General features: G+C 58.9%; 58 protein-coding genes, 2 pseudogenes and 1 riboswitch (2 of these 61 running past the window's edge). Of the genes and pseudogenes, 33 read left to right on the plus strand and 27 right to left on the minus strand.

The genetic code is table 11. The annotated features are described in order from the left end of the window. Positions 1 to 1199, minus strand: the 5' portion of a protein-coding gene (locus M5G18_RS00520; protein ID WP_273896756.1) for a mechanosensitive ion channel family protein. The gene continues 412 nt to the left of window position 1, outside the view; only the first 1199 of its 1611 coding nucleotides appear in the window; the start codon lies at positions 1197 to 1199; its stop codon lies off the left edge, out of view. Positions 1200 to 1561: 362 nt separating this feature from the next. On the opposite strand from M5G18_RS00520, the gene M5G18_RS00525 reads away from it, so the two are divergent. The 3 genes from M5G18_RS00525 to yfcF all read left to right on the plus strand — a co-directional run bounded on the left by M5G18_RS00525 (position 1562) and on the right by yfcF (position 3284). After that, the gene (locus tag M5G18_RS00525) at positions 1562 to 2038 is read left to right on the plus strand and encodes a c-type cytochrome (protein WP_420793301.1); all 477 of its coding nucleotides are present in this window, start codon (positions 1562 to 1564) and stop codon (positions 2036 to 2038) included. Positions 2039 to 2111: 73 nt separating this feature from the next. Further along, positions 2112 to 2513 carry a GFA family protein gene (locus M5G18_RS00530; RefSeq protein WP_273896757.1) on the plus strand — a complete coding sequence of 134 codons (402 nt, stop codon included), beginning with the start codon at positions 2112 to 2114 and terminating at the stop codon, positions 2511 to 2513. Positions 2514 to 2651: 138 nt separating this feature from the next. After that, positions 2652 to 3284 (plus strand): glutathione transferase, encoded by a 633-nt coding sequence (gene yfcF / locus M5G18_RS00535; protein ID WP_273896758.1) that lies wholly within the window; start codon positions 2652 to 2654, stop codon positions 3282 to 3284. Between the two features lie 115 nt (positions 3285 to 3399). Here yfcF and M5G18_RS00540 read toward each other — a convergent pair whose 3' ends face one another. From M5G18_RS00540 to M5G18_RS00560, 5 genes are all read right to left on the minus strand, one after another. Then, positions 3400 to 3897 carry a hypothetical protein gene (locus M5G18_RS00540; RefSeq protein WP_273896759.1) on the minus strand — a complete coding sequence of 166 codons (498 nt, stop codon included), beginning with the start codon at positions 3895 to 3897 and terminating at the stop codon, positions 3400 to 3402. A gap of 485 nt (positions 3898 to 4382) precedes the next feature. Next, positions 4383 to 4580 (minus strand): hypothetical protein, encoded by a 198-nt coding sequence (locus tag M5G18_RS00545; protein ID WP_273896760.1) that lies wholly within the window; start codon positions 4578 to 4580, stop codon positions 4383 to 4385. Between the two features lie 27 nt (positions 4581 to 4607). Next, positions 4608 to 5063, minus strand: a complete 456-nt coding sequence (locus M5G18_RS00550; RefSeq protein ID WP_273896943.1) for a GNAT family N-acetyltransferase — start codon at positions 5061 to 5063, stop codon at positions 4608 to 4610. Between the two features lie 76 nt (positions 5064 to 5139). Then, positions 5140 to 5859 (minus strand): SDR family NAD(P)-dependent oxidoreductase, encoded by a 720-nt coding sequence (locus tag M5G18_RS00555; protein WP_273896761.1) that lies wholly within the window; start codon positions 5857 to 5859, stop codon positions 5140 to 5142. A gap of 150 nt (positions 5860 to 6009) precedes the next feature. Continuing rightward, entirely contained in the window at positions 6010 to 6474 is a 465-nt protein-coding gene (locus tag M5G18_RS00560; protein WP_273896762.1) for a MarR family winged helix-turn-helix transcriptional regulator, read from the minus strand. Between the two features lie 98 nt (positions 6475 to 6572). On the opposite strand from M5G18_RS00560, the gene M5G18_RS00565 reads away from it, so the two are divergent. Next, a complete protein-coding gene (locus tag M5G18_RS00565; RefSeq protein ID WP_273896763.1) occupies positions 6573 to 6941 on the plus strand; it encodes an antibiotic biosynthesis monooxygenase family protein in 369 nt (122 codons plus the stop codon). A gap of 28 nt (positions 6942 to 6969) precedes the next feature. Further along, positions 6970 to 7413 (plus strand): hypothetical protein, encoded by a 444-nt coding sequence (locus M5G18_RS00570; RefSeq protein ID WP_273896764.1) that lies wholly within the window; start codon positions 6970 to 6972, stop codon positions 7411 to 7413. A 52-nt stretch (positions 7414 to 7465) separates the two neighbouring features. Here the strand turns inward: M5G18_RS00570 and M5G18_RS00575 are convergent, their stop codons facing one another. Continuing rightward, a complete protein-coding gene (locus tag M5G18_RS00575) occupies positions 7466 to 8122 on the minus strand; it encodes an O-methyltransferase (RefSeq protein WP_273896765.1) in 657 nt (218 codons plus the stop codon). Positions 8123 to 8234: 112 nt separating this feature from the next. On the opposite strand from M5G18_RS00575, the gene M5G18_RS00580 reads away from it, so the two are divergent. Further along, a complete protein-coding gene (locus M5G18_RS00580) occupies positions 8235 to 8864 on the plus strand; it encodes a TetR/AcrR family transcriptional regulator (RefSeq protein ID WP_273896766.1) in 630 nt (209 codons plus the stop codon). A 106-nt stretch (positions 8865 to 8970) separates the two neighbouring features. Further along, positions 8971 to 9876, plus strand: a complete 906-nt coding sequence (locus M5G18_RS00585) for an alpha/beta fold hydrolase (protein WP_273896767.1) — start codon at positions 8971 to 8973, stop codon at positions 9874 to 9876. A 2-nt stretch (positions 9877 to 9878) separates the two neighbouring features. On the opposite strand, the gene M5G18_RS00590 is transcribed toward M5G18_RS00585, so the two are convergent. From M5G18_RS00590 to M5G18_RS00620, 8 genes and pseudogenes are all read right to left on the minus strand, one after another. Beyond that, entirely contained in the window at positions 9879 to 10136 is a 258-nt protein-coding gene (locus M5G18_RS00590; protein WP_273896768.1) for an Arc family DNA-binding protein, read from the minus strand. A 39-nt stretch (positions 10137 to 10175) separates the two neighbouring features. Then, positions 10176 to 11072 carry a hypothetical protein gene (locus tag M5G18_RS00595; protein WP_273896769.1) on the minus strand — a complete coding sequence of 299 codons (897 nt, stop codon included), beginning with the start codon at positions 11070 to 11072 and terminating at the stop codon, positions 10176 to 10178. A 66-nt stretch (positions 11073 to 11138) separates the two neighbouring features. After that, positions 11139 to 16541, minus strand: coding sequence for a YadA-like family protein (locus tag M5G18_RS00600; RefSeq protein WP_273896771.1), 5403 nt, complete (start codon positions 16539 to 16541; stop codon positions 11139 to 11141). 123 nt (positions 16542 to 16664) lie between these two features. Further along, positions 16665 to 17153: pseudogene (locus M5G18_RS28925) on the minus strand (ESPR-type extended signal peptide-containing protein); the annotation flags it as partial. A 361-nt stretch (positions 17154 to 17514) separates the two neighbouring features. After that, positions 17515 to 18609, minus strand: coding sequence for an EAL domain-containing response regulator (locus tag M5G18_RS00605; protein ID WP_273896772.1), 1095 nt, complete (start codon positions 18607 to 18609; stop codon positions 17515 to 17517). A 219-nt stretch (positions 18610 to 18828) separates the two neighbouring features. Continuing rightward, positions 18829 to 22509: a transporter substrate-binding domain-containing protein gene (locus tag M5G18_RS00610; protein WP_273896775.1), complete on the minus strand. Its 3681-nt coding sequence runs from the start codon at positions 22507 to 22509 to the stop codon at positions 18829 to 18831. Beyond that, entirely contained in the window at positions 22510 to 23136 is a 627-nt protein-coding gene (locus M5G18_RS00615) for a response regulator transcription factor (RefSeq protein WP_273896777.1), read from the minus strand. It abuts the gene before it with no gap. Positions 23137 to 23287: 151 nt separating this feature from the next. Further along, positions 23288 to 24421 (minus strand): EAL domain-containing response regulator, encoded by a 1134-nt coding sequence (locus tag M5G18_RS00620; protein WP_273896779.1) that lies wholly within the window; start codon positions 24419 to 24421, stop codon positions 23288 to 23290. A 223-nt stretch (positions 24422 to 24644) separates the two neighbouring features. Then, a riboswitch (cobalamin riboswitch) is annotated at positions 24645 to 24850 on the plus strand. Positions 24851 to 24943: 93 nt separating this feature from the next. Between M5G18_RS00620 and M5G18_RS00625 the strand changes: the two genes are divergently transcribed. The 10 genes from M5G18_RS00625 to M5G18_RS00670 all read left to right on the plus strand — a co-directional run bounded on the left by M5G18_RS00625 (position 24944) and on the right by M5G18_RS00670 (position 32686). Continuing rightward, a complete protein-coding gene (locus tag M5G18_RS00625; RefSeq protein WP_273896780.1) occupies positions 24944 to 26881 on the plus strand; it encodes a TonB-dependent receptor plug domain-containing protein in 1938 nt (645 codons plus the stop codon). Then, a complete protein-coding gene (locus M5G18_RS00630) occupies positions 26881 to 27240 on the plus strand; it encodes a (2Fe-2S) ferredoxin domain-containing protein (protein ID WP_273896781.1) in 360 nt (119 codons plus the stop codon). The genes M5G18_RS00625 and M5G18_RS00630 overlap by 1 nt, the downstream gene beginning before the upstream one ends. Next, the gene (locus M5G18_RS00635; protein ID WP_273896783.1) at positions 27237 to 28163 is read left to right on the plus strand and encodes an ABC transporter substrate-binding protein; all 927 of its coding nucleotides are present in this window, start codon (positions 27237 to 27239) and stop codon (positions 28161 to 28163) included. Before M5G18_RS00630 ends, M5G18_RS00635 begins: the two co-directional genes overlap by 4 nt. Positions 28164 to 28262: 99 nt before the next feature. After that, the gene (locus tag M5G18_RS00640; protein WP_273896952.1) at positions 28263 to 28442 is read left to right on the plus strand and encodes a hypothetical protein; all 180 of its coding nucleotides are present in this window, start codon (positions 28263 to 28265) and stop codon (positions 28440 to 28442) included. 161 nt (positions 28443 to 28603) lie between these two features. Then, positions 28604 to 29086 carry an HIT family protein gene (locus M5G18_RS00645; RefSeq protein ID WP_273896784.1) on the plus strand — a complete coding sequence of 161 codons (483 nt, stop codon included), beginning with the start codon at positions 28604 to 28606 and terminating at the stop codon, positions 29084 to 29086. 32 nt (positions 29087 to 29118) lie between these two features. Beyond that, positions 29119 to 29550: a bleomycin resistance protein gene (locus tag M5G18_RS00650; RefSeq protein WP_273896944.1), complete on the plus strand. Its 432-nt coding sequence runs from the start codon at positions 29119 to 29121 to the stop codon at positions 29548 to 29550. Between the two features lie 18 nt (positions 29551 to 29568). Then, on the plus strand, positions 29569 to 30606 hold the full coding sequence (locus M5G18_RS00655) for an alpha/beta hydrolase family protein (RefSeq protein WP_273896786.1): 1038 nt from the start codon (positions 29569 to 29571) through the stop codon (positions 30604 to 30606). A gap of 67 nt (positions 30607 to 30673) precedes the next feature. Next, positions 30674 to 30997 (plus strand): gamma-glutamylcyclotransferase family protein, encoded by a 324-nt coding sequence (locus tag M5G18_RS00660; protein ID WP_127797908.1) that lies wholly within the window; start codon positions 30674 to 30676, stop codon positions 30995 to 30997. A 21-nt stretch (positions 30998 to 31018) separates the two neighbouring features. Then, positions 31019 to 31711, plus strand: a complete 693-nt coding sequence (locus M5G18_RS00665) for a phytanoyl-CoA dioxygenase family protein (RefSeq protein WP_273896789.1) — start codon at positions 31019 to 31021, stop codon at positions 31709 to 31711. 57 nt (positions 31712 to 31768) lie between these two features. Further along, positions 31769 to 32686 carry a bifunctional helix-turn-helix transcriptional regulator/GNAT family N-acetyltransferase gene (locus M5G18_RS00670; protein WP_273896791.1) on the plus strand — a complete coding sequence of 306 codons (918 nt, stop codon included), beginning with the start codon at positions 31769 to 31771 and terminating at the stop codon, positions 32684 to 32686. Between the two features lie 3 nt (positions 32687 to 32689). On the opposite strand, the gene M5G18_RS00675 is transcribed toward M5G18_RS00670, so the two are convergent. Continuing rightward, the gene (locus M5G18_RS00675) at positions 32690 to 33892 is read right to left on the minus strand and encodes an FAD-dependent monooxygenase (protein WP_273896792.1); all 1203 of its coding nucleotides are present in this window, start codon (positions 33890 to 33892) and stop codon (positions 32690 to 32692) included. Next, complete coding sequence (locus tag M5G18_RS00680; protein WP_273896793.1) at positions 33889 to 34410, minus strand: MarR family winged helix-turn-helix transcriptional regulator; 522 nt, start codon at positions 34408 to 34410, stop codon at positions 33889 to 33891. Before M5G18_RS00680 ends, M5G18_RS00675 begins: the two co-directional genes overlap by 4 nt. A 239-nt stretch (positions 34411 to 34649) precedes the next feature. Between M5G18_RS00680 and M5G18_RS00685 the strand changes: the two genes are divergently transcribed. Together M5G18_RS00685 and M5G18_RS00690 are read left to right on the plus strand one after the other, a co-directional pair. Next, a complete protein-coding gene (locus tag M5G18_RS00685) occupies positions 34650 to 35420 on the plus strand; it encodes a transporter (protein WP_273896794.1) in 771 nt (256 codons plus the stop codon). A gap of 137 nt (positions 35421 to 35557) precedes the next feature. Continuing rightward, a complete protein-coding gene (locus M5G18_RS00690) occupies positions 35558 to 36118 on the plus strand; it encodes a hypothetical protein (RefSeq protein WP_273896795.1) in 561 nt (186 codons plus the stop codon). A gap of 52 nt (positions 36119 to 36170) precedes the next feature. Here M5G18_RS00690 and M5G18_RS00695 read toward each other — a convergent pair whose 3' ends face one another. The 5 genes from M5G18_RS00695 to M5G18_RS00715 all read right to left on the minus strand — a co-directional run bounded on the left by M5G18_RS00695 (position 36171) and on the right by M5G18_RS00715 (position 39350). After that, positions 36171 to 36704 carry a hypothetical protein gene (locus M5G18_RS00695; protein ID WP_273896796.1) on the minus strand — a complete coding sequence of 178 codons (534 nt, stop codon included), beginning with the start codon at positions 36702 to 36704 and terminating at the stop codon, positions 36171 to 36173. A gap of 23 nt (positions 36705 to 36727) precedes the next feature. Next, a complete protein-coding gene (locus M5G18_RS00700) occupies positions 36728 to 37438 on the minus strand; it encodes a hypothetical protein (protein ID WP_273896797.1) in 711 nt (236 codons plus the stop codon). 181 nt (positions 37439 to 37619) lie between these two features. After that, complete coding sequence (locus M5G18_RS00705) at positions 37620 to 38006, minus strand: hypothetical protein (protein ID WP_273896798.1); 387 nt, start codon at positions 38004 to 38006, stop codon at positions 37620 to 37622. Positions 38007 to 38053: 47 nt separating this feature from the next. Next, positions 38054 to 38776: a leucine-rich repeat domain-containing protein gene (locus M5G18_RS00710; protein WP_273896800.1), complete on the minus strand. Its 723-nt coding sequence runs from the start codon at positions 38774 to 38776 to the stop codon at positions 38054 to 38056. Positions 38777 to 38888: 112 nt separating this feature from the next. Then, positions 38889 to 39350 (minus strand): hypothetical protein, encoded by a 462-nt coding sequence (locus tag M5G18_RS00715; RefSeq protein WP_273896801.1) that lies wholly within the window; start codon positions 39348 to 39350, stop codon positions 38889 to 38891. A gap of 220 nt (positions 39351 to 39570) precedes the next feature. Between M5G18_RS00715 and M5G18_RS00720 the strand changes: the two genes are divergently transcribed. From M5G18_RS00720 to M5G18_RS00745, 6 genes and pseudogenes are all read left to right on the plus strand, one after another. Further along, complete coding sequence (locus M5G18_RS00720) at positions 39571 to 40560, plus strand: aldo/keto reductase (protein WP_273896803.1); 990 nt, start codon at positions 39571 to 39573, stop codon at positions 40558 to 40560. Further along, complete coding sequence (locus M5G18_RS00725) at positions 40557 to 41696, plus strand: (R)-mandelonitrile lyase (protein WP_273896804.1); 1140 nt, start codon at positions 40557 to 40559, stop codon at positions 41694 to 41696. Before M5G18_RS00720 ends, M5G18_RS00725 begins: the two co-directional genes overlap by 4 nt. 121 nt (positions 41697 to 41817) lie before the next feature. After that, positions 41818 to 42762: an alpha/beta hydrolase gene (locus M5G18_RS00730; protein WP_273896945.1), complete on the plus strand. Its 945-nt coding sequence runs from the start codon at positions 41818 to 41820 to the stop codon at positions 42760 to 42762. Positions 42763 to 42812: 50 nt separating this feature from the next. Further along, positions 42813 to 43865, plus strand: a complete 1053-nt coding sequence (locus tag M5G18_RS00735; protein WP_273896805.1) for an alpha/beta hydrolase — start codon at positions 42813 to 42815, stop codon at positions 43863 to 43865. 81 nt (positions 43866 to 43946) lie between these two features. Beyond that, complete coding sequence (locus M5G18_RS00740; RefSeq protein WP_273896807.1) at positions 43947 to 44840, plus strand: LysR family transcriptional regulator; 894 nt, start codon at positions 43947 to 43949, stop codon at positions 44838 to 44840. Between the two features lie 360 nt (positions 44841 to 45200). Beyond that, a pseudogene (locus M5G18_RS00745) lies at positions 45201 to 45541 on the plus strand (DUF6124 family protein). 286 nt (positions 45542 to 45827) lie between these two features. Here M5G18_RS00745 and M5G18_RS00750 read toward each other — a convergent pair. Then, positions 45828 to 46265, minus strand: a complete 438-nt coding sequence (locus M5G18_RS00750; RefSeq protein ID WP_273896808.1) for a hypothetical protein — start codon at positions 46263 to 46265, stop codon at positions 45828 to 45830. A 561-nt stretch (positions 46266 to 46826) separates the two neighbouring features. Between M5G18_RS00750 and M5G18_RS00755 the strand changes: the two genes are divergently transcribed. Beyond that, positions 46827 to 47267 carry a hypothetical protein gene (locus tag M5G18_RS00755; protein WP_273896809.1) on the plus strand — a complete coding sequence of 147 codons (441 nt, stop codon included), beginning with the start codon at positions 46827 to 46829 and terminating at the stop codon, positions 47265 to 47267. Between the two features lie 153 nt (positions 47268 to 47420). Here the strand turns inward: M5G18_RS00755 and M5G18_RS00760 are convergent, their stop codons facing one another. Next, positions 47421 to 47780 (minus strand): zinc ribbon domain-containing protein, encoded by a 360-nt coding sequence (locus tag M5G18_RS00760; protein ID WP_273896810.1) that lies wholly within the window; start codon positions 47778 to 47780, stop codon positions 47421 to 47423. A 207-nt stretch (positions 47781 to 47987) separates the two neighbouring features. Here M5G18_RS00760 and M5G18_RS00765 point away from each other — a divergent pair, with 207 nt between their 5' ends. From M5G18_RS00765 to M5G18_RS00790, 6 genes are all read left to right on the plus strand, one after another. After that, positions 47988 to 48455 carry a metallophosphoesterase family protein gene (locus M5G18_RS00765; protein ID WP_273896811.1) on the plus strand — a complete coding sequence of 156 codons (468 nt, stop codon included), beginning with the start codon at positions 47988 to 47990 and terminating at the stop codon, positions 48453 to 48455. Positions 48456 to 48498: 43 nt separating this feature from the next. Continuing rightward, a complete protein-coding gene (locus M5G18_RS00770; RefSeq protein WP_273896812.1) occupies positions 48499 to 49119 on the plus strand; it encodes a LysE family translocator in 621 nt (206 codons plus the stop codon). 117 nt (positions 49120 to 49236) lie between these two features. Beyond that, positions 49237 to 49584, plus strand: coding sequence for a metalloregulator ArsR/SmtB family transcription factor (locus tag M5G18_RS00775; protein ID WP_273896813.1), 348 nt, complete (start codon positions 49237 to 49239; stop codon positions 49582 to 49584). A gap of 9 nt (positions 49585 to 49593) precedes the next feature. Next, positions 49594 to 50064, plus strand: coding sequence for an arsenate reductase ArsC (locus M5G18_RS00780; protein ID WP_273896814.1), 471 nt, complete (start codon positions 49594 to 49596; stop codon positions 50062 to 50064). 11 nt (positions 50065 to 50075) lie between these two features. Beyond that, positions 50076 to 50765: an arsenical resistance protein ArsH gene (gene arsH, locus M5G18_RS00785; RefSeq protein ID WP_064595868.1), complete on the plus strand. Its 690-nt coding sequence runs from the start codon at positions 50076 to 50078 to the stop codon at positions 50763 to 50765. A 117-nt stretch (positions 50766 to 50882) separates the two neighbouring features. After that, positions 50883 to 53267: a DUF3772 domain-containing protein gene (locus M5G18_RS00790; protein ID WP_273896815.1), complete on the plus strand. Its 2385-nt coding sequence runs from the start codon at positions 50883 to 50885 to the stop codon at positions 53265 to 53267. 43 nt (positions 53268 to 53310) lie between these two features. On the opposite strand, the gene M5G18_RS00795 is transcribed toward M5G18_RS00790, so the two are convergent. Next, positions 53311 to 53475, minus strand: a complete 165-nt coding sequence (locus M5G18_RS00795; RefSeq protein ID WP_236195393.1) for a DUF2986 domain-containing protein — start codon at positions 53473 to 53475, stop codon at positions 53311 to 53313. A gap of 153 nt (positions 53476 to 53628) precedes the next feature. On the opposite strand from M5G18_RS00795, the gene M5G18_RS00800 reads away from it, so the two are divergent. Continuing rightward, positions 53629 to 54231, plus strand: a complete 603-nt coding sequence (locus tag M5G18_RS00800; protein WP_273896816.1) for a hypothetical protein — start codon at positions 53629 to 53631, stop codon at positions 54229 to 54231. Between the two features lie 8 nt (positions 54232 to 54239). Here M5G18_RS00800 and M5G18_RS00805 read toward each other — a convergent pair whose 3' ends face one another. Together M5G18_RS00805 and M5G18_RS00810 are read right to left on the minus strand one after the other, a co-directional pair. Continuing rightward, positions 54240 to 54935 (minus strand): tRNA (adenine(22)-N(1))-methyltransferase, encoded by a 696-nt coding sequence (locus M5G18_RS00805; RefSeq protein ID WP_337993667.1) that lies wholly within the window; start codon positions 54933 to 54935, stop codon positions 54240 to 54242. Positions 54936 to 55050: 115 nt separating this feature from the next. Further along, positions 55051 to 55300 carry the 3' end of a class I SAM-dependent methyltransferase gene (locus M5G18_RS00810; RefSeq protein WP_273896817.1) on the minus strand. The gene runs 458 nt beyond the window's last position, so the window shows 250 of its 708 coding nt (coding positions 459-708); its start codon lies off the right edge, out of view — the gene reads right to left on this strand; it ends in the stop codon at positions 55051 to 55053.

A 55300-nucleotide genomic window follows, 5' to 3' on the forward strand; every position in this document is an offset into this window, starting at 1 on the left:
ATCGAATTGGGCAGGGTCAGCACTTCACCCAGCCCCGTGCGGATGCTGGTGGTGAACATGCCCAGTTCGGTCACGGTTCCTTCGTATTCGCCGATGCGCACGAACTCGCCGGGACGCAAGGTGCGGGTGTACGTCAGGATCAGTCCGGCAGCCGCCTGCCCCACCACGCTGGTGGCGCCCAGCGAAATCATCAGGCCGATCAACACCGACAAACCCTTGAACGCGTCGGTGCCCGCCCCCGGCAGATACGGGTAAGCCATCGCCAGTGCAAACAGCCAGATCGCCAGTGAAGTGAGGCGCTGGGTCGGTTGCAAGGTTTCATGGTTCAGCCAGCTGAAGGTGCCCGGCGTCGCCATGCGCCGGAGCACCCGGCGACTGAAGGCCGAGGCGCCACGGGCAATGAAAAAGATCGCCAGGGCCACACCCAGACCGGGGATCGCTCCGACAATCGCTTGCAGCAGATAGCTGGCGACTTCGATCAGGTAGTTGTTGAGGCTTTCACCCCACGGCCGGGTGTAAGGAAAGCGGGAAAGGACAAAGCCCAGCCACTCATACGTCAGCAACAGAATGACCAGCCAGCGCAGCAGCCAGAACAGTCGTATCACCAGCGGATAAAGGTAGTTGGCATCAATGACCTGCACCTGCCCCACTTTCAGCGCGCGGGTGTGCCGATGCATCAGATCGGGCAAGCGTCGGAGCAACCGGCGCCGAAGCCAGGCGATGCTCCACAGCAATGCCAGGTAGATGCCCGTCGCGACGGCTGCCAGACCGGCCGAGCGCAACATCAAGTGCAAGCTGCGCGCTTCGCGGGTTTCCGCCACAACAAGTCGCAGCTTGTCCGCCGCGCCTTGGGCAGCCTGCTGCACAGAGCTGTATTCGAGTTCGTCAACGTCCTTGGGGGCGACGATAAATGCACGCCGGTTGCCCAATAGCACCAGGTAGTCTTCCTGAAGAGGCTCGACAGTCACCGTCGGAGCATCCGACTCATCCAGTGCTTCGCTGATGACGGTTCTGGCGCGTTTCACCCGCGAAGCCGGTGCCTCGCCCAGTAACGTGGCGCGGAACACCATGATGCTGCGATTGGCGAGTTTCAGCTCGACGAAATCATCAGCCGCCCTGGGTTCGTCCACGGCCAATGACAGTGCAGACCAGCACAGACCGCAAATGACCAACAGGACGGCGAGCAACCTGCTTCGCATATCCGGGTTCCTTCCGCCATGGGTGTGAGGACTGAGCGTTCAGATCGCAGCCTAGTTCAGGGCCCATTACTTGTCAGATTTGCTCGGTTCGAATGACCCGCGGCGTACTCGCCAACCGCCCGAGGTATTGGCTGGATCGATCGGGCGACGGGCCCCAGGGCTGGGGTTTTCGTGCCTCCGTGACGTTCTTGTTTCCTCGTTGAATGAGGGTCGGTACGCAGCCCCGCGAAAATCAGGAAAAGTAAGCGCGCAACTCGCCTGATAATTGATCTGTCGCACTTTTTGCATGAAAAAGTGCGACCCACGCAGGTATGGGATATCGTGCCGGCCTCGAAATAGACGTGCATTCATGGAGGAATAAAGTGCGGATTTACACGACAGGGACATCGTGTGCAGGCGTGTCCACGCGGGGTCGAATCATCGCGGCTCCACTCGGTGTGCGGCAGAGGTGCCTGAGAGCCAAAACACTACTCATAGCCTTGCTAGGGTTCTTCGCACTCACCCAATCAGCCATATCCCTCGCGGATACTGCCAATGGAAAAGCCCTCTATTCACAGCGATGCGCCGTATGCCACGGAGCCGACATCAAGGGCACCGGGCCGTTGGCCAGGAAAAACAATCCGCCCACACCTGACCTGACAACAGCCGCGTTCAAGAAGCGACTCAATGACTACCCGGGGGTTATCGTGTCCTCGGTAATACTTCGCCCCAACGGGGATTTGATTCCAAAGACCCTGCGAGAGAATGGCGTGAAGATCCCGCCACACGCGTGGAGCGTTAACGACTTTCGCGACTTGCACCAATATATGAGCGGTGTGATTTCCCATACGAACAAATGAAAATGAGGCAGATCAGTTATCCGGTAACGGGATAAAAGGTCTGCCTCATTTTCACGATCAGGTTGCATCCACTATGACCGACACGTTCCAAGGCAGTTGTCTCTGCCGCGCCGTCAAATACGAAATCACCTCGCGCCCCAAAGCGCTTTCGCATTGCCATTGCAGTCAGTGCCGCAAAAGCCATGGGGCTGCGTTTGCCAGTTATGGCAGCGTGCCGCGCAAGGATTTGCACCTCATCCAGGGTGCGGAGCACATGACGGCTTACCGCTCTTCTGAATCAGTGCTTCGGCAGTTTTGCAGCCAATGCGGCTCGTCGTTGTTCTGGTCGAAAAGCAATGGCGATCATGCCGACTGGGTTTCCATTGCACTGGGGACTTTGGACACTGCTTTTACGGCTGAAAAACAACGCCATATCGAGGTCGCGTCCAAAGCGTGCTGGTATGAGATTCAGGATCAGTGGCCACAGTCGCAATGAGGCAAGAATAGATACTTCCCTTTTTTTTGCCCGCCGCCGTACTGCATTCCTGACAGGAATGCCCCCATAAAAAACATGAATTTTATTTAAAGCGCCCAATCTTTTAGCGTCGTCCATTCTGCATATGGAGATGACGCTATGAATGACTCAAGCCTGCGCCTTTACGTCGATGCTCAATTCACCAGTCCCTACGCAATGTCGTGCTTTGTGGCCCTTCGAGAAAAGGGAATCGAGTTCGAAATGAGAACCCTGGACCTGGACAAACTGGAGAACCAGGCCAGCGATTACGCCCGTCTTTCGCTGACTCAGAGAGTGCCTACCCTCGTGCAGGGCGACTTTGCGTTGTCGGAATCATCGGCGATCACGGAATACCTGGAAGATGTATTCCCCCAGACAGCTGTTTACCCACAGCATCCACAGAAGCGCGCGGTAGCGAGGCAAGTTCAGGCGTGGCTGCGCAGTGATTTGCTCCCGATTCGACAGGAGCGCTCTACCCTTGTCGTGTTCTATGGTCAGAAATACGGACCATTGTCAGCGTCGGCTGAGGCTGCCAGGCAAAAGTTGGTTGAGGTCGCTCAATGGCTGCTTACCGATAGTCCAGACTACCTTTTTGGTGAATGGTCGATCGCCGATGTTGATCTCGCCTTGATGCTGAACCGATTGATACTCAACGGGGACACGGTGCCGGCTCAACTGGAGGATTACGCTCAACGCCAATGGCAGCGCCCGACCGTACAAGAGTGGGTCAAGCTGCAACGACCTCGACTGTAACGGCACCCATTTTTTTGAATCCCCATTGTCCACTAGCTGCCGGGAGCGCCCGGCAGCAAATCTGAAAATAGATCTGTCCCCACTTAAATGAAGCCGTGCAACAGCCCCCTCTTGTTCAGCCCGCCTTTTTGTCGGAGCCTTTTATGTTCTCGATCAGGTCAACGACATAGTCTTGATTGAAACCCGCCACAAATGACCAGAACAGCAACTTGGCATAGGCCGCATACCCTTCCGCATGCTGGCAAAAAATATCGTTGAAGATTTGCTTCAAACACTGCGGATCGTCGTCTGGAACGATCACCGGAAACAGATCGCCCTTGATAACGCCGGAAAGGAACAAAAGATACAGGAGCCCCGCCAAAATCCCGCCAATGAATGAAGGCAGTATCAAAGCGAACCATGATCTGGAGAGGTTTTCGATTTCCGGATCAGTGAGTATCGACAGTCGTCTGTGAAACCCAACGTAGCCCCCGATGTTCCCGGCGATACAAACGATAAAGGGCACTTTGTAGTCGGGCAGACTGTAGGTGACGATGATCGCCAGCACCAACAGGGCGATGAAAATCCAGAATATCCGCTTCCAGATGATGTTCAGGTCTTCCTGACGATTCATGATCAGCTCCCTGATCTTGACCCTGTGATGATTTTTTAGACGATAGACGAATCCTGTCGAATAGATGGCGGATCAAATCGAAGAATGCCTCGAAGGTCCGTTCTGAAGCAGGCGTATCCTCGCGGCGTATCGGGAGTCGTCAGCAACAGATCAGAAAAAATGGAGATCGACCTATTAATCCTGAACAGGAAAATAGTCCTGACACTCCCTACACAAGCCTACAGACCCTTACGCAAGTGCCTACAAATTCGCCAGAAAGCGCCGGCTTTCAGGGCTCGCCCTCAAGTCGTATCCTTTTTTCCGTCACCTACATCCCGCCCAATGCATTAAGCCGTCCTAATCATCCAGGACGTGCCAAACCCTTGGGCGTTTTTGTTTTAAAAAAACGAGGGGCAGATCTATGAATCCGAAGCGTGATGATAGATCTGCCCCACGTCTGACGATGACGGCGCAAAGCGTACGCGGCGACCCATGAGCAGTGGCTTTTATCCGCTGCGAGACTGGATGAGCAAAGCGATAAATGCCACGAACGGTGCGAACAACACCAGCCCACCGACGGCGACCGCCCAGCCCCAGGCAAAACCACTTTCACCCTTGAATCGACCGCCACTTAGCAAGCCAAGCACGTAAACGCCGATTCGATGAGCCAGCCGGTTGAGCAAGATATCGAGGATGTAATCCATTCTTTTCCCTCGTGCCGCTCTGGGGCGCTACAGCTCCAATGTCTTCGCCATGATGACCGTGCGCTCCGCCCCGTGAAACTCGTCTCGTACCTTTTCAAACCCAAGCGAAGCATAGAAGCCTTCTGCAGTGATTGAAGAAGGCACACGCAGCCGGTTCAGACCTGCATTGATGGCAAGTGATTGAAGCCTGTCCATCAGATGTCTTCCGACACCCTTTCCTTGATAACGCGAGTCGACAAACACGCTTCGGACAATGTCGTGATCCAGGCTCGCGGTTGCAACGATATGACTGCCGGCTGTAGCCACCAGGACTTGACGCTCAGCCAACAGATGAAGGATCGCCGGGGGAGAAAAGCTTTGCGCGACTTGCTCGATGATTTCGGCGGAGTAGTCCTGAACGTTGGATTCGCGCAAAGCGCTGAGGATCGTTCGACTGATCGCTGGCGCATCTGCATTCGTAGCGTTTCGAATCAGGTAATCCATCAAGGGCCGCTCCTTGCGCGTGATCACTTGATCGTAGAAGGATTCGGCTTTATTGCTCCAAAAAAGTGGCAAGTCTTCAGAAACGCTCATCCAGTATCGCCGGCAGGGTGATGTCCCTGACAAAACTGGCGGAAGACAGGCTCAAGATCATGCGTACCACCTGCACCACGTCATGCACAGGAATGAAATGGCCTTCGCCACGCTGCTCGGCAATGGCTCTTGGCGTGTGCAGTGAGTCTTCGGTATTCAGGTAGCCCAGGTTCAGGCAGGTCACACCCAACCGTTGCTGACGGTAACCTTCACGCAGTGCGTCGGCGATGCCGTGCAGCGCGAATTTTGAAGCGCCGAAAGTGACTTCGGGGCGCCCGCTTTGCGGCAGACCTGAGGTTGAGCCGGTCAATATGATTCTTGGGTTGGCGCTGTTTAGCAGCAGCGGTAGCAGGCGTTTGATCAACAGAATGGTCGAGGTGATGTTGCAGGTGACGATGGCTTCCACTTGCTCGTCCTGGTCGGACAGGAAGTCATAGGCCGGGTCGAAGGCAAACTCTTCCCAGATGCCGAGGTTGTAAATCAGCGTATCCAGGCCGCCATCAGCAACAGCCTGTTCGATGACCTGCGCTGCTTTGGCCGGTTCGCCGAGATTGGCCTCTACCCAGCTCACCTCGACGCCCGCCCTGGGTGTCAGGTTGTCGGGGCGCATCCGGGAGACGCCGATCAGCGTGTCCCCAGGTTCGCCTAATCCATCGATGAAGGCTCTGCCCAACCCTTTGCTTGCACCGACCACCATGGTTTTCATTGATTGTCTCCTTGAATGCCTGCTGACATGGGACTGGCATGCAAGCAGGCGAATCAGGGCTTGGCAATCGAGAGGTTGTTTCCAGATATTCGCTGACTGCCGGAAGACCCGGGCAGCGAATCTGAAAATAAATCAGTCCCCATTTAAAGGTCAGTCCTTCTGGTCTTCCTCCAGCTTGTTGCGCAGCTGGTTCAGAACCTGGTGGGTGGTCTGAATAGCATCGACGTCCAGACCTTCGGAAAGCTCGTTGATCCAGGGCGCTTGCAGCTTCATTGCCAGATCGAATGTTTCTTTTCCAGCGTCAGTCAGCACAACCAACTGCGCCCTGCGATGGTGAGGGTTCGGTTGAAATTCCAGCAATCCATCCTTCACAAGATCGTTGACGATCCGCTGAACGTTTTGCCGATTCGCGCCCATGTCGCGGGCAATCCATGAGACCGGCTGCGCCCGATCAGCAGAGACAATGGTCCCAAGAAGCTGCCAGCGAGCGCTTGTCAGGCCAATGTCTGCGACGAGGCGATCGCCAGCCGTAATCATGCGCGTACTGGCTCGAAAGAGCTCAAGGACCAGATCAGTCATCGCGCGTCCAGCGGGGGTGTGGTTTGGTTTTTTCATGGCTCGAACCTTTCCACATTGACACCATGTTGTCAATTAACCTAGAGTTTCAAGCCCCGGCACCATATTGTCATTATGTTTACATTTTGGAGATCGTCATGCTTTCCATTCGCCCGCTGGACCCAGTCGTACCTATCACTCAACAACTCCAGTGCACCAAGTCTCCGGTGGTACTGGTCAACCTTTTTACCGTCGACGAGGCCGATGTACCTGACCTTCTATGCGCATGGGAGCTGGATGCCAACTGGATGAAACAGCGTGCCGGTTTCATTTCCACGCAACTCCATCAAGCCATCGGTGGAAGCAATATGTTCTTCAACTACGCCGTTTGGGAGTCGGTCGAGCGCTTCCGCGAAGCCTTCAATCATCCGGACTTCGCCAACGCTCTAAACCGTTACCCTTCAAGCACCCTGGCCATGCCGCATCTGTTCACCAAAGTAGCCGTGCCAAACATCTGCACGGCTTGAGCAATGACTGACTGACGGTATTCGAAACATGCTAAAACGACTCCACCTCGCAGCAAGCCTCCTGGCATTGCTGTGCATCACCACGTTCTTTTTATCGACCATTCTTGTCGAAACGCTGGGCACCCCACATTCGATCGCGCTGCTCAAACAGTTGATCGTGAGTCCCGGACTTTGGGTGCTGGTCCCGGCGATGGCTCTCGCCGGGGCAAGCGGAATGTTGCTGAGTCGATCACGGCAAGGCCGGCTGGTGAACTCGAAGAAAAAACGCATGCCTTTCATTTCCGCCAACGGCCTGTTGATCCTGGTGCCTTGCGCAATTGCGCTCAACCTGTGGGCGTCCAAGGGAAGTTTCGACACGCGTTTTTACATCGTGCAGATCATCGAGCTCATCGCCGGAGCAACCAATCTTGCGTTGATGGGGCTGAACGCGTGCGATGGTTTGCGTCTAAGCGGCAGGTTGCAGAAGGCCTGAGGCGGCTACCGGTAACGCGCTGGCTGCCGCCCCCCCCCGGCAGCCAGCGCAATCACCCCAACCGCATCGACACCTCAATATCATCCGCAAACGGCACGCTCACGTAACCATTCCCCGGCGAGCGCACATGCGCCAGATATTCCGGGCAATAATCGGTGTTATCCGCCACCACCAGCGCACCCGGTCGCAGGTGTTTCTCCACCCGTTTCAGCACGTCGCCATACAGCGCTTTTGCACCATCGAGCAGAAGCAAATCCACAGTCGAAGGCAGGTCGCGAGCCAAGGTGACAAGCGCATCCCCCTCCCGAATCTCAATCAAATCACTCACCCCGCCCTCAACAAAATGATGCCGAGCCAGTTCAATCTTCGACGGTTCAAACTCGCTGCCGATCAGCACACCGCCACCGTTGTCCCGCAGCGCAGCCGCCAGGTGCAGGGTCGACAGACCAAACGAGGTGCCGAATTCGACGATAGCTTTGGCGCGGGTGCTGCGGGCCAGCATGTACAGCAGTTTGCCGGTGTCGCGGGAGACGGGCAGCCACAGGTCTTTGAGCATGGCGTAGAGCTCGCGGTATTCGGTTTTGCTGTGCATCAGGCGTTCGCGCTCTTCGCCGGATACGTTGTTCAGCGCCGGGCTGGTGGCGGCGCTGGCCTGGGTGTACAGACGTTCGATGAGGGTCGCCAGCGGTTCGGTGGTCAGGGTTGTCATGATGGTTTTCCGTGGGTTGAGCGCTAATATGCGAATGATTCGTCGCATTTAAATGATGCGAGCGAATGGCCCTGTTCGCTATTCGCATTCCGCCCCGACGCCCGAGCTGCCCATGACCGATCGCCAGACCGCCCGTATTTCCTCACGCAAACAGCCGCAGCAGGCGCGCTCCGCCGAGCTGGTGGCGGCGATTCTGCAGGCGGCTATTCAGGTTTTGGCCAAGGAAGGCGCGGCGCGTTTCACCACGGCGCGGGTTGCGGAGAAGGCTGGCGTGAGTGTCGGCTCGCTGTATCAGTACTTCCCGAACAAAGCGGCGATTCTGTTTCGTTTGCAGAGTGATGAGTGGTTGCAGACCACCGGAATGCTCCAGCGGATTCTGGAAAATCATGACGAGCCGCCGCTGGAACGCCTGCGCACGCTGGTGCATGCGTTCATTCGTTCGGAGTGCGAGGAGGCGCAGATGCGCGGCGCGTTGAGTGATGCGGCGCCGCTGTATCGCGATGCGCCGGAGGCCCATGAAGTGCGGGTGGCGGGCCATCGGATCTTTGCGACGTTCATGGTGGAGTTGCTGCCCGGGGCCAGCGAAGCCGTTCGCACGCAGGCCTGCGATCTGATCCTGGCGACGCTCAGCTCGGTGGGGAAGGATTTCTCACTCAGCCCGCGCACCGATGCGCAAATCACAGATCGCGCCGAGGGGATGGCAGACATGTTCAGCGCTTACGTGGTGGCGCTCGACGCCTGATGAAGACGGCGCGCCCTGCCTGGTTGCCCGTCAGGCATTTCGTCCCCTTCCCTCGATGTCGAGTAAAGCCGTCTACGCTCCAGCCACCCCCTCTGGAGTGAACGCCATGATCCGCGCCCTGCTCACTGCTTCCCTGCTGCTCCTGAGTGTTCCGGCCCATGCCGACGTGACGCCCTTCCCCGCCTCGTTCCGCACGCAGGAGATCGCCGTGGACGGCGCGAAAATCCACACGCGCATCGGCGGCAAAGGCCCGGCGGTGGTGCTGTTGCATGGCTTTGGCGACACCGGTGATATGTGGGCGCCGCTGGCGGCGGATCTGGCGAAGGATCACACCGTGGTGGTGCCGGATTTGCGGGGCATGGGCCTGTCGTCAATCCCGGCCGATGGTTACGACAAGAAGACCCAGGCCGGTGATATTCGCGCGGTGCTGGCTTCGCTGGGCATCGAGCATTCGGTAGTGGTCGGCCACGACATCGGCACCATGGTCGCCTTCGCCTACGCCTCGCGGTATCCGCAGCAGACCGATCGCCTGGTGGTGATGGACGCGCCCGTTCCGGGGATCCCACCGTGGAACGAGATCGTCCGCTCGCCGATGCTTTGGCACTTCGACTTTGGCGGGCCGGATGCAGAACGGCTGGTAGCCGGGCGTGAGCGCATCTACCTCGACCGCTTCTGGAACGAGTTCGCCGGCGACCCGAAAAAAGTCGACGAAGCCACCCGCCAGCACTACGCCAGACTCTACGCCCGGCCCGGCGCCATGCACGCAGCGTTCGCCCAGTTCCGCGCGATTCGCCAGGACGCGGTGGACAACGAAGCATCGATGAAGACCAAGCTGAAAATGCCGGTGTTGGCGGTCGGCGGTGAGAAGTCCTTCGGCAACAACGAAGCCATCGTGATGCGCAATGCCGCCGACAACGTCACCGAAGTGGTGATCGCCGGCGCGGGGCATTGGTTGATGGAAGAGGCGCCGGCGGAGACCACCAAAGCGATTCGCGGGTTTATCGCACCGTGACACTACGGCGCCTCTATATCCGCAAGATCTGACCCGCAGGAGGCCTTTTCCGGCGGGTCCTGTACGCCAAAAAACTCGCGAATCAACGCCTGTCTTTTTTCATCATCAAGATCCCGGCTATGCAGCCCTGCCAATGAGCGCTCCATGCGCGCAACGATTTCGGCATTCAGGCTGCGCCGGTTCTTCTTCGCAAGGCGTTTCAACGTTTGACGCAAGCCGTCAGGTAATCGAAGCACAAATCTGTCGACGCGCTCAGCCACCACCCACCTCCGCTGACAAGTTCAAGTTTGACCGCACCGTCACTGGATCGAGGTGGTCTGTAGCGACGCAGGCGCTGTCAGCAAGCGTTTGACGTCCGCCGAAAAACACTCCACCTGCAGCGGGTATTCCTGCCCCATCAACCGTCCCTTGCCGTACCAGACGATACCGCCCTGACTCAGGACCAGACCGTTGCGGCCAAACTCGAAGACGCTGCCGACAGAGCTGCTGAAGGCGAAACGGCTGTCGTCCATTTGCAGCAGCTTGTACTGGGTGTTGGCCGGCGGCAGTTGCTCCTTGATGTGTTGCAGATAGGTCGGGGCCAGTCGGGTAAACAACTGCGTCGCCTGTTCGCGAAATTGCGGGAGTGTCAGGCCGGGGCTGCGCTGCAACTCGACCGCGATCAAGGCGAAGATATCGGCGTTGGCGCGCGCCACGGCCAGCTTCACCGACAGCGCCGACGTGAGCAGCGTGTTGTCCATCTGCAGCGACGACTTTTCGGGCTGTCCGTTGGCGGCCGGCTCAGTCACCGGGCGCATGAAGTCGGCGACGTTGACCGTCGTCAGCACAGTCGTCGCCAGATACGCCGCACAGGCCGAGGCCTGACCGGCCTTGTCGCCATTGACCAACAACGAAAACGGGCTGCCTTGCCGAGGCAGTGTCTGCGCGTCGATTCCCTGTTGCTTGAGAAAGGCGTTGACCTGTTCCTGTTTCACCTCGCCTCGCGCCAACGCGCACAGCTGCGCCATCATCAAGGCCTTGCGCGGCTCGTCGAACCTGGGCGAGAGCTGAAAAACCGCATCCTGAATCACCGGCAACGCCGGAACCCGCAGCCAGACGCGTGGGGAATCTGTCAGCTTGTCGGCCACAAACTTGTCGTAACCGGCCAGCGCCACCAGCAGGATCAGGATGGCGACGAAAATGGATTTCATGTTCATAGGCTTTTACCTGAAAAGAGTTGCCTGAAAAATTCGATTGAGAGCTGCATCAGCTCCGTCAACGAGTCACCACTGATACCCCACACCCACCGCCACCCCGACGTTGCGCTGGGTGTCGGTGCTGCCCTGCAACTTGGTCACCCACCGACCATTGGCGGACATGTGCGACACGCCGAAGGCCAGCGACGATTGACCGCGATAGGTGCCTGCCGCGACGGTTGTCATGCTGGAACCCGGCGAGTACGACTGCGGCAGGCTGGCCATGGCCATCGCACCGGCGATGCCCGCGCTGAGAATTTCGTCCTGTTCCTTGAGGTCGTTTTTCAGCTCGCTGTAACGCTGGTCGGTGTAGGCATTGGCGCCGCTGGTGATGTCCGCAACGCTTTTGTTCAACTGATCCAGGTTCACCGCATCCGTGCCGCGAGTGCCGGCCGCGACGTTGGTGATCTGCCGCTCGTTGCCCGCGTTGCCCACCGACACACTGTTGTCACGATCGGCCACCGAGTTGGCGCCCAGTGCCGTGGCATTTCTGGCCGACGCCTTGGCCCCGTTGCCCAGCGCCACGGAGTTTTCCCCGGTGGCTTGTGACCGTGTACCGACCGCCGCGCTGTTTTTGCCCGACGCCACCGCCCCCGTGCCGCCCGCGATAGCGTCGGCCCCCGTGGCTTTCGGCTTGGCTGCGGCGCTGCTGTTGTTGACCTGGAACATGCCGTCGGTGCCGTTCTTGATGTTGGCGACATCACCCTCGACCGTGGTGATGCGTGCGCCCTGTTGACCGGCATTGGCCCCCAGATTGGCAATCGAGTCGTCGGTGTATTGCTTGGATTCGGCGACCGCGCCGTCGAGCTGGCGCACGTTGACCGCATCGTTGGCGTTCTTGCCGTCGGCCACGTTGCTGACCGTCCGGGTTTCACCCGTCGTGGCGTTGCCCACCGATACCGTGCCCGACGTTACGTTGTTCGCCCCCGAATATTTGCCGCTGTAGGTTTCTGCACCGCGCCCGTCATCGCTGGAGCCGCTGCCCACCGCAACGCTGCCATCGGCTGTCGCGGTGGCGCCATTGCCCACCGCTACCGAGCCAGTGCCGGACGCCAGGGCCTGGGAACCCAGGGCCATCGCGTCCGTACCGGTGGCTGCGGAGTCGGCCTTGGTCGAGTTGACGTGCAGGTATTTGATACCGCCGCCCGAGCCGATGAGGGTTTCGAGCCCACCGACGCGGCCGTTCAGGTTGGTGATGTCCGAGGTGTTCTGATCGACCTGATCGCCGACCATTTTCAGTTGCGCCACGTTGACCGCATCGTTGTCCTGGGTGCCGGCCGCCAGCCCGGTGAGTTTGCGACTGCCCACTGCGGTGCCGATGCCGATCTCGCCGACGGACGTCTGCGGTGCGGCCAGTCGATAAGCGCTGTAACCCGCCTCAGCACCCACCGTGGTGACCGAACTCGAACCCAGTGCCACGCTCAGGGCGTGGCTGGCATTGGCCCCGGCGCCCAATGCAACCGACTGCTCCGCCGCTGCCTGCGCCGCGCTGCCCACCGCGATGCCGGACGCCAGCAACACCTGGGTGTTGCGACCGATGGCGATGCCACCGGCAGCGGCTTGACCGACACTGGCCTGATTGCCGATCCCGATGCCGTTGTCACCATTGACCACCGTGGCCGGGCCGACCGCGATCGACTCCGCACCGCTGGCGAGCGAGTCCACCGGGTTGGTTGAGTTGGCATGGAAGTACAGCGTGCCGGTGGAGCTCAGCGAGCCCATCGCACCGGTCAACTGACGCAGGGTCACGGCGTCGTGATCTTCGGTGGCATCGGCCACGTTGGTGATCTGCCGGTAGCTGCCGGCCTTGCCCACCGACACCGAGCCAAGCAAGGTCGCATCCGAGGTGTCATAGATGACCGCCCCGCCACCCGCTGGAATGGTGCCGGTGGTGGGTGCCAGGGCACGGTCGGCGACCGAGCCTTCGCCTAGTGCGATACCGCCCGCTACCTGAGCCTGGCTCAAACGACCCAGCGCCAGGCTGCCATCAGCCGTCGCATTGGCGCCCGAGCCGGCGGCGAACGAATTGGCACCGGCCGCAACGGACTGCGGCCCGACGGCAATGCTGTCCAGACCTGTGGCTTGCGAATCGGCCAGGGTGGAGTTGCTGTGGAAGTACTTGATGCCGGCGCCGTTGTTGACGAGGTTGTCGACGGTCTGGTTGGTCGCGAACAGTTGCGAGCCGTTGACGGCGTCGGTGCTGGTGGCGTTCAAGGTTCCGGTCGCGACGTTGGTCAATTTGACCGAGGTACCTGCCGGGTTGAAGGTCACCTGGGTTTTGGTGGTGGCGTCGTCGTATTTCACTGCGACGGCTGCCGTGTTGGTCAGGCTGGTATTGAGATTGGTCAGTGCTGCGCCGACGTCGCTGCTGAGCAATGGTCCGGTGTTGGCGCCAGTCGCACTGATGCTGTTGGTGGAATAGCTTGGTGCCGTCCAGACGCCACTGTTCGCATCAAGCGCTGCGCCGCCGCCCAAAGCGGTCGCATTGTCCTGCCCTGCCTTGTTCAACTGGCTGACGTTCACGGCATCCGTCGCCGAACTCCCAGCCGCCAAACCAGTGATTCGCCGGCCGTTGGCGCCGTTAGCGATGTTCACTTCGCCCCCCGTTGCGGCGCCACCGACACCATAAGCCGCATTAGCCAAAGTCGCGCCTGTGGCAGACGAGCCAGATCCCAGAGCGACGCTGTTGTCGAAACCAGCCGTGGCGCCATTGCCCAATGCGATGCTGTTGGCACCGGAGGACACGGCAGCCGGGCCCATTGCCACACTGTCCTGACCGGTCGCACTGCTGTCGGCGAGGATCGAGTTGCTGTGGAAGTATTTGATACCGGCGCCGTTGTTGACGAGGCCGTCGACGGTCTGATTGGTCGCGAACAACTGCGAGCCGTTCACCGCGTCTGTGCTGGTGGCGTTCAAGTCGCCGGCTGCGACATTTGTCAGCTTCACCGCTGTGCCCGCCGGGTTGAAGGTCACCTGGGTTTTGGTCGTGGCATCGTCGTATTTCACGGCCACGGCAGCGGTGTTGGTCAGGCTGGTGTTGAGGTTGGTCAATGCGGCGCCGACGTTGTTGCTGACCAACGGGCCGGTGTTGGCACCGGTCGCGCTGATGCTGTTGGTGGAGTAACTCGGGGCCGTCCATGCACCAGTTGTCGCATTGAGTGCCGCGCCGCCGCCCAGAGCGGTCGCCGTGTCCTGCCCTGTTTTGTTCAGTTGGCTGACGTTGACTGCATCGGTTGCGTTGGAGCCCGCTGCGAGGCCAGTGATTCGACGGCCGTCAGCACCGTTGGCGATGTTGACTTCGCTGGTTGCAGTACCGCCGACGCCATACGCCGCATTGGCCAAAGTCGCACCCGTGGCAGATGAGCCGGAGCCCAAAGCAATGCTGCTGTTGAAGCTGGCCGAGGCGCCATTGCCAAGCGCAACGCTGTTGACACCGGAAGATACGGCTGCAGGCCCCATCGCGACGCTGTCCTGACCGGTTGCACTGCTGTCGGCGAGAGTCGAGTTGCTGTGGAAGTACTTGATACCGGCGCCGTTGTTGACGAGGCCGTCGACCGTCTGGTTGGTCGCGAACAACTGCGAGCCGTTAACTGCGTCGGTGCTGGTGGCGTTCAGGGTTCCAGCCGCGACGTTGGTCAATTTCACAGCGGTGCCCGCAGGGTTAAAGGTCACCTGGGTTTTGGTCGTGGCATCGTCGTATTTCACGGCCACGGCTGCGGTGTTGGTCAGGCTGGTGTTGAGATTGGTCAGTGCGGCGCCAACGTTGTTGCTGACCAACGGGCCGGTGTTGGCCCCAGTCGCGCTGATACTGTTGCTGGAATAGCTTGGTGCCGTCCAGACGCCAGTGTTCGCATCAAGCGCTGCGCCGCCGCCCAAAGCGGTCGCATTGTCCTGCCCTGCCTTGTTCAACTGGCTGACGTTGACCGCATCGGTTGCGCTGGAGCCCGCTGCGAGGCCGGTGATGCGCCGGCCATTGGCGCCGTTGGCGATATTCACTTCGCCACCCGTCGCGGCGCCGCCGACGCCATAAGCTGCATTGGCCAAAGTCGTGCCCGTGGCGGACGAGTTGGAGCCCAACGCCACACCATTGGCAATGGTCGCACTCGCGAGCGGGCCGATAGCAACGCTGTCCTGGCCGCTCGCGCTGCTGTCGGCGAGAACCGAATTGCTGTGGAAATACTTGATGCCAGTACCGTTGTTGACGATGTTGTCGACGGTCTGATTGGTCGAGAACAACTGCGAGCCGTTCACCGCATCGGTGCTGGTGGCGTTCAAGGCGCCGGGCGCAACGTTGGTCAATTTGACCGAGGTGCCCGCCGGGTTGAAGGTCACCTGATTTTTGGTCGTGGCATCGTCGTATTTCACGGCCACGGCAGCGGTATTGGTCAGGCCGGTATTGAGGTTGGTCAGCGCCGCTCCGACGTTGTTACTGACCAACGGGCCGGTGTTGGCACCGGTCGCGCTGATGCTGTTGGTGGAGTAACTCGGGGCCGTCCAGGCACCGGTTGTTGCATTGACCGTCGAACCACCGCCCAATGCCGTCGCCGTGTTCTGGCTGTTCGCGAACAACTGCGAACCAGTCACGACATCGGTGCTGGTAGCGTTCAAGGCACCGACAGCGACATTGGTCAGCTTCACCGCTGTGCCTGCCGGGTTGAAAGTCACCTGGGTTTTCGTCACGGCATCGTCGTATTTCACGGCCACGGCAGCGGTGTTGGTCAGGCTGGTATTGAGATTGGTCAGCGCCGCTCCGACGTTGTTGCTGACCAGCGGCCCGGTGTTGGCGCCGGTCGCGCTGATGCTGTTGGTCGAATAGCTCGGCGCCGTCCATGCTCCGGTTGTCGCGTTGACCGTCGCCCCCCCGCCCAAAGCCGTTGCCGCGTTCTGGCTGTTCGCAAACAGTTGGCTGCCATTCACGGCATCGGTGCTGGTGGCGTTCAACACGCCGACCGCGATGTTGGTCAACTTGACCGCCGTCCCGGCCGGGTTGAAGGTCACTTGAGTCTTGGTTGCAGCGTTGTCGTATTTCACCGCAACGGCAGCCGTGTTGGTCACGCTGGTGTTCAGATTGGTCAGGGCCGCACCAACGTTGGTGCTGACCAATGGACCGGTGTTGGTACCGACAGCATTGATGCTGTTGGTTGAATAACTGGGGGCCGTCCATACACCGGTGGTTGCATTGAGCGCAGCACCACCGCCGAGGGCAGTCGCGGTATCCTGACCGACCTTGTTCAACTGGCTGACGTTGACGGCATCCGTCGCGCTGTATCCCGCAGCAAGGCCGGTAATACGACGACCATCGGCGCCATTGGCGATGTTCACTTCATTGCCCGCCGTCGCCGCGCCACCGACACCGTAAGCCGCAGAAGCCAACGTGGTCCCCGTTGCTGATGAGCCAGAACCCAACGCCACGCCGTTGGCGACCGTCACAGAGGCTCCTGCCCCCAGCGCCGTGCCGGAACTGCCTGCCGCCGTCACCGATGAGTCAGTCCCCAAGGCGACACTGTTTGAACCAAATGCATTGGCGGCCGAGGCCAACGTCGTGCCGCCACCCAAAGCGATTGCATTTAACCCGGTAGCGCTGGCGTAAGAACCTAACGCAGTCGCCTGGGCTCCGGAGACATCGGTGTTTCTACCGACGGCCGTTGCGTTCGCGCTGGAAGCATTGACCCCCCAACCTATGCCCGTCGCGTTAGCCCCCGTCACGTCAATCTGCCGCCCCAGTGCGATGGAGTTGGCGCCCGTCGCATTGGCAGCGTCGCCAATCGCGATACTGATATTGGAAGACGTGGAGGTTGATCCCCCGCTGATCGTGATGGAGTTATCGGCAGCTGAAGCCCCTCCCCCCAGTGTTGTGGCGGCGGACACCGAATTCATTGTTACTGATGCGAAAGCAACCAGTACAACAGCCACGGTCATTCGTGTTTCCCGAAGTTGGCGCTGAGGAGCCGGACCACTTCGGGTCTTTTTATCAGCAAGTTCAGACGCAACTACCCAGCAGCGTAATGCCGTGTTCCAGACAACCGAAAAGATTTTATTCATCACAGAACTGGCATCGAGCCAGCCTCCGAAACGCGCGTCACCTATTGCGTGATGACTTCCGCCTTTAATTCGATTGCGGATACAGAACCTCGCTGACAAACATCGAATCCCGTCCTTGATTGACGAAAATCGAACTTCGCTTGACGTAGCGAACAGGCATCACAATGGAATCAAGTGAGCGTATTTTCTCGACTGCCCCTGCGGATTAAGTTAGGAAATTTCCTGCTGTTTGTAGGAAATTTCCCAACTAACGAACGTCAAAAATACGGCCATAAAAAAACGCCAAAGAACATGTAATAAATGTCTTTGGCGTTATGCCTTTTCTGAATTGACTCGCGCGTTGTGCACTGGAACAAGCCACCTAACAAGTAGCCTCGGCCCCTCGCTGAAGATCCAGCCAGTTCAACAGACTGGCCGCCGACATCGGCCGCGCGCACAAGTAGCCCTGCCCTTGTTTACATCCCAGTTCCAGCAGCACTTTGCGCTGTTCTTCGGTTTCGATCCCTTCGACCACCACCGACATGCCCAGCGCCTCGCCCAGTGCCAGCGTGCTGCTGATCACGGCGCGGCGGCGCGGTTCATGTCTGAGCCCGCGTACGAATTCGCCATCGAGCTTGATCTCGTTGAAGGGCAACTGACACAGCCGCTGCAACGAAGAAAAACCTGCGCCAAAGTCATCGATGGACAGGCTGCAACCCATCATTCGCAGGCGCACCAGACTTTCCAGGCTGATCGCCGGAGCTTCGAGCAAGCCCGTTTCGGTCAGCTCGAAAGTCAGCCCGGAACCAGGTAGATCATGAGCCGCCAATATGGCCTGAACCCGGGCCGTGAGTTCCGGGTTGACCAGTTGCCCCGCATGCAGATTGAACGCGACATTCAGGGCAAACCCCTGATTGAGTGCCTGGCGCTGGAGCCTCAGCCCCTGTTCCAGTTGCAGGAACAACAGTTCATCCAGCCAGCCGCAACGCTCGATAACCGGCATGAACACCGAGGGTGGCAAGACGCCTTTGAACGGATGGTGCCAGCGGGCCAGCGCTTCGATGCTGCACACATCACCCGTCTGCAGGTTGAACTTGGGTTGAAAGTAGGTGTGCAACTGATGGCCGGATAGTGCCCGACGAACCTCGTCTTCAGTGGCGGGTACGACAGGCAGCACACCTGACTCATTGATGGGCTCGTTCATGTGTTTGGCCAGCAGTAACTGCAGTGCTCCTGGCTGCAAAGGCTTGCTGACATCGTCCAGCAGCGCCATGCCCAAAAGCGAAATCAACTGCCCCAGCACACTGCGTGAGTCGGCTGACAGCGTACGGCTGATGATGATCGAGCCCGCCAGCCCGGATCGGCCGATGGCCTGCAAAAGGTCCATGGCATCCGCCGTCTCCTTGCGAAAAACGCAAAGCGTGACATCCACCGGGCCGATCTGTTCAAGGGTCGCTAGCGCCGGCCCATCATCCATGGCAACAAAAACTTCCTGGCATCCTGATTGCCGTAGCGCGTTGGCGACCATCAAAGAATGGGAGGCCGTGTCGCCGAGAACCAGAATGCGTAGCGGGAGCATGGGCATGGAAGCAGCTCACTCTGAAAGGAATGAGCCCATTGTCCGGGCCTGGCCTGCGGGTATCTTTAGGAAACTTCCTTGTCGGTGTAGGAATTTTCCCAAAGTCACGACAGGCTTTTAATCGACGGCGACGCTGGCACCATCACCGACCGTTTCCGGGTCGGCCATGTGCTGCTCCAGCGTCAGCGCCAATCGCTCCATCGCTTGCTGCAACGCATCCACCGCCTCTGTCAGCGCGGCAGAGTCAGCCCCCATACAAACAGCCTCCAACTGTTCGCAACACAGAATCAGGCTGCCCGCCTTGATGATCCGCGCCCCGCCCTTGACCCGGTGAGCCAGATCGGAAAGCCCCGACAGATCGTGTTCGCCGAACAGTTTGATGAGCCGCAACATGTCTTCTTCGTTGCTGCTGGCCAGATCCCCGAGCAGTTTCCTGATCGCGGCCTGATCGCCACGGGTCAGTTGTTGCAGGCTGCCGAGATTGATGTCGCCCTCGACCACAGGGCTAACGGCGCCTTGCGCGGGTAACTCCAGCCCGGACTGCACCGAGGCCAGTCGGACACTCAAGTCACCCAGGCTGATCGGTTTGAACAGGCAGTCGTCCATCCCCTCTGCCAGACAGCGGTCCTTTTCCTCTGGCTGTGCATTGGCGGTAAGACCGAGGATCAGACAAGGCTCGGCCCCCGAGGATTTCTCTTCATCACGGATGGCCCGCGTCAATTCATAACCGTTCATGACCGGCATGTTGCAATCGGTGATCACCACATCGAAACGGCCATTGCGCCAGGCACGCAGGCCATGGGCGCCGTCCTCGGCGTCGCTGACGCTGTGGCCGAGGTAGGACAATTGCTGGGACAGCAGCAACCGGTTGGCCGGGTAGTCGTCGATTACCAGAATGTTCAGCACGCTCGCCTGATCCGTGAGCTCAGCCGCCGGCAATTCCGTGGCGGGCACCGGTTGCAGGATCAGTAGATCGAGGCAGATATCGATCTGCGTGCCCTTGCCCGGCACGCTGGTGAGGTGCAAATGCCCGTCCATCATTTCACATAGGGTGCGGCTGATGACCAGTCCCAGCCCAGAACCGCCGCGCGCCGACTGGTGATTGTTGCGGGCCTGGCCGAACGGGTTGAACAACAGCGCCTGATCCTCGGCCGAAATGCCGATGCCGGAATCCTTTACCTGAACATGAATCGCCAGGCGCTCACCGCACGCGCTGAGTACCGCCTGAACGCTCAGTCGCACTTCGCCTTCGTCGGTGAACTTGATCGCGTTGCTCAACAGGTTGGAGAGAATCTGTTTGAAACGCAGCGGATCGATCAGGACATCGCGACTGGCCTTGAGGTCGAAGTCCAGCAACAGTCGCACGCCCTTCTGCCGCGCCACGCCTTCAAACATGCGCACCACCGACTCGACCAGCTCACGCAGGCTGGCCCGCTCCGGGGTCAGGGACAGGCGGCCGGATTCGATGCGGGCAATGTCGAGAATGTCGCCGATCAGGTCCAGCAACCCTCGCGCCGCACCCGAGGCCACTTCGATGGCGAAGCGGTCCATGACACCCTGGTCGGCCTTCTTCATCGCCAGTTCGAGCATGCCGATCACGGCATTCATCGGTGTGCGGATCTCATGGCTCATGGTCGCCAGAAAAGTGGTTTTCGCCCGGTTGGCGTCGTCGGCGCTTTGCTTGGCGCTTTGCAGCTGGTCCATCAGACGCTGGCGATCGCTGATGTCGATCCAGCCGGCGATGATGCCCATCACCACACCTTCACTGGTGTGATACGGCAGCATCCAGTGATACACCGTGTGCACCACGCCATCGCTGTGGACGTAGGTGCGATCCTGAATCCATCGCGTGCCGCTCTCCATGACCTTGACGTATTCGGCCTGGAACGTCTGGGCATCGGAATGCCCGACCACCGGGCTGTCGGTCAGTCGTTTGCCCATCACGGCTTCACGCGGCAGGCCGAGTGCATCCAGGTAGGCCGAGTTGCAGCTGATCAGGCGCCCTTCACGGTCACGCACGTAAATCGCATGGGGCGTACCGTCGATCAAGGCCCGCATGAATTCCATCTGGTCATTGAGCGCCAGCTCGGCCTTTTCCCGGGTGGACACCAGTTTGCGCAGATGAACGATCCACACCAGCGCCAGCAACAACAGCAACGCGAAGATGACAAAGCCCTGGATGACCGCCGAACGATGGTGCAGCCAGCTGTCGTTATCGATCACCACGTCGTGGCGCCAGCGGCTCGTCAGTTCATCCAGTTCTTCCGGAGGGATGCTTTGCAGGGCCTTGTCCAGAATCGAGTACAGCTCCAGCGCCCCGCGATCGGTGGCGAACCCGGTCGGTGCCGACAGGGGACCGACCACACTGGCCACCCGCAGACGGTCACGGTACTGACGCAAAATCATGTAGCGGCCGTTGATCAGCGAATTGAGAGCCCCGTCCGCCTCACCTTTGTCCACCAACGTCAAAGCCTCGGCCGATGTCGGCGTCTCGACCAGTTGGATGCCCGGGAATTGCCCACGAATGTAATCGCTCAGCGCATTGCCCCGCCGCATAGCCAACCGTTTGCCGACCATGTCGTCCAGCGATTGTGGTCTGTCCGTTCCGTCCTGTGTGATCAGTACAAACGGGCTGGTCAGATAAGGCCGGGTGAATCGCAGCTCGCCTTCACGGACAGTGCTGGGGGTGAACGCTGCGATCAGATCCGCATTGCCGCCCCGGACCTGCTCGACCAGCTTTTCCATCGAGCTGCTACGCAGAACATCGAATTTCAGACCGGTGCGCTGGCTGACCTTGGCCAGCACCTCGGCGCCGATGCCCCGGAACTCCCCCTGCCCGTCAAAAAAGGAGACCGGTGGCAGACCGTCGTTGACGGCCACGGTCAGGCGGGGATGCTTTTGCATCCAGCGTTGTTCGGCTTCCGTGAACTGGAGCGGGTCGAGGCCGGCAACGTTGAGGTCCCCTGCTCCCCAGCGCCGCAGAATCGTCATGCGATCGCTGATCGGTATCACCTCCAGCGCCGCATTTATGATGTGCAACAGCTGGCTGTTGCGCTGATTCAGGGCGAACGCGAAATGCGTGCTGAACACACTCGGCAAAGTCGTCAGGTAAACGTCATTGAGGAAGTACTTGCCGACCAGATAATGAGTACTGACGGCATCCCCCAGATACGCATCTGCCTGATTGAATGCCACGGCGCCGATCGCACTCTGGGCCGATGAGTGCAGCTGTAGCGCAGCCTTGGGATAATTCGCGGTGACCGCCTCCGTCGGCTGGACGCGATCAACGATGGCAAGGCGGTTACCGGCCAGGTCAGGGGCCAGCGCCTTGTTGTTGCCACTGCGCGTTACCAGCACCGAAGGTGCCAGCACATAGGGACTGGTGAGCGCCAACTCCGGATCTGTCCCGTCGAAACTGTTGACGGCCCCCACCAGATCCAGCTGACCGTCCCTGAGTGCCTGCATCGCTTCGGCCCGGGAATCGTAACGAAGCACTTCGACCCGGATGTGCAACATGCCGGCCAGCAGCGCCGCGTAATCGGCGGTGATGCCCTCGTAGTCCTGACCGCCGGTGATCATGCCGAAGGGCGCATTTTCCGGCAGCGACGCTCCCAGGCGCAGCGATCCCTTGTCGCGCAACCAGCGCCAGTCCGCTTCATCCAGTACAACCGAAGGCAGATCGCCATTCGAGCGTCCGAAAAGGTTCAGGGTTTGCACCGCCGCCTGCACTGGCAAAACACTTCCCAACTGACCGAGCACACAAGCGGCCAACCCGACGCAACGCAGAAGAGTGTTCATCTAGATCAGGTTATTGCGCTTGGCAAAGTCAGCCAGATACACCACCGACTTCACATTGAGCTTTTCAATGAGGCGGGTTTTATAAGTGCTGACGGTCTTGTTACTCAACAACATGGCATCTCCGATTTCCTTGTTGCTCAAGCCCCTGGCAAGTTGCTGCAGGATGACCAGTTCTCGATCGGACAGGCCGCGAATCATTTCAAGTTCCGTGGAGTCGATATCGCTGCGGCGTACAGAGTTTCCTGCAAGGTTGGGGAAAAAGGTATAGCCGGCCATCAGCGCCTTGATCGCTTTGCTCAGCTCGCTCAATTCATCGGTTTTCGAGATATAACCGGCGGCGCCCGCCTTCATGCAGCGCATGGCATAGAAAGCCGCGGACTGAGAAGTCAGTACCAGGATCTTGCTCGACAGTTTCAGCGCACTGATCCGGTTGATGACTTCCAGACCATCGAGACTGGGCATGGCGATGTCCAGCAGAATCAGTTCCGGCTGATGCTTGCGTGCCATTTGCACCGCATCAGCGCCGTTGTCAGCCTCGGCGACGACTTCAAATTGCTCGCGTTCAAGCAACACTTTTACCGTCGCCCGAATGAACGGATGATCGTCTACAACCAGCGCTTTATGCATTTGAACCTCACAGCTATACGCACAGGAACGACCAGCAACGAAAGGACCATGCATCACAAAAGTATGGAACAAGTCACTGGCTTATGCCGCCCGGATCACTCGGTAATCAGGCAGTTATATCGATCTATTTCAGGAACCGGATCTTCTTCCTTCAAGCGGGTGAATCAGGCGCCTGCAACCACCGCAGGAACCGCTCGGCCTCCATTGGACGTGCCAGATGGAAACCCTGACCGAATGAACACCCCATCGCCACCAGGCCGTCGCGGATAACCGGGCTGCCGACACCTTCTATCACCAGGCTCATGTTCAGCGCGCGGGCCAGTGCCACCGTGCTGGTGACCATTGCATGGGTGCGCGGATCTTCGATGGAGCGCACAAGCTGACCGTCGAGTTTGAGCTGGTTGAACGGCAGCTGGCAGAGCAAGGTCAACGATGAAAAACCCATGCCGAAATCATCGATCGACAGGCCGCAACCCATCATGCGCAGGCGCAGCAGGTTTTCCCGGGTCGTACGAGGAACATCCAGCAAGCCGTTTTCCGCCACTTCGAACAACAACGTCCATCCCGGAAACTCGTGACGCTTCAACAGCTGCTCGATGTGCTCGATCAGGTCATTGCGGGCCAGTTGCGAGGCGTGAAGATTGAACGCCAGCTCCAGGCCCAGACCGCACTGGCGCAAGGCATTGAGCAGATTCATCCCCTGCTCCAGCAACTGCTTGAACATTTCGTCGATCAGGTCATAGGCCAGCACGGCCGCCAGAAAGTCCCGGGGCAACAGCAGGCCTCTGACCGGATGCTGCCAGCGCACCAGCGCTTCGGCCCCCGCCACCGCAGACGTTTTCAGATCGAACTTTGGCTGGAACCACGCCCTGAACTCCCCTTCGGACAGGCCCCGCCGCACGTCTTCCTCGCTCGGGAGCCTGGTATGAGGCACCGACTCGATCTCCGGTGCCAGCCGCCGACGGGAGTAGCGACTGAGCATTTCCTGCAACGAAAACAGCTGCGTGGGTTTATTCATGACACCGAGCATCTGCAATCCCGAAAGGCAGGTCATTTGTTCGACGGCACGTCGCAATTCCGGCTTCAACTCGCTGCACAGCGCAACGGCATGCGCCATGCCGCTTTCGCCGACCCAGGTCAGAAAGTCCAGACAGTTGACGGCGCTATTACTCAGGTCACAGAGCACGATATCCACGCCTCCTGCCCGGCTCAGCTGTGCCATCGCCCGCTCGCTGTCAGCCGCCTGCAGGATGTCGCTGACACCCAGGTGCTGGAGAGCCTTCACCAACGCGCCACGCTGAAACGATTGATCTTCTAAAACCAGAACGCTGGGTGCGCACATCTCGCCGATTACTCGCCAATGACTTGAGGTGAAATTCTGACAATTCGTTCTAACCGGGAACGAAGGATTTATCTCGGGCCTTTGTAGGAAATTTCCCAAGCACGACATCGAGACGCGGCATCCTCGGTCGTAACGCTGAAGTTGACGGGCGGTCATCCGAGTGTTCAGATGCCGCCCTGTTTCAGGTGTCCCATGCCGCCGTGCATGGGGTGAAACGGGAAACCGGTACGTTCTTTTCGAACAAGTCCGGTGCTGCCCCCGCAACGGTAGGCGCGTGATGCTTTCGACACACCACTGTGGCCAGACGGCCATGGGAAGGTGAAAGCGTCCATACGCGCGAGCCCGGAGACCGGCCTGAGATGTCTGTTTGGCAAAATCCTGCGGTGGGCGGGCATGGGCCGGTGTCGGCGTGTGCGCGATGCCTTCTCCTGCATGCTCTTCTGCGAAGATCCTTTCGAGAAGACGATGATCAAACCTTTCAACGCTCCGGCTCCATCCCTGTTATTCGGCTGCCTGTTCAGCCCCCTGTTGCTGGCGGATGACACGCCGCTCGAACTCCATCAGCAAATCGTTTCCGCGCCGTCCGTGGAGTCCACCACCGTGGCCGACATGGCGCAATTCGGCAGCAAGGTCGAGATCGTCACCCGCGAGCAGATCGAACGCGCCGGCCCCAGCGCCGATGTCAGCCGGGTGATGCAGATGTTCATTCCCGGCCTGTACGTCGCACCGAAAAACGGCCCGTTCGACTACGGCACCTATTCGCTGCTGGGCGGGCGCAACGACGACACGCTGATCCTGCTCGACGGCGTGCGCCTGAACAATCGCCTGTACGGCGGTTTGTACCTGGACACCTTGCCGGCCAACGCCATCGAACGCATCGAAGTGCTCAAGGGTGGGCAGAGCCTGCTGTTCGGCACGCAAGCGGTGTCGGGGGTGATCAACATCGTCACCCGCAGCCCGCAGAGCCGCAAAGCCTCTGGCGAAGTGAACATGGGCCTCGACACCTTCGGCGGCACCACCGGTGATGCGCGGGTCGAGAACATTTTCAGCAACGGTTTCGGCGATCTGGGTTTGCTGGCCTACGTCAGCCATAACGTCTCGGACGGCTATCAACCGTTTCGCAATCGCGACCTGAAAAACGTCACCGAGAAGAAGCGCGCCTATGAAGTCACGACCTTCGGCGGCAAGGCGATTCAGTCGTTCGGCGATGACAAACGCCTGGAGCTGTTCTACCAATACGCCGACGCCAACCTCGATTTCGCCCGCCCGGTGGACAACCACAAGACCACCAACGACCGCATCCAGCAGATCGCCACGGCGACCTTCGAACAGACCCTCAACGAGCGCCTGAGCTACTTCGTCAAAGGTCATATTAACGACTGGGACACCCGCTATACGCGCATCAACAACACCGCCAATGGCGGCACCCGAACCATCAATCACAACGACTACTGGGGCTTCACCGACTGGGGCGTGCAGGCCGAAGGCAAGGCCGAATTGCCCAGCGGCCACGTGCTGGTGTTCGGTACGGACAACCAGTGGTTCAAGGGTCAGGACGATGTGCTGATCATCGACAACGACAAGGCCGAAGCCCACGCGCTCTATACCCAACTGCGCCCGCAGTTCGACGCCCTGCCCGACTGGCACCCGAGCATCGGCATCCGTCACGAAGCCATGGGCGGTGGCGACAGCGCCACGGTCGGCATGCTCACTTCGCTGTATGACCTCAACGAAAACTGGGCCCTGCGCGGCCAGTACGGCACGGCCTACAAACTGCCGAACGCCGAGCAATTGTTCGTCAACGAACCGGGCGATGAGTTGGGCAACCGTAATCTGAAACCGGAGAAAAGCCGCAATGCCGAGCTCGGCCTGGACTACAAAGGCCTGCTGCTCGACCGCGATTTCAGCGCCAGCGTCACCCTGTTCAAACGCAAGATCGACGACCTGATCACCCTCGATGACATCCAGTGGGTCAACGGCCAGGGCCGGGTGCAGATGCGCGGTTTCGAGGCGGACGCCAGACTGGCGCTCAACGAGCAATGGAGCCTGCAGGCCGACATGACCCGCAACCTCACCGAGTCGCGCGCAGGCGTGACGCTGAACGATGTGCCGAGCTTCTTCGCCCGCTCACGCGTCGGCTATGAGTCGGTGGACCGGATGTGGGGCGCTGGCGGCGCGATCCGCTATATCCGCGATGTCATCAGCTCGAAACAGGTCGAGTACGGCCATTATTCGGTGGTGGACGCCGACGCTTATCGCTACCTCGACGGCGCCCACCAGCACCGGGTGAGCCTGCTGGTGGAGAACCTGTTCGACCGCGACTACGTCACCAGTCGCTCGAACAACGTCGACAACCTCGGGCGGCCGTTCACCTCCGAAGTCCGCTACACGTACCGCTTCTGATGGCTGACATCATCACCACCGACGGCGTCGATTCGCACCCGGACTGGTCGCACGTGCCCGAGCATGCGCGCCACGTGTTCCTCTGCACCGGCCCGCGCTGCACCCAGCGCGGCGCCTTGCAGTTATGGAAAACCCTGCGCCGGCATCTGCTGGCGCATGACCGTATCGAAACACCGGGCGGCGTTCTGCTGACCCGCACCCATTGTCAGTTCCCGTGCAACCTGGGGCCGATCGTGACGGTGTATCCGGAAGCCTGTTGGTACGGCGTGCGCAGTCACGCGGATGCGCAACGACTGGTCGAAGGGCATCTGGTGGGCGGTGAAGTGGTTGAGGATTTGCTGATCAGGGCGCGCTCATGAGAAGGCTCGTTTTTTGGGGCGCCCTGCTCTGCGCATGTCCCGTCTGGGCCGACAGTTATCGCAACTGCGGCGAGACCTGGAACGCGCCCACCGCGCCACCATTGCGGATCGTCGCCCTCAACCAGCACGCCGCCGATCTGGTGCTCGCGCTGGGTGCAGGCCCGGCGCTGGCGGGTGTCGCCTATCTGGACGATACCGGCGCGTCGCAGTCCGAGTATTTTGGCGTGCCAGTGATTGCGCCGCGCTATCCGTCGAGCGAAGTGTTGTACGCGCAGAAACCGGATCTGGTGATCGGCGGATTCGCCTCGGCCTTCGGCAATGGCGTGACGTCGCGCAGCGGGCTGTGGCGTAACGGCGTGGCGTCCTATCTGCTGGAGGCGGCGTGTAACGGGCATTCGCTGGACTACTTCGAACACATCCGCAACGATCTCTCGACCCTCGGCGCGCTGCTGCACAGACAGGCGCGAGCGCGGGAGCTGAGTGATGCACTGGGCGCTGATCTGCACCGCGCCCGGGCACTGGCCGGCTCGGGCAAGCCATTGTCGGTGTTCTATCTGGACAGTGAGGTCAACGGCCTCGACAGCGAGGGCCGACGGGGTTTCGTCACTCCGCTGCTGGCTGCTGCCGGGGCGCGAAACCTGTTTGCCGACATCAACCAGTATCGCGTGACCGTGAGTCGCGAAACCCTGCTCGCCAGTGATCCGGACGTGATCCTGCTGGCCGATGCGCAATGGTCGCCGGCCAGTCGCAAGCGTCAGTTGCTGACGCAGGATCCAGTGTTATCGACCCTGCGGGCAGTGCGCGAGAACCGGATGATCGACATTCCCTTCACCCATCTGCTGCCCACGCTGGACAGCGGCCGCGTGGCATTGGGATTGGCGCAGCAGTTCAGAGCACTTCGGGCGATCGAGGCCAATCATTGACTGCATCAATAACAACCATTAATTCAATGAAGTTCTCATATCGAATCCAAAGCGTAGGATCTGCTCCATACCAACCCACTGCACACGGAGTACAGAACCATGAAACGCCAAACCCTCCTCGGTATCGCCTTCTCGCTCTTCGCCCTGAATGCTTTTGCGGCGACTGAAACCGATCCACTGTTCAGTGACGCTGTTGCCGCGACCGAAACCGATCCGCTGTTCAGCGATGCCGTTGCCGAAGGTGGTTCTGACCGTCTGATCGAACGTCGTAACGTCTGAATGCGGGGTTTTACCGCAGCACTCGACAAAAGCCCGGCCTTATCCGCCGGGCTTTCTTGTATATAAAAAGCATATGGGGACAGATCTATTTTTCTGTCTTCAGCTGAAAGACCTGCACTTTTGCTACGCTGGCGCACCGCTTGCCCCAGGACCTATGGCACATGGAAATTGCCCCGCACTTCATCCTTCATGAAACCGAGCACTGGATCGTCAACCATCATCTGGCCAGTGCACTTCCCGGCTATCTGATGCTGGGGACGAAACTCAAAACCAATTCACTGGCCGAGCTGTCGACCGAGGCACTGGCGGAGCTCGGAGGGGTGCTCGCAAGAACCCAGCAGATCATTGAGCGCCATCTGAAGCCCAGGCGTCTTTATATCGGTCGCTTCGGTCATGAACCCGGTCTTCCCCTCCACTTCCATTTCATACCGGTCTATGACTGGGTCGAAGACTTGTTCTGGAAAGACTCCCGCTATCGCCTGCTCGAATCTTTTGCCTACGCCGAGAATCCCTTGCCATCAACCGATGGCGCAGAACTGACGCTGTTCGTTTGGCGAGAATTTGCCGAGAACCCCACACCGCCAGCGATTCAGGGGCGCTCTGTTGAAGAGGTGATTGAAGCACTGCGCAACGCTTTCAAGTGATCAACCCCTCGAATGAAAAGGAATTTCACCCCATGTTTCAACGGAACAAACTGGTTCCAGAATTGATGGTCACGGATCTGCAGGCCAGCCTCGCGTTCTGGGTTTCCTGCCTGGGCTTCAACATCGCTTATCAACGCCCGGAAGATGGCTTCGCATACCTCGACCTGAATGGCGCTCAAGTCATGCTCGAGCAGGTTGAACCGGATGCAGGCCAATGGCTGACGGCGGAACTGAGCAAGCCCTTCGGAAGAGGCGTCAATCTGCAGATTGACGTTGAGGCGGTTGCTCCCATCATCGAGAAATTGGGCGCCGCTCAGGTCTCACTCTATAAAACCTGCAAAGACACCTGGTATCGCGCTGACGATGTCGAAGTCGGCCAGCGTGAATTTCTCGTTCAGGATCCGGACGGTTATCTCGTAAGACTGGTACAACGTCTGGGCGAACGTCCCGTTTGCCCGATTTGATCAAGGAAGATAAAAACAATGAAAAACGCTTTCGGCCTTCTGCTTCTGATCTGCCTTTCAGCCAGCGCAAACGCTGATGAAAACCCCATCGGTTTCCGCTCCGCCACGCTGGCGGACGCGCGCAACGAGCGCCCGCTGGACATGGTCGTCTGGTATCCCGCCAAGACCACCGCTCCCGCACAATTGATTGCCGACGACGCGGTGTTTGTCGGGATTTCGGCGGTGCGCGAGGCGCCGCCAACGGCGGGCGATCATCCATTGCTGGTGCTCTCGCACGGGTTCCGGGGCAACTGGAGCAATCAGGCGTGGCTCGCCAGTGCGTTGGCCCGTCAGGGTTACATCGTCGCGGCGGTCAATCACCCCGGCACCACGACGCATGACCGCAGTCCGAAAGCCGCTGCACAATTGTGGCAACGACCTGCCGATATCAGCCGTGTGATCGATGCGGTCACCGCTCAGCCGGAGCAATTTGGCGCAGTCTCGAAGGGCCGAATTGCAGTCGCCGGCCATTCACTTGGCGGCTGGACCGCTCTGGAAATCGCCGGCACACGCTTCGACCCCGAGCGTTTTGCCCAGGACTGCGCAGTCCATCAAAAACTCGCCAGTTGCTCGGTCTACAAGACGATCAACGTTGCCGACACACCAGAAGCGAAGAACCGGATCAGCGCAGACTTGAGCGACAAACGCGTCAGCGCCATCGTGTCACTGGATCTGGGCCTGTCACGCGGGATGACCGACGCCAGCCTCGCCGCGTTGCCGGTTCCGACACTGGTGATCGGCGCGGGCGTGCCGTCCGAAGACCTTCCCGCCCGACTGGAATCGGCGAATCTCGCCACGCGCCTGCCTTCGGCCACCTCGCAGTATGTCGAGATCAGCGACGCCAGCCATTTCAGCTTCATGTCCCTGTGCAAGCCCGGCGCCGTGGCGCTGCTCGAAGAAGATTCGCCAGGCGACGGCATCATTTGCGCGGACGGCGGCGCGCGTTCGCGTGAGGTGATCCAGCAACAGGTGGTGGCGTTGATCGACGGGTTTCTGAGCCGGTCGGCGCAGAACTGATCGCGCTGTTGCCTGCACATCGCGCATACGTCAGGATCCCTCCCTTTTTTGACTGGCAGGAGCAATCGTGGAACGTCTTTTCGTTTATGGAACCCTGGGCCCTGGCCGGCCGAATGAGCATGTGATGCTGAACATCGGCGGCACGTGGCAGGCCGCTTCGCTGAAGGGCCGCCTGTCGCAGGCCGGATGGGGCGCGGCGATGGGCTTTCCCGGGCTGGTGATTGCCGAGGATGGTGATGTCATCGAAGGTTTCGTCTTCGCCTCCGAGAATTTCCACTTGCACTGGGCGGCGCTGGATGAGTTTGAAGGGGCTGAGTATCAGCGGGTTTTGACAAAGGTGACGCTGGATGACGGCGCCGTCGTTGAGGCTTTTGTCTACGCTCTGCGGTAACCAACAAAACCGAGGGTGTCTGTGGCTGACCGCGAGCAACTCCACCGAAACGGCTACGTGCTGCTGCGCCAGGCAATTACGCCGGCATGGCTGGACACTCTGCGCGCAGTCTTCGATGCAGGCGTGAAGCCTTCAAGCGAATGGCCCGTGCCCCGTGGCAGCGACTGGCGCCATTCACAGTTGGACACTGACCCGACCGTTCAGGCCGTGTGCCGATTGCCACAATTGCTGACCGTGGTGGGCGAGTTGATCGGCGAGCGCTTCTTCCTCTCTCAGGTCGAGGGGCGCGAACCGCTCATCAATGGCGGCCACCAACAGTTGCACCGCGACTTGTCGGCGCAACGCCCCGGCGACACCGTCATCGCGCTGGTGTACCTCGACGACTACGGCCCGGAAAACGGTGCAACCCGCATCGTGCCCGGCAGCCATCGCCCTGCACCGGGCGAGCCTGCGTTCGATTTCACCGACGAGTCTCGATCCGTGCAACTGACGGGCAATGCGGGCGACATCCTGATCTTCGATGCCGACCTGATCCACGCCGGTAGCCTGAACGCCAGCGGCGCACGTCGTCGATCCCTGTTGATTACCTGTTTTTCCGAATCGCTCTACGCCACACACCTGGAAACGGTGAGCCTCAGAAACATTCAAATGGACACGACTGAGCGGTTCGATCCGACTCACTTTGCGTTCGGGATCATGAAATCATTCATTTGACTTGATTGCTTTAAGCAACTATATAGTTGCCTAAAGCAAACATATGAGCATCGCCCCATGTCCACGATCACCGACCGCGCCGACATCGTTCGGGAATTCAACCGTTTCTACACCCATCAGATCGGCGTGTTGCAGGAGCATCTGCTGCAAAGCGACTACTCGCTGACCGAGCTGCGCATCCTCTACGAACTCGCGTCCGGCGGCGACCTGACCAGCGCCGACCTGCGGCAGATGCTCAGCCTGGACGCCGGTTACATGAGCCGGATCATCAGCGGTTTCGACAAAAAAGGCCTGATCCAGAAAGTCCCCTCCGCCACCGACGCCCGTGCCAGTCAATTGCACATCACCGACCTCGGCCGCGAGATCCTCGCGCCGCTGGAGCAGGCCTCTCGGCAAGAAGTCATCACCCTGCTCGAACGCCTGGCCGAACCGCAGCAACTGCAACTGATCGCCTCGATGAAGCAAATCCAGACGCTGCTTGAGGGCGGCCGGCCGACGACCTACCTGCTGCGCGATCCGCAGCCCGGCGACATGGGCCTGGTGGTGCATCAGCAGACGGCGATCTACAGCCGTGAATACGGCTGGAATTCGGAGTTCGAAGCGCTGGTGGCCGAGATCGTCGCCAAATACCTGCGCGAATTCGACCCTACGGGAGAGCGCTGCTGGATCGCGGAAAAGGACGGCAAGGTGGTGGGTTCGGTGTTCGTCGTCCGCCACGACGAAACCACCGCCAAACTGCGCATGCTCTATGTGGACGCCAGTGCGCGGGGCCTGGGGATCGGCAATCGGCTGGTCGAGGAATGCCTGCGGTTTGCCCGGGATGTCGGCTACAAAAAGATGATTCTGTGGACCACCAGCAATCTGGTGGATGCCCGCCGGTTGTATCAGCGGGCGGGTTTTGAGTTGGTCGAGGAAGAGCCGATTCACAGCTTCGGCAAAGAGCTGGTGAGTCAGACCTGGGCGATCGAGCTGTGAGGTTTATGCTCGCGGCGAGTCGTCGTAGTCAGGCAGGACGATGGCGTCGGCTTTCGGCGAAAGGATTTTGCCGAACAGCTTCTTGAACCCCGGCGCAGTGGCCATCCGCAGCACGGCATGGCCCAGTGCAATGCCCAGACGCGAATGCGGCGAGGCCAATCTCGGGGCGAACTTGGGCACGCTTTGCGCCTGAGCCACGAATGGACGCATCAGCGCTTCATAGGCCGCAAAGGCCCGGCGGTGATCGGCGTGGCGCCCGACTTCTCCGGCCAACACGTAGGCGCCGCACAGTCCCAGGCTGGTGCCCATGCCGCTGATGGGCGACGCGCAATACGCCGCGTCCCCGAGCAGCACGATGCGCCCCTTGGACCAACGGGGCATTTTGACCTGGCCCACCGCTTCCAGATAAAGGTCAGTCGTGTCATCCAGCGCGGCGAGCACGCGAGGCGTTTCCCAACCGGCGTCGGCAAACAGTTTTTTGAGCAAGGATTTCTGTTCGTCCTGCGCGAGCTTTTCGTATCCGCTCGGTGCTTGCTGAAAAGTCAAAAACGCTCGCGTGGTGCCCAGGGTGTCAGGTCGCAAACAGACGCAGCGGCCGCCCGGCAGGTTGTGCCAGCGCATCACCTGGCCGTCGCTCGGCTGTCGAGGCACGGTGAAATAAGCCGTGTAGAGATCGAGGGGGCGCCGCTTTACTTCATCGCCGAACACCTGATTGCGGGTCGTCGAACCGATGCCTTCGGCCACGATCACCAGATCGTAAACCTGCTCCCCGCCCTGCTCGAAACGCACATGAACCTGCTCGCCATCGTCCTCAATGGTTTCAATGCTGTCGCCGAACCGGTAGGTGACCCGGTCCTCGCTGTGCTGGATCAACAGTTTGGCGAGCTCTCCGCGCAGGATTTCCAACTCCGCAATCGGCCCGTCACCGTCAAACGCATCGACCCCGATGAACGCCTTGGTCTGATTATTCCGGTCAACAAACGCGATGCCCTGCTCGTGCGTCGTGTTCGCCCGAATCAGCTCCTCCAGCCCCATACGCCGCACCACTTCACGCCCGGCGCCGCGCACGTCGATGGTTTGCCCGCCATCGCGAAACGCCGGCGCCCGCTCGACCACCGTGACGTCCATGCCCTGCCGCGACAGGCAATACGCCAGCGCAGGGCCGGCGATGCTTGCACCGGTGACGAGTATTTTCTGTGGTTTCATTTTGCGTTCTGCGTTTCAGAAGTGGCTGTCGTGCTGCCCGGCAACGTGGTGCGGTAGACCTCGATCACCTGCCCGAGAAAGGTCTCGATGACTGCACGATCCCGGTCGCCGAGCGCACCCAGCACCGCGCTCAAGCCATTGAGCATCGGTGCGATATGCCGATAGGCCTGCGCCACCGATTCCGGCACCGGGCACACCAGCACCCGACGCTTGTCGTTGAGCTGTCGCTCGCGAACCACGTGCCCGGCACGCTCCAACCGGTCGATGACCTGGGTGATGCCCGCCGTGGTCACGGACAGACGCGAAGCAAGTTCGGTCGGCGGCAACGGCCCGTCGGTGATCAGATGCTCCAGCGCCGCCACGTCGGTCTGATTAATGCCCAGCACCACGCCCAACTGGCCGGCCGCAGCACGGGTCAGGATGGCGATCTGTTGCAACTGCTGGCCCACGGCATCGCTGGCGATCTGCAGGCTGCGTGGGTCTTCGGCGGGATTGGGCGCAGATGTGGGTGATGACATACGCAGGATTTGTCCGGGAATTGAGAGCGGGTCGGTATGAGGCGAGCGACACTAACATATAGCTAACTTGCTTAGCTAGTTTTGTAAAAGTCCTGCCTTGCGCTCAATTTTTCGAGAAAAAATGGCGGGTTGTTGACCGTTGCCTACGCTCACCTTGCTGCGAACTTTTTCGGCTATGGGTGATGAGCATGGATTTGAAAGAGCGATGGAGATCCACCTGTTGTGCAACGGTCGCGTCGATGTGCCTCATCCCTATGGCCCAGGCCGAGGATTCTGCCGAGCTGGCCAAAAAAGCCCTCAACCCCGTGGCCGCCATGTACAGCCTGCCGGTGCAGTACAACTGGGACCAGAAAATGGGGCCGACCGGTGAAGGCATGCACAGCGTGACCAATATTCAGCCGGTGCTGCCCTTCTCCCTCAATGATGACTGGAACCTGATTTCCCGCACCATTCTGCCGGTCATCGATCAACACGGCTTGGCACCCAACGGTGCGGCGGACAAGTCCGGCGTCGGCGATATCACCCAGAGCTTTTTCTTTTCGCCGAAAAAGCCCACGGACGGTGGCTGGATACTCGGCGCTGGCCCGGCCATATTGATTCCCACCGGCAGCGATGAATTGCTCGGCAGCGAACAATGGGGGCTCGGCCCCACCGCCGTCGCGCTGAAACAGGAACACGGCTGGACTTACGGCATACTCGCCAACCACATCTGGGGGCTGGACGGCAGCCCGCCGGATGAAAAGGAAAAGGTCAACCAGACGTTCCTGCAACCTTTCCTGTCCTTCACCACCCACAGCCTCACGACGTATGGGGTGAACACCGAATCCACCTACAACTGGCAGTCCCGCGAGTGGTCCGTTCCGGTGAACCTGACGGTCAACCAATTGCTGAAAATCGGCGGTCATCCGCTGACGCTGCAAGCCGGGCCACGTTACTGGCTCGACAGCCCGAAAGACGGCCCGCAGGGGTGGGGGTTTCGTTTTGCGGTGACGTTGTTGTTTCCGCGTTGAGCCGGCTGTGGCTCCAGAATGGGGACTGATTTATTTCTCGGAAAATAGATCAGTCCCCTTTTCTATTCATTTGATATCAGCCAAGGTATAGAACGACAGAAAATCTCGACAATAAAAAACCGGAATGGAAACCGAGCATGCACCGACGAATAGCAAATGGATTGACTGTTATCTGCATCGCAATACTGTGCTCTGGCTGCACTTCATATACATCCCAGCCCACAATCAACGAACACGTTGGTGCCGGCAAAGCAGAAATCATCTCCAGCTACAGTTACGAAATGGATACTCCCTTGAAAGTCAGTCGCTTTGGCAAGGACACATACGCAGCGACACAAAAAGCCATTCCAGATGCAAAAGACGTAAGCTCCAGACCTGCAAATTCGCCTCTTCCTACGCTAGAGATAAAAGTCTCAGAATTTCCGTTTGGTGGCGCCTGCGGACAAGAATATTTCACCGGTTTGAGTTTCGGTTTAATTCCGAGCTGGTGCACAAGGGAGAACCTGTTCAAGTTCGATTTCACGCTAAACAATGACCACGGCGTTTGCAGGCAAAAAACCTACTCAATAGGTTCCACGTCATTTGCACATCTGATATTGGCTCCGTTTGCCCTGTTCGAGGCAGAGAACCGACCGTTAACTATTTACCAGGCTGCTCTAAAAGATTTCCTTCAGGAAAGCCAATGTACGACGCTCTGAAAAGAACCAAAAAGGGGACTGATTTATCTCCCCTTTTTTTCGCTTTTCTCGTTTAGGCCCGATGAACTGTTCGACTGTACCCCGCTTGTTCCAACAACCTGCTAGCCTGAGCAATATCTAGGCGCTCGCGCTCAGGATCCATGAAGTCCGTATAAAAATCAGCACACCCACCAACCACATTCCAAGTACGAATCTCGAAGGCACCTTTACCGAAAACCTTCAAGAGTGCTGCCTTAAACCCCTTTGTTGGCAACAGATGCTTGCTGTAAGGATTGCCTTTGGAAATGTAGTCATCCCAATTAAGTCGAATAGGAAAACGAAAGCCTTCCATGCGATCCGACAAGTCTAGAATGACATTGAAGGACAAAAAGTCAGTACGGACTCCCGGCAATTCTTGGGTCATGATCCTATTCAGAACATTGTCACGTCCTTCATCGGCATTGTACAAACTTGTCCATACTCCTTTGTTTGAAGATTGAACGACCACAATGTGCGCCCGTTGAATCATTTCGGAATCGTCCATCACTATCGCGTATTCGGCGACGCAGGGCTGGCGATCATTTCCAGCGTACACAATTTGTTTCACACGACCTCCAGCATGGCCAATAGTCAGGTTGAGGGACTACTTAAAAAAGCAATTAACTTGCTGCCGAAACTAGTGGTCTGCTTGGAAAAACAGCTTTCATGACTCAGAACCATTTCCAGCTGTTTGATGCCCACCAAACCTTTCTGATAGAGATCGGCCCATACAGTATCGAGAATTTCGCGATTACGAGTCAGGTCTGGCATAGCATGCTCAATAACCTGAGACAGAGATACTGCAGCACGATACGGCTCAGCCCGGTTATGGGCTACGAACCATCGTTTCGGATTCTCAAAAAATTTGAGCAGCCGGATATGAGAAACTGTGCACACATCTACAAAGTGCAGAAATATCTGTCGGTAATCATCGCTCGGACATCCGGGCAATGCAGAGTTGATAGCGGCATTGCGTAACGCCTCAAGCTTTTCAGCCTGATGATTTCTGAGTGAAATGTTGCACACTTCAGCGACTGTGCTTATGAACGCTTCATTTTCTTGCAGCCCTGCTTCGGTCACTACTCCACCTTCAATGAGATCGTTCAGCGCTTCCCCGATCTGACGAATCACCTCAGTACGTCGTTTACTTAACGGCGGCTCAAATATGGAGTTAAAAGTTTCCAATGCAAGGCTGCCGATCACAGGAATAGCTCCGATGGCCACTCTTCCTACGCGGTGCAGCTTTTCCTCGAGAGGCTCTGCCGCCGGATCCATTCTCTCCAAATCAACTTGTTGCACCATGACTCATATAGCCTTTTGACTGTAATACTTGGGCCGAAAAGTACTCAAAAAGTACTAAAGCAAAAAGGGGACTGATTTATTTCTCAATAAATAAATCAGTCCCATTTTCTCTCCCTTTTCTCTTGGGCCAATTGCTTCCAGCGACAAAATTTCAAAAACAGGCATGAATATTCCCTGAACATTAATCACGATGTAACCCCGTCTCATCCCGCCAGTACATCGTATGTTCAAACTGAAAGCTGATAAGAAAGCAACACGAGCACGTTTGAGCTATGGACTGAGCTAATTTATCCAAATCGTCCATAGCCGACTCCCCCTCGGGATCGGGCCCCTTCATTCTGATGGTACAACGCAGAGCGACAGGAAAGTCGAGCCCCTTTGTATTCTCGGCATAGATCGCAGGGTCATCCATTACATCACCGCCGATCACTCTAAGGCCCGAGGTAAACATGGCGAATAATTCATTGCCCGCCACCTGTATTTCCTGGACGCCAGCATTCTCAAGGATGCTTTTCAGCGCGGCAATTGTGAGCGCACTATCAGCTTCCAGGCACAGATCAATACTCATCGTTAATCCCCTTTTCTAGTAATAGACGCCTCTAGAAAATGAAGTTGTCATGCATCGTTCACCAACTGCTCGAATTGACGGGTGAGCTTTTCGAATCGAGGAGCATCACATGCCGGGCAAAGGAAAGGCATTCTTCGCCCCCTGAACATGGACGTCAGACCACTGCACTTCACACAACGCAGATGTGTTTCCACACAGGCAGTCAGAGGCTCGACAAGCTGATCATTCAATCGACTTGCGAGAAATGCGATCTGCGATCGATCAAACTGGTTCGTCAAGCTCAAGTGGCGAAGATGCGTACAGCGAGCGAGGCCAGTGATGTCATCGACCTCGAACTTCGCGTTGGCCAGCGAAAACCGGGTTAGCCTGGAAATACGAGTAACGGGCTCGATTGATTCGAGGCGTAGAGGTGAGCCTCCACCCAGGCTACCGCACAGACGCAGCTCGGTCAGTTCACTCAGCTTCTCAAGCCCGTCGAGGCGTCGTAACTTTGGGAAGTTTCCAATTGCCAGATGCGTCAGGCCACTCAGTCTGGAAACAGGTTCCAGCGATTCAATTTTTGTTGCCCATTCCAGCGTCAATCGTCGTGTATGGGTTAACCGCTCGATCCCCTCAAGCGAAGCAAGCTTGAGGTTGTAAAGGGACAGTTCCTTTGCTTTACATCCAGAGAGCACCGTCGGCCATACTTTTGCTGAAATGTTCCGTAGGTCGAGTTCGTCGCTTTCGGCCAGTTCTTCTTCAGAGAACGGGCGATCCAAACACAGCCCCATGGCTGACATCCTTAGAAATTGTTCCATAAGACGAAACGTGAAGCCTCCGCTGGTATCAAGTGCGCCAAGGCTATCCAGCGACTGCCAACATTCCCTTTTCTCATCAGATTGATCAGAGTTTGTGGAGTCTCAGGCACGCCTTAACGTGTGCTGTCAGCCTGTTGAAATCTTCATATACCAAATCTACATAGCCAGGATTCCTCTGTTCAAGGAACTGCCACACGGGAAGGTTCGCATTGGCTGCCTGACGATTGTGCAGGCTGGAGCGTTCGAGGCAAACCACCCAGTTGGTACCTGGCAGGGACTCTCTGACATGGGCAATCAGCAACCAACGCTCGAGCCCCTCATAACTTGAAACAGCGGCCTCCAATCGTTTCATCACGGCATCTTCTTCATGTGCGAAACGAAAGGCCACCCATGGCAGGCCGCCAGGAGCATCCTCAAATTCGCGACCATTCCAGGTCTGGGCTATTCGCGGACCGAATCGCCTCCAGTCGAGAGCGCCCAGATCCTGGAGGATATTCAGCAACTCACCCTCAGGATGCTGAATTCGTGAGATATCGCTACCAGCCATCTGTCCTGAGTCCAATAATTGATGGCTCGCTTTTTACACGGTACAAGAAGGAATGCAATCGCGAATTTATTGATGGTCAACTGCCAATAAGACCAAGACCCGTCCCCTTTTCTATGTGGATTGATGAAATCACCTCATAAACCCTTGCCGATTTACCCGTCTAGTCCCCTCTCCTGCGCTCGCTTACTGTTCCCCCAACGCCAAACCACGGGAGATCAGAATGCACAAGCGAACACTCGGCAACAGCTCACTCACCGTATCGGCCCTTGGCTTTGGCTGCATGGGTTTGAGCCACGGCTACGGTCCCGCCACCGATACTACACAAGCCATTTCCCTGATCCGCTCAGCGGTTGATCAAGGTGTGACGTTCTTCGATACCGCCGAGGTCTACGGCCCTTACCTGAATGAGCAAGTGGTGGGCGAAGCGCTGGCGCCGATCCGCGATCAGGTGGTCATTGCCACCAAGTTCGGCTTTACCTTCGGCGACGACAATAAACAGCAGATCCTCAACAGCCGCCCCGAGCACATCCGGATCGCCGTCGAGGGTTCGTTGCGTCGGTTGAAGACCGATTACATCGATTTGCTCTACCAGCACCGGGTCGATCCGGACGTGCCGATCGAGGACGTGGCCGGCGTAGTGAAAGCGCTGATTGGCGAAGGCAAGGTCAAACACTTCGGTCTGTCGGAGGCCGGTGCGCAAACCATCCGACGCGCCCATGCGGTGCAACCGGTCACGGCGCTGCAAAGCGAATATTCGTTGTGGTGGCGCGAGCCCGAGCAGGAAATCCTGCCAACGCTTTGGGAGCTGGGCATCGGCTTCGTGCCGTTCAGTCCGCTGGGCAAGGGGTTTCTCACCGGCACAGTGTCTGCCGAAACCACTTACGGCAGTGACGACTTTCGCAGCATCGTTCCGCGCTTCAGCCAGTCGGCGTTGCAGGCCAATCAGGGGCTGGTGATTTTGATCCGGCAGATCGCCGCGCAGAAACAAGCGACACCGGCGCAGATCGCACTGGCCTGGCTGCTCGCGCAGGCACCATGGATTGTGCCGATTCCCGGTACAACCAAACTGCATCGCCTGGAAGAAAACCTCGGTGGCGCTGACATCACGCTCGACGCCAGCGAACTCAAGGCGATTGATACGGCACTGGCGCAGATCCACATCGAAGGCGAGCGCTATCCCGAAGCCCTAAAGGCGCGGGTCGGCCGATGAACCGACTGATCGCGCCATTCGTTGCCTTGTCGCTCATAAGCGCAGAAGCCCCGGCCGCCGGTGAAATCCGCATTACCCCGAAAGGCTCCCAATCTTCTATCCAGGGCGCACCCGAAAACTTCACCGGCGCAGTGCGCGTGGACGGCCTGTTCAAGGGCGAGCTGCCGGCACGTGTCGGCGGCGGCACGGTGACCTTCGAGCCTGGCGCACGCACCGCGTGGCATAGCCATCCGTTGGGGCAAACGCTGATCGTCACCGCCGGGGTTGGCTACGTGCAACAAGAAGGCGGGCCGCGTCAGGAAATCCGCCCCGGCGACATTGTCTGGATCCCCCCGCTCACCCGTCACTGGCATGGCGCCACAGCGAGCACCGGCATGACGCACATTGCGATTGCTGAAGCCGAGGACGGCAAGACGGTCACCTGGGCCGAGAAAGTCTCGGACGCGCAATACGATCCAGCGACACCGCAAGACAGGACCAGCACACAAGCCAGCGCCGACACACTGTCGAAGAAACAGCAGGCGATTCCTCTGATCGCCGCGTTCATGGCGACCAGCGACCTGCCCAATCTCAACGTGGCGCTCAACCAGGGACTCGACGCGGGTCTGACCATCAGCGAAGCACGGGAAATTCTCGTGCAGCTCTACGCCTACGTCGGCTTCCCGCGCAGCCTCAATGCCTTGAATGAGTTGATGTCCGTGGTGCAAGCGCGCAAACAGCGCGGCATCGAGGACGCACCGGGGCGTGAGCCAAACCGGGCGATTCCAGTCGGCGATGAACTGCAGGCGGCCGGCACCGCCAATCAGACGAAGATTTCCGGCGGCCCGGTCAAAGGCCCGGTGTTCGAGTTCGCCCCGGTGATCAACCGGTTCCTGCAAACCCACCTGTTCGGCGACATCTTCGAGCGTGACAACCTCGACTGGCAAAGCCGCGAACTGGCGACGGTCGGCGCACTGGCGGCGACTCCTGGGGTGGAACCGCAATTGCGCTCGCACATGCTGGCGAGCCTGCGCGTGGGGCTCAGCGCGGCGCAGTTGCGCCAAGTCACCGAGCAATTGAAAAAGCACGGCGATGCACAGACCGTAGAACGGGCCAACACGGCGCTGACCCAGGCCCTCGCGGCTTCGGTGAAATGACATGAAGCCTGCCAAAACCCTGCCGCTTATCACTCTCCTGAGCCTGTTGAGCGCCTGCGCGAACCAGCCCGAAAGCCCGTTACTGATTCAGAAACAAGGCAGCTTCGCCGCTGGCGGTACCATGACCACCGCACCGGGCACCTTCGATCCGCGCAAACCGCTGACGCCCGACGGCCAGACCTACCACGGCGACCACGCCTACGCGTTCTACCAGATCCCGGTCGATGCACGAAAACTGCCCATCGTCATGTGGCACGGCGCCGGTCAGTTTTCCAAGACCTGGGAAACCACCGCCGATGGCCGCGAGGGTTTTCAGAACCTGTTTCTGCGCCGCCACTATGGTGTCTATCTGATCGATCAGCCTCGCCGTGGCGATGCGGGTCGCAGCAGTGTCGAGACGACCATCAAGCCTGTGCCGGACGAACAACTGTGGTTCAACCAGTTCCGCATTGGCCTGTGGCCGAACTACTTCAACGGCGTACAAGTGGCGCGGGATGCGCAGAGCCGCGAGCAGTTTTTCCGCGCGATGACGCCGAACACCGGGCCTTTCGACATGGGTGTGGTGTCCGATGGCGTGTCAGCGATTTTTGACCGAATCGGCCCGGGAATTCTGTTCACCCACTCCCAGGGTGGCGGACCGGGCTGGTTGACGGCGATCAAGAACGACAAGGTCAAGGCCATCGTGGCGTTCGAGCCTGGTAGCAGCTTTGTGTTTGCCGAAGGTGAAGTGCCGGCGCCGATTCCCAGCGCGTTCGACACGGTGCAAGGCGCAGCCGTGCCAATCGAGCAATTCATGGCGCTGACGCGTATCCCGATTCTGATCCTGTACGGCGACAACATCCCCGAACAGGCCGTCGACCTGCCGGCTCAGGACAGTTGGCGCGCCCGCCTGAAGATGGCCCGGCTTTGGCGTGACGCGGTCAATCGGCACGGCGGCGATGTACGCCTGATCCACCTGCCGGAGATCGGCATCCACGGCAATACCCACTTCCCCATGTCGGATCTGAACAACGTGCAGATCGCTGATCTGGTGGCGCAATTTCTCAAAGAAAAACAGCTGGACTGACCCGTCCCCTTCTTTCGACTGCCGCCCTTTTGATTGCTCAGGAGCTTCACGTGAAAAACACTCTCAAAGCCACGTTCATGTCGGCATTGGTCGGCCTCTCTGCCGGCGAATCCCTGGCCGCCGACTACAAAAAGAACCCGTTCACCCTCGCCTATGACGGCGCGATCACCAAAAACGAACCGGGCAAGGTCAACATTCACCCGGTCAGCTACAAACTCAACGGACTGGACATCGCCGCCAACGTCTACACCCCGGCCAACTACGACGCGAAAAGAACCTACCCGACCGTGGTCGTCGCGCACCCGAATGGCGGCGTTAAAGAGCAAGTCGCCGGTTTGTACGCCCAGCGCCTGGCCGAACAGGGCTACATCACTATCACCGCCGACGCGGCGTATCAGGGCGCCAGCGGTGGTCAGCCCCGGAGCATCGATAAACCCGCGTATCGCATCGAAGATATCCACGCTATGGCCGACTTCATCAGCCAGTTTGCCGGCGTCGATGAAAAACGCCTGGGCCTGCTCGGCATTTGTGGTGGTGGCGGTTATTCGCTGGCGGCGGCACAAACCGACAAACGCTTCAAATCGCTGGCGACCGTCAGCATGTTCAACTCGGGCCGAGTGCGCCGCAGTGGCTACAACGACTCGCAAATGGACAGCATTCAGCAACGTCTGCAACAGGCTTCGGCCGCCCGCGCCCAGGAAGCCGCCGGTGGCGCGGTGTTGTATTCCGGTGATGCCAACCTGACGGATGAGCAGATCGCCAAATTGCCGTTCGAACTCTATCGCCAGGGCTACGAGTATTACTGGAAGACCCACGCGCACCCGAACTCGACCTTCAAATACACCACCAGCAGCCTCATCGACCTGATGCGCTTTGACGCCACCAACCAGATCGAGCTGATCAATCAACCGTTGCTGATGATCGCCGGCAGCAAGGCCGACAGCCTGTACATGACTCAGGACGCCTTCCCCAAAGCCACCGGCACCTCGGACAAGGAAGTGTTCATCCTCGAGGGCGCCACCCACATCGAAACCTATTGGGTACCGCGATATGTCGACGCTGCCATCGGCAAGCTGAGCGCGTTTTACGCCCGTACCTTGTAATGAACTCTATGGGGGTCGCGCATCCGCGCGCAACCTGCTTTCATGGATTAATCCCGCGCCCCTCATGAGAGGCTCTCATCAATGTCCCGCGCCAACCTCAACGACCTGCAAGCCTTCGTGGTCATCGCCCGCGAAGGCAGCTTCACCCGCGCGGCCGCACAACTGGGCGTCTCGCAGTCGGCGTTGAGCCACACCATGCGCACCCTGGAAACACGGCTGGGCGTGCGCCTGCTGACCCGAACCACCCGCAGCGTTTCGCCGACCGAAGCAGGTCAACGCCTGTATCAATCGATGGCGCCACGCTTCGATGAGATCGAACTGGAACTGGCCGCGGTCAGCGAGTTTCGCGACACCCCGGCCGGCAATGTGCGGATCTCGGCCTCCGAACATGCGGCGAACAATATTCTCTGGCCCAAGCTGTTGAAGGTGTTGCCTGACTACCCGGACATCAAGGTCGAAATCACCGTCGACTACGCCCTCACCGACATCGTTGCGCAGCGCTATGACGCCGGTGTTCGCCTGGGTGAACAGGTGGCCAAGGACATGATCGCCGTGCCCATCGGCCCGTCGTTGCGCATCGCCGTCGTGGGCTCGCCCCAGTACTTCAAAGACCGACCAATTCCCACGACGCCGGGCGATCTGGCCACGCACAACTGCATCAACCTGCGCCTGCCCACCCACGGCAGCCTGATGCAATGGGATTTTGAAAAGGACGGCCACGAACTGAAGGCCCGGGTCGAGGGGCAATGGACGTTCAACAGCAGCGTGCCGATCCTGCGTGCGGCGGTGGCTGGGTGCGGTTTGGGGTTTCTGCCGGAAGATATGGTTGCCGGGGAATTGGCTGACGGCAGTCTGGTGCGGGTGCTTGAGGATTGGTGCCAACCCTTTGCGGGTTACCACCTTTACTATCCGAATCGCCGGGAGCAGTCGTCGGCGTTTGGGGTTGTGGTGGATGCGTTGCTCTATAAAGGCTGAATGAGGAAATTGTTGTTTAAAGGCACTCAGCGTTACTTCCTCAAGGCTACAACGCCTTGCGTCATTGCCTACGACTGCGCCAGAATCCGCCGGCTTGTGCGTCTGGGACGCGGGTTTTATCGTTTCCGGGTCACTGAAAAACAGTGATGGGGTTTGGTAGCCCGCTTCGTTCTAGACTCATGGCGTCACCATTTGCAGCCCTTTCTCGGGGCTCGGATTTCATGGTGGTCATGCGTGGGGCTCATTCGTGGGCGCCGGGTTCTAGTGCGACCGGTCTACCAACCCGCGTATGGCCGCCACCCAACGTTTGGTAGCGAGGGGTGATGGTTCCTTTTGGTAATCGCGCTAGAGGATTCATCCATGTTCAAACCGACACCCAACCCACCAGAAACCGATCCGGTTTCCCCCTACAAATTCCCCGACTCCCGAACCCTCAACGAAGCCGCCGAACGCGCCCTCGATCACTACCTCACCCCACAGCAACGCATCATGGGCAGCCACCATAAACACGACCCCATGTATCTGGCCAATCCGGCCTACGACACTGAATCCCTTCTCGCCAACGCTAGCGAATCACTAGGATCGGCGAGTGAAATGCTTAATAACTTTGCGGCTACGCTGGAGCCGGCCCATCGCAAGACCGCGATAGGGATTGCGCAGTGGTGAATCAGGCGTTGGATCATGTTGAGGTGAAGAGCTAAACGCTAGCCCTCTGCGGGAAGATAGAACGCAACGGCAGAGGTAATGAGCGTTGGCCGAAGCTGCCATGGGAAATGGCAGCTTTCGGCCAAATGCAGACAGTCGATGTTTGCGGGTCTGGTTTCGACCGATCCGCAGTCGCATTGACGCTTGCGCTCTAGACGACTACGGCCAGCATTGACCGAAAGCAGCCCCTTTAGAACAACCACAACCGGCCAGAAACGACTAGTTGAATAGAGTGCCCATCGACATACACGCCCAATACCTCGACAGACCTTGTCAAAGGGATCAACGCTTTATTCCACGCACTGCATTCCGGCAATCCAGTAACACGTCATCCAGGAAGGGAGTAATTTCCAGCAACTCCATGAGGCCCGAGAGCTCTTCAGCGGCCGTTCTGATCGGCGTCCAATCGTTGTGATCAAAAATGAACCAGTCATCGCAGTGAAATGCAGCCCCGGTCAGGTTATTGCATAGCTCCCAGGTCGCCTGTAGCCGCGTTCTGATCTCTGCCGGCATTGCGCTACCACAGATTGAAAGAACCTCATTCAACGGCAGCATCATTTCAGACCACGCTTCGCATGCTGGACAGTACGGGATTGCGTTTCGCTGTGAATCCGCAGGAAGCGCCAGAAATTGCAGGGCCGGGATTGCCTCGCACACGGCGAGCACTCGCTTGTGCTCATCCTGGCCGTACCACTCCCACAATGTCGTTGAAAACCCCATTATCAAACTCCAGAAAATCAATCCAGCCGAACGATCTCACCTTAACTACTCAACGCGGTCAGACTTTTCTTGCCAAGGTCGAACAACTGCTCATCACAGAAAGAACCGGTGACCGCTATTCTATCTCCGCGAGCGACCGGCAATGGCCGGAAACCGCCGTTCGTGAGAGGCAGCTATTGGTCCGTTTCCATCGCCGCAAACAAGGTAGTGCCCACCTGCTTTCTGGCAAAGGCCGTCGCTCGACGCGTTGCAGGCGAAATGCTACCTTCGGTTGACACGCTCGGCTGTGTCCCCTGTTTCGGATGCTTTATCTGATAATCCTGCCCCAGGTTAAATATGAAAGTAATGAAATCGACGAAAACTATTCGTCACCCAGCCTCGCGATCTGGTGTTCAAAACAAACCCTAATACGCCCAATCGAATATTAATTCACAACAAATGAAACTCGACCCTTCTGATAAAAAACCAAGAATCGCAACTAAAATAATAGTGATTTTGACGGTTTTCGCGTGCCTTTATTATATTGGATGGGCTTCCAGGATTTCAGCGAGAACTGTTTTAATGCCTGAGATTCCCGAGTTGGCGACATACCTGTTGATCAGCTCTGTCACAGGGCTTGTCGCTGTCGTTCGAACACGCTTCAAGCGCTCCGGAGGCAAAACAGTTAAACAAACCTTAAATTGTTTTGCCGGTTGGTTTTGCGTAGGATTTGTGTTTTCGCTAAACATTTACGCCGCTGCCATCTACACTCTTCCCGGTGAGGTTATTAGTTATGAGTCCGCATATGAAATAACATACCCAGGCCCTCCCATTGGAAAAATGGGTCATTGCGAAGCCGGTTTATGGATCAAAGATGCAGGTACACATCGCAGGATTGCGCTTTGCACGAACAAAGCCAAATTAGATGAAGACATTAAGCAAGGCATGACGGCCGTATGGGTGAATGCCCACACAAACAAACTAGGTAGCTATATCATGAGCTATACGTTTATCTATAAGTAACCCGACCGAATTAGACCCATTCTCACGAGCAATAGACCAGGGCGAACAAGCCCAACAGCGACCAGATATAAGGATGCAATCGCACTGACGACAGAGTTGGAAGGCATCACTCACCACGTGCAGGGATAGTCCATATGCGATTTGCTAGCCGCTTCAGACACCCCCGAAACCGAAAAGCCAGAAAAATAAAGCTCTGCCTCGATGCCCCTCATACTCCGATTCACCATCAAGCTGTTTTCGACAATAAAACAAACTGATAATGGCTGGGATAAACAACAAGGTGAACAACCATTGAAACGCATCTGTTGATTCCAAGGTAATCGCCAAAAGTAAATTAATTAGAGTCACGCCAATAATGAATAAGTTGTATCTAATATGCCGACGCTTCATTGAAGCAAAGCTTTCCCAATCATAAATCAGCCAGTCGTGGGAAAAATCGTCGCATTTAGGACACCTTAGGCTTGGCGGAAGCTTGTCTGCGATATAACCACAGCTAGGGCATCGAACTTTCATGGCGCTATCCTGACACTCTCTCGTTAGTTGACATGCCATGTCGTGGTAAGCGCGAGATCTATCGAGGGATAACGCGATAGGGATGACGGCAAGCCCGACTACGATAAAGAGGGTAGCAGGACACCATCTATTTGCCCGTAGTCTGTCCACCGACTGCTTTTGACCGAAACCAGCCACTCCCACCCGAACCACCAACGGAGAACCCTCATGAAAACCGCCCTAATCTCCGACACCCACAACCTCCTCCGCCCCGAAGCCCTCGCCGCGCTCCAGGGCTGTGATCAGATCATCCACGCCGGCGACATCGGCAACCCGGACATCCTCGCCCAACTGGCCAACATCGCCCCCGTCCACGCCGTGCGCGGCAACAACGACCTCAACAGTCCGTGGGCCGAAAACCTCCCCGACCTTCTGACCTTCACCCTCAACGGCTGGCCAACCCTCCTCGTCCACGACATCGCCGACGTCCCCGCCGATCTCGATCCGGGCATCAAGCTCATCATCACCGGCCATTCCCACAAACCACGCATCGAATGGCGCGGTGACCGTCTCTACGTGAACCCCGGCAGCGCCGGCCCTCGGCGTTTCAAGTTGCCGGTCACGCTGGCGATCCTCGAGATACAACCCGACCGCATCGAACCGCGCCTGATTTCCCTGCTGGATCCCCCCGCCTGAAACCGCTACCGTTCCCGCATCCAGAACAGGGAACCCTCGCACCATGTCCATCGCCGACAACCTTCTCGCTTTCACCTTCGCTGCCACTCTGTTGACCCTGACGCCCGGTCTCGACACCGCGCTGGTGCTGCGCACCGCCACCGTCGAGGGCAAGCAGCAGGCGCTGCGTGCAGCGTTGGGCATTAATGCCGGTTGTCTGTTGTGGGGCGCGGCGGTGGCGTTTGGGTTGGGGGCGTTGATTGCGGTGTCGGAGCTGGCCTACAACCTGTTGAAGTATTGCGGCGCGGCGTATCTGGCGTGGCTGGGGTTGAACATGCTGCTGCGCCCTCGCCGCTCGCTGGCACCGGCCGAGGCCGACGGCAAGCCGGGGGCGAACTGGTTTTTCAAGGGCATGCTGGGGAATGTGCTGAATCCGAAGATCGGGATTTTCTACGTGTCGTTTCTGCCGCAGTTCATTCCGCAAGGTCAGCCGCTGGTGCCGTGGACGTTCGGGCTGGTGAGCATTCATGTGGTGCTCGGGCTGATCTGGTCGCTGGTGTTGATTGGCGCGACGCAGCCGTTGTCCGGGTTCCTGCGACAGGAGAAGGTGATTCGCTGGATGGATCGCACCACCGGGATGATTTTCGTGTTGTTTGCCGCGCGACTGGCGTTCAGCAAGCGTTGAGGCGCCTGCGCTAAACACACCTTCGGTCGAGAGCTGCCACCTCATCAAACTCAAGACTTGCCCAGTACATATGGATATCCGTATATTCGAAAAACCATATGTGCCGAAGACATCGTCATGCTCAACCCCGCCTCCGTTTTCAAATGCCTCGCCGACGAAACCCGCGCCCGGGCCACGCTGCTGATCACCCGTGAAGGTGAGCTGTGTGTCTGCGAACTGGTCTGCGCGCTGGACGACAGTCAGCCGAAAATCTCCCGCCATCTCGCGCAGCTGCGCACCTGCGGTCTGCTGCTGGATCGTCGTCAGGGCCAGTGGGTTTATTACCGGCTTAACCCCGACTTGCCGGCATGGATTCGCACGCTGCTTGAAACCACGCTCGCCGCCAACACCCACTGGTTGGAAGAAAACAGCGCGCGGTTGGCTGCCATGGGCGATCGCCCGCTCAACACGTCTGCCTGCTGCTGAGGACCGAAAATGCGCGTTCTATTCATGTGCACCGCCAACAGCTGCCGCAGCATTCTCTCGGAGGCGATGTTCAATCACCTGGCGCCGGCCGGATTCGAAGCAGTCAGTGCCGGCAGCTTCCCCAAGGGCCAGGTGCTGCCGCGCAGCCTGAGCACGTTGCAGGCGGCCGGCATTTCCATCGCCGGATTGAGCAGCAAGGGCAACGAGGCCTTCGAAGACAACCCGCCGGACATTGTCATCACCGTGTGCGACAAGGCCGCCGGTGAAGCCTGCCCCGTGTATTTCGGCCCGGCCGTGAAAGCTCATTGGGGGCTGGAAGATCCATCGGATGTGGTCGGCGATGAACGCACCATCGATGCCGCGTTCCGCGCCACACTCGCCCGAATCGAAACCCGCTGCCGGGCCTTCCTCGCCCTGCCTTTCGCCGAACTTGACCGTGATGCCCTCAAGCGTGAGCTCGACCGCATCAGCACGCTGTAACCGGAGCCGACATGACCGACCTGCCCAACCTCGATCCCTCACTGGTTCAAACAACCACGCGTGACGAAGGCGCCCACAAACCGCGCATCCTGTTGCTGTACGGCTCGACCCGCCCGCGCTCCTTCAGCCGTTTGCTGGTCGAAGAAGCCGCACGGTTGCTGGAGCACTTCGGTGCCGAGACGCGAATCTTCAATCCTTCGGGTCTGCCGCTGCCGGACGATGCGCCGGGCGATCACCCGAAAGTCCAAGAATTGCTCGAACTGATGCAATGGTCCGAAGGCCAGGTCTGGTGCTCGCCGGAACGCCACGGCGCGATGTCGGCAGTGTTCAAGGCGCAGATCGACTGGGTGCCACTGGCCCTCGGCGCGGTGCGTCCGACTCAAGGCAAGACCCTGGCGGTAATGCAGGTCTGTGGCGGTTCGCAGTCCTTCAACGTGGTCAATCAACTGCGCGTGCTGGGGCGCTGGATGCGCATGTTCACCATCCCCAATCAGTCGTCGGTGCCCAAGGCTTATCTGGAATTCGACGAAGGCAATCGCATGAAACCCTCGGCGCTGTATGACCGGGTGGTGGATGTGATGGAAGAGCTGGTGAAATTCACGCTGTTGCTGCGTGATCGCCCGGACCTGGTGGATCGTTATTCCGAGCGCAAGGAATCGGCGGAGGAATTGATGCAGCGGGTCAATCAGCGGTCGATCTGAACAACCACAACGCCGGGAACGGTGGCCCGTCGCCCGGGTCACCGAAACTTTTCCGCGCCCTCCGATCCGATCACCTAACCTCAATGCTTGTGTGATCAACCGGAATCGGCCAGTCCCATGCGTAATGCATTGAAGTCATTGATGTTCGTCGCCCTGCTCGTGCTCGGTTCGGGGTTCGTGGCGGTGTCGGCTGCCGACTTGCCTGGCACACCCGATGTCAGCACCGGCGCCCCGCTCCCCGGCGTCACGCAAAGCGATCTGCAAGCCTTGCAACTGCGCCTCGATGGCCTCAAGCAGCAGATTTCGTCCGCCAACAATTACAACCAGCTCGAAGGCCCGCAGGATCGGGTGCAGACGTTCATTCTGGACATCGATCGGCTGTCGGCATCGCTGTTGCCGCAGCAGGCGCAATTGACCGTGCAACTGGGCGTGCTGGGGGCCGCGCCCGCCGAAGCGGTCGCCGCCGAACAAGCCGATATCGCGGCGCAAAGGGCGACGTTGATCGAGCAGAAAACCAAAGTCGATACTGCGCTGAAGAACCTCGCCACCCTCAAGCAGAGCGCCACGGAGTTGATCACCCAGATCGCCGGTATCCGCCGCACGCTGCTCGAAAGCGAACTGACGCTCAGCACCCACAGCATTCTGAATCCCGGCTTCTGGACGCCCCTTTTCAATCCATCGACCGATGACCGCCAGCGCCTGCGGTTTTTCGTCGAACAGGTGCAACAGACCGGCGCCGAAGCCTGGCAACCCGGCCAGCGTTTTTACACCGCCCTGCTGGTGGTGCTGGCCTTCGTCGTCTGGACGCTGGGCCGGCGGCTGGCCGACCGCTGGCTGGCGTGGGTGTGCATTCACCGCATGCCGGAGGGTCGGCTGCGCCGCAGTTCGCTGGCGTTCGCCTCGGCACTGGCGACACTCGCGACCACCGCCATCGCCCTGCAATTGTTGTACTACGCCTGCACCCGTCACGTGCCGTTGCCGCCGATGCTGGCGACGTTTTCCGATGAGTTCGAGAAAGTCGTTTACGCCTGCGTGCTGATCACCGGCCTGAGCCGCGCGTTGCTGTCCACCGAACACCCGTCATGGCGACTGCCGGGGGTGGCCGACGAGGTCGCCGATACGCTGCAGCCGTTTGCGCGAATCCTGGCTGCGACGCTGTTGGTGCTGGTGACAGCGGTGCAAGTCAGCAATGCCTCGGGCATGAGCAGCCAGATCGTGATCGCCGGGCGCGGGGTGATTGCGCTGGTGGTGCTGGGCATCGTCACGACGTTGCTGATGCGTGTCGGCAGAGTGCGCAAGGTCTTGGTGGCGGCCGGGGATACGCAGGTGTCGGGCAACACCTTCGCCGGTGTGATTTACACCGTCGCCACCCTGGCGATGGTGCTGTCGTTCGGCGCCCTGCTGACGGGGTATGTGTCGCTCGCGCGGTTCATCACCTACGAGCTGGTGTGGGCGTTTATCGTGTTTTCCGGGTTTTACCTGCTGATGCAGTTGCTCAAGGACAGCTGCGAGTACTTCTTCTCGCCCCGCCATTCCAGCGGCAAGGCGCTGAAACAACTGCTGGGTGTCGGAGACCGGCGCCTCGAACAGGCCTCGACCCTCTTGGCCGGTTTCGGTCGCGCTGCGCTGTTGCTGTTGGCGGTCATCACGCTGTTCGTCGGCGGGATCGGCACCACCCTGGGCCAACTGGCCAACAACATCGGCACGATCCTCGGCGGCGCCGGCCTGCGCAAACTGAACATCGTCCCCGGCCATTTGCTCAACGCGATGCTGGCGCTGTTGATCGGTATCTACCTGATCCGCGCCCTGCGCCGCTGGCTCGACAACGAGTTCCTGCCCAAGACCGACATGGACCCGGGCATGTGCGCCTCGCTCAGCACGCTGTTCTCCAACATCGGTTATGCGGTGGTGATCCTGCTGACCCTGTCATCGCTGGGCGTGCAATGGACCAACCTGGCGTGGATCGTCAGCGCCCTGTCGGTGGGCATCGGCTTCGGCTTGCAGGAGATCGTGAAGAACTTCGTCTCCGGGCTGATCCTGCTCACCGAACGCCCGGTCAAGGTCGGCGACCTGATCAGCATCAGCGGCGTCGAGGGCGACATTCGGCGGATCAACGTGCGCGCCACCGAAATCCAGCTCAGCGACCGCTCGATCGTGATCGTGCCCAACTCGCAACTGATCTCGCAGAACCTGCGCAACGTCACCCTCGGCGGCAGCGCCCAGGGCGTGGCGACGCTGGAGCTGATGTTCCCGCTGGACATCGACCCCGAACAGGTGCAGAACCTGCTGTTCGACACCTACAAGGAACACGAAACCATCCTCGAAAAACCGGCGCCGTTCGTGCGCTTCAGCAAGCTGACGCCGGACGGGATTACGTTGACGGTGACCGGGTATGTGGCGAGTCCGAGGATTGTCGGGACGACCAAGAGTGATCTGCTGTTCGAGATTCTCAAGCGGCTGGGGGCGGCGGGGATTGAACTGGCGAAGCCGCCGAGTACCTGAGGGAAAACCTGATGGGGGTCTGTACCGCCGCGAGCCTGCTTGATCAGGCCTCAGGGGTGTCAGTCGACTCTGGCGCCGCTTCAGCCTCCAGCTTCAAGCGATCCGCCTTGCTGATGTACTTCGGTTTGTTGCTCTTGGGTGCCAGTTTGGCGTTGGCCTTTCTGGATTTTTCCTTGAAGAGCTGTTGCAGTTTTTTCTGACGGTTCATGTCGCGGTACTCGGTTTGAAAGCGCTGGATGATATCAGCTGTTGAAACTTCGCATAAAACCAAAGCCATCGCTCATGGGTGAACCCGTTGCCTCCGGTTCCCGGGCGTTTTAGCATCGCCTCCAAATCAACGGAAGATCGATGGCCACCCGCGATGACCACCTCTGCACAGATCTGCTACAACTCGAAACCCATCAAGGCAACCCTGCAAGACATCGCCGCACATCTGCGACAAACCACGTCCTGGCACATCTCGACCACTGAATGGAAAGGCTACGGGATCGTCGTGCCACAGTTGCTGGTACATACCCCCGTCCCGTTTCTGATCCAGATTGAGGACGACCCCGAGTATGTACCCGAGGAAATTCGGGAAATCATCGAATGGGAAAAGCTGGACCCCGACTCCAGGATTGCCCGAATACTTGCTCGATGCGATGCCCGGCTGGCAGTCCTGTCCACCACACCCGACCTGGTCATTGACGACGGACACTCGATAAGCGCCTCGATCCTCGGCACGGAGGTAGATCCTCACGATGCCGACATTTCGTCGGTACTGAAGATCTTGTGCCGCAAGGTCGAGGGCGTCATCTACGACTGCGTAAACGGTGGCGTCATTTCACCACTCGTCGGTCAGGGCATGGCACATTCGACGGATTCCGTTGCCGCGTCAGCTGCCAGCTCCCCGACGTTACAGATGTCTGCCGGTCTGTTGCTTTGCGGCGTCGGTCTGGTGATAGCGCTTGCGGCCCTTTCCTGACCCCTGCTTCACCCCAGCACGTCAGTGATCCAGCGCACCTGCTGCTTCAGATCCTGCACCTTTTGCTCGCATACCCCATTCCGCGCCCGAGCGAAGTGACTCAGCGTCTGCTGCTTGTGCCGCAACCGATGCTGCCACTTGCTGACAAACGCCGGACTGCACGCCTGCAATTGCAGCGGCCCGAAGTACAGTTCCTCGGCGGTATAAGTCACCGGCTCGCCTCGCTCGGCCACGATGATTTCGTAGTCGAAACGGTTCTCACGCAGGACTTCTTCAAGGAGGATTCGGTAGCCGTTGTCCATCAGCCATTGACGCAGCGGTTGTTCGCCGCCGTTGGGTTGCAGGATCAGACGCTCGCGGCCGCTCAGACGCGCCTTGCCGGCTTCGAGGATGTCGCGGATGGTTTCGCCGCCCATGCCGCACACGGTAATTGCGGTGATCCCGTCGGTCGGTTCGACGGCCATCAAGCCATTGGCCAGGCGCACGGTGACCTGCTGCTCAAAATCGTTCTCGCGCACGGTGCGTTGCGCCGAACGGAACGGCGTCTCGGCCATCTCGCCCGCCACCGCCGCCGCGATCGCGCCACGGCGCATCAGGGCCACCGGCAGGTAGCCGTGATCCGAGCCGATATCGGCCAGCCGCGCACCGGCGGGCACATGCGCCGCCACCCGCTCCAGGCGCATGGACAATGTCTGTTCGTTCAACCGCAACCCCTTTCACTCTGAACGCCCGGCGCTGGTGGCCGGATCGGGGCGCGATTCTGGGGGGCAACGGCGGGGATTTCAAATACGTGTGGTCGGATCGTCACTCAGCCCCGAATCAACCCGTTCTACGCGTCAACCATGCGCCCCAGAACAGGCTGCTGAAAAACCGGGTGGTTTCGCCGAATCCGGCTTCATGCAACAGCTTTTGAACCGCCGCCTCGGAATGCGGAGGATCGGCACCCTGAAGGATTTTCCCCAGTTTGGCCTTCATCTCATCGGCGCTCGCACCGTTCTGACGCCAGCGTTGTCCCCACGCTTCCAGCAGCAACGGCTGGCTGGCATACGCGTAGTGATTGCCGGCCACG

The organism is Pseudomonas aphyarum (assembly GCF_028657055.1).
Classification (GTDB): Bacteria; Pseudomonadota; Gammaproteobacteria; order Pseudomonadales; family Pseudomonadaceae; genus Aquipseudomonas; species Aquipseudomonas aphyarum.

What these genes read in the sequence shown, in the direction of transcription:
- M5G18_RS00670 (WP_273896791.1), top strand. Translation starts at nt 31,769, where the DNA reads ATGTCCACGATCACCGACCGCGCCGACATCGTTCGGGAATTCAACCGT.
- M5G18_RS00700 (WP_273896797.1), bottom strand. Translation starts at nt 37,438, where the DNA reads ATGGTGCAACAAGTTGATTTGGAGAGAATGGATCCGGCGGCAGAGCCT.
- M5G18_RS00725 (WP_273896804.1), top strand. Translation starts at nt 40,557, where the DNA reads ATGAACCGACTGATCGCGCCATTCGTTGCCTTGTCGCTCATAAGCGCA.
- M5G18_RS00680 (WP_273896793.1), bottom strand. Translation starts at nt 34,410, where the DNA reads ATGTCATCACCCACATCTGCGCCCAATCCCGCCGAAGACCCACGCAGC.
- M5G18_RS00610 (WP_273896775.1), bottom strand. Translation starts at nt 22,509, where the DNA reads ATGAACACTCTTCTGCGTTGCGTCGGGTTGGCCGCTTGTGTGCTCGGT.
- M5G18_RS00780 (WP_273896814.1), top strand. Translation starts at nt 49,594, where the DNA reads ATGCGCGTTCTATTCATGTGCACCGCCAACAGCTGCCGCAGCATTCTC.
- M5G18_RS00650 (WP_273896944.1), top strand. Translation starts at nt 29,119, where the DNA reads ATGTTTCAACGGAACAAACTGGTTCCAGAATTGATGGTCACGGATCTG.
- M5G18_RS00640 (WP_273896952.1), top strand. Translation starts at nt 28,263, where the DNA reads ATGAAACGCCAAACCCTCCTCGGTATCGCCTTCTCGCTCTTCGCCCTG.
- M5G18_RS00720 (WP_273896803.1), top strand. Translation starts at nt 39,571, where the DNA reads ATGCACAAGCGAACACTCGGCAACAGCTCACTCACCGTATCGGCCCTT.
- yfcF (WP_273896758.1), top strand. Translation starts at nt 2,652, where the DNA reads ATGAATGACTCAAGCCTGCGCCTTTACGTCGATGCTCAATTCACCAGT.
- M5G18_RS00595 (WP_273896769.1), bottom strand. Translation starts at nt 11,072, where the DNA reads ATGAACATGAAATCCATTTTCGTCGCCATCCTGATCCTGCTGGTGGCG.
- M5G18_RS00655 (WP_273896786.1), top strand. Translation starts at nt 29,569, where the DNA reads ATGAAAAACGCTTTCGGCCTTCTGCTTCTGATCTGCCTTTCAGCCAGC.
- M5G18_RS00685 (WP_273896794.1), top strand. Translation starts at nt 34,650, where the DNA reads ATGTGCCTCATCCCTATGGCCCAGGCCGAGGATTCTGCCGAGCTGGCC.
- M5G18_RS00630 (WP_273896781.1), top strand. Translation starts at nt 26,881, where the DNA reads ATGGCTGACATCATCACCACCGACGGCGTCGATTCGCACCCGGACTGG.
- M5G18_RS00575 (WP_273896765.1), bottom strand. Translation starts at nt 8,122, where the DNA reads ATGACAACCCTGACCACCGAACCGCTGGCGACCCTCATCGAACGTCTG.
- M5G18_RS00675 (WP_273896792.1), bottom strand. Translation starts at nt 33,892, where the DNA reads ATGAAACCACAGAAAATACTCGTCACCGGTGCAAGCATCGCCGGCCCT.
- M5G18_RS00770 (WP_273896812.1), top strand. Translation starts at nt 48,499, where the DNA reads ATGTCCATCGCCGACAACCTTCTCGCTTTCACCTTCGCTGCCACTCTG.
- M5G18_RS00560 (WP_273896762.1), bottom strand. Translation starts at nt 6,474, where the DNA reads ATGAAAAAACCAAACCACACCCCCGCTGGACGCGCGATGACTGATCTG.
- M5G18_RS00715 (WP_273896801.1), bottom strand. Translation starts at nt 39,350, where the DNA reads ATGGCTGGTAGCGATATCTCACGAATTCAGCATCCTGAGGGTGAGTTG.
- M5G18_RS00585 (WP_273896767.1), top strand. Translation starts at nt 8,971, where the DNA reads ATGATCCGCGCCCTGCTCACTGCTTCCCTGCTGCTCCTGAGTGTTCCG.
- M5G18_RS00705 (WP_273896798.1), bottom strand. Translation starts at nt 38,006, where the DNA reads ATGAGTATTGATCTGTGCCTGGAAGCTGATAGTGCGCTCACAATTGCC.
- M5G18_RS00760 (WP_273896810.1), bottom strand. Translation starts at nt 47,780, where the DNA reads ATGAAAGTTCGATGCCCTAGCTGTGGTTATATCGCAGACAAGCTTCCG.
- M5G18_RS00555 (WP_273896761.1), bottom strand. Translation starts at nt 5,859, where the DNA reads ATGAAAACCATGGTGGTCGGTGCAAGCAAAGGGTTGGGCAGAGCCTTC.
- arsH (WP_064595868.1), top strand. Translation starts at nt 50,076, where the DNA reads ATGACCGACCTGCCCAACCTCGATCCCTCACTGGTTCAAACAACCACG.
- M5G18_RS00690 (WP_273896795.1), top strand. Translation starts at nt 35,558, where the DNA reads ATGCACCGACGAATAGCAAATGGATTGACTGTTATCTGCATCGCAATA.
- M5G18_RS00775 (WP_273896813.1), top strand. Translation starts at nt 49,237, where the DNA reads ATGCTCAACCCCGCCTCCGTTTTCAAATGCCTCGCCGACGAAACCCGC.
- M5G18_RS00625 (WP_273896780.1), top strand. Translation starts at nt 24,944, where the DNA reads ATGATCAAACCTTTCAACGCTCCGGCTCCATCCCTGTTATTCGGCTGC.
- M5G18_RS00635 (WP_273896783.1), top strand. Translation starts at nt 27,237, where the DNA reads ATGAGAAGGCTCGTTTTTTGGGGCGCCCTGCTCTGCGCATGTCCCGTC.
- M5G18_RS00755 (WP_273896809.1), top strand. Translation starts at nt 46,827, where the DNA reads ATGCCTGAGATTCCCGAGTTGGCGACATACCTGTTGATCAGCTCTGTC.
- M5G18_RS00765 (WP_273896811.1), top strand. Translation starts at nt 47,988, where the DNA reads ATGAAAACCGCCCTAATCTCCGACACCCACAACCTCCTCCGCCCCGAA.
- M5G18_RS00795 (WP_236195393.1), bottom strand. Translation starts at nt 53,475, where the DNA reads ATGAACCGTCAGAAAAAACTGCAACAGCTCTTCAAGGAAAAATCCAGA.
- M5G18_RS00730 (WP_273896945.1), top strand. Translation starts at nt 41,818, where the DNA reads ATGACCACCGCACCGGGCACCTTCGATCCGCGCAAACCGCTGACGCCC.
- M5G18_RS00605 (WP_273896772.1), bottom strand. Translation starts at nt 18,609, where the DNA reads ATGGATGATGGGCCGGCGCTAGCGACCCTTGAACAGATCGGCCCGGTG.
- M5G18_RS00645 (WP_273896784.1), top strand. Translation starts at nt 28,604, where the DNA reads ATGGAAATTGCCCCGCACTTCATCCTTCATGAAACCGAGCACTGGATC.
- M5G18_RS00545 (WP_273896760.1), bottom strand. Translation starts at nt 4,580, where the DNA reads ATGGATTACATCCTCGATATCTTGCTCAACCGGCTGGCTCATCGAATC.
- M5G18_RS00710 (WP_273896800.1), bottom strand. Translation starts at nt 38,776, where the DNA reads ATGGGGCTGTGTTTGGATCGCCCGTTCTCTGAAGAAGAACTGGCCGAA.
- M5G18_RS00740 (WP_273896807.1), top strand. Translation starts at nt 43,947, where the DNA reads ATGTCCCGCGCCAACCTCAACGACCTGCAAGCCTTCGTGGTCATCGCC.
- M5G18_RS00565 (WP_273896763.1), top strand. Translation starts at nt 6,573, where the DNA reads ATGCTTTCCATTCGCCCGCTGGACCCAGTCGTACCTATCACTCAACAA.
- M5G18_RS00800 (WP_273896816.1), top strand. Translation starts at nt 53,629, where the DNA reads ATGACCACCTCTGCACAGATCTGCTACAACTCGAAACCCATCAAGGCA.
- M5G18_RS00540 (WP_273896759.1), bottom strand. Translation starts at nt 3,897, where the DNA reads ATGAATCGTCAGGAAGACCTGAACATCATCTGGAAGCGGATATTCTGG.
- M5G18_RS00615 (WP_273896777.1), bottom strand. Translation starts at nt 23,136, where the DNA reads ATGCATAAAGCGCTGGTTGTAGACGATCATCCGTTCATTCGGGCGACG.
- M5G18_RS00550 (WP_273896943.1), bottom strand. Translation starts at nt 5,063, where the DNA reads ATGGATTACCTGATTCGAAACGCTACGAATGCAGATGCGCCAGCGATC.
- M5G18_RS00750 (WP_273896808.1), bottom strand. Translation starts at nt 46,265, where the DNA reads ATGGGGTTTTCAACGACATTGTGGGAGTGGTACGGCCAGGATGAGCAC.
- M5G18_RS00790 (WP_273896815.1), top strand. Translation starts at nt 50,883, where the DNA reads ATGCGTAATGCATTGAAGTCATTGATGTTCGTCGCCCTGCTCGTGCTC.
- M5G18_RS00530 (WP_273896757.1), top strand. Translation starts at nt 2,112, where the DNA reads ATGACCGACACGTTCCAAGGCAGTTGTCTCTGCCGCGCCGTCAAATAC.
- M5G18_RS00570 (WP_273896764.1), top strand. Translation starts at nt 6,970, where the DNA reads ATGCTAAAACGACTCCACCTCGCAGCAAGCCTCCTGGCATTGCTGTGC.
- M5G18_RS00580 (WP_273896766.1), top strand. Translation starts at nt 8,235, where the DNA reads ATGACCGATCGCCAGACCGCCCGTATTTCCTCACGCAAACAGCCGCAG.